Source organism: Streptococcus cristatus (assembly GCF_003943465.1).
Classification (GTDB): Bacteria; Bacillota; Bacilli; order Lactobacillales; family Streptococcaceae; genus Streptococcus; species Streptococcus cristatus_C.
Window position 1 is genome coordinate 114,737 of sequence record NZ_RJPR01000001.1, and the last position, 57,671, is coordinate 172,407.

At 41.4% G+C, this 57,671-nt stretch carries 58 protein-coding genes, 1 tRNA gene and 1 pseudogene (2 of these 60 running past the window's edge); 8 read left to right on the top strand and 52 right to left on the bottom strand.

The genetic code is table 11. From position 1 onward, the window contains the following. From mvk to gla, 4 genes are all read right to left on the bottom strand, one after another. Nucleotides 1-616 carry the 5' portion of a mevalonate kinase gene (gene mvk / locus D8793_RS00595; protein WP_125371166.1) on the bottom strand. Its footprint begins 263 nt before the window's first position, so only the first 616 of its 879 coding nucleotides appear in the window; the start codon lies at nt 614-616; the stop codon falls past the left edge of the window. 179 nt (nt 617-795) lie between these two features. Next, nucleotides 796-1,728 (bottom strand): serine hydrolase domain-containing protein, encoded by a 933-nt coding sequence (locus D8793_RS00600; protein ID WP_125371167.1) that lies wholly within the window; start codon nt 1,726-1,728, stop codon nt 796-798. Beyond that, entirely contained in the window at nt 1,725-2,462 is a 738-nt protein-coding gene (locus D8793_RS00605; RefSeq protein ID WP_125371168.1) for a CppA N-terminal domain-containing protein, read from the bottom strand. Before D8793_RS00605 ends, D8793_RS00600 begins: the two co-directional genes overlap by 4 nt. Before the next feature lie 192 nt (nt 2,463-2,654). Continuing rightward, nucleotides 2,655-3,551, bottom strand: coding sequence for an aquaglyceroporin Gla (gla, locus tag D8793_RS00610; protein ID WP_005591677.1), 897 nt, complete (start codon nt 3,549-3,551; stop codon nt 2,655-2,657). 102 nt (nt 3,552-3,653) lie between these two features. Here gla and D8793_RS00615 point away from each other — a divergent pair, with 102 nt between their 5' ends. Continuing rightward, a complete protein-coding gene (locus D8793_RS00615; RefSeq protein WP_125371169.1) occupies nt 3,654-5,945 on the top strand; it encodes a Xaa-Pro dipeptidyl-peptidase in 2,292 nt (763 codons plus the stop codon). A gap of 36 nt (nt 5,946-5,981) precedes the next feature. Here the strand turns inward: D8793_RS00615 and D8793_RS00620 are convergent, their stop codons facing one another. Further along, entirely contained in the window at nt 5,982-6,395 is a 414-nt protein-coding gene (locus D8793_RS00620) for a glycosyltransferase (RefSeq protein WP_185761024.1), read from the bottom strand. Nucleotides 6,396-6,564: 169 nt separating this feature from the next. On the opposite strand from D8793_RS00620, the gene D8793_RS00625 reads away from it, so the two are divergent. Continuing rightward, entirely contained in the window at nt 6,565-6,864 is a 300-nt protein-coding gene (locus tag D8793_RS00625) for a YbaB/EbfC family nucleoid-associated protein (protein ID WP_125371170.1), read from the top strand. Nucleotides 6,865-6,982: 118 nt separating this feature from the next. Here the strand turns inward: D8793_RS00625 and purH are convergent, their stop codons facing one another. The 22 genes from purH to rsgA all read right to left on the bottom strand — a co-directional run bounded on the left by purH (nt 6,983) and on the right by rsgA (nt 32,308). Continuing rightward, on the bottom strand, nt 6,983-8,530 hold the full coding sequence (purH, locus tag D8793_RS00630) for a bifunctional phosphoribosylaminoimidazolecarboxamide formyltransferase/IMP cyclohydrolase (protein ID WP_125371171.1): 1,548 nt from the start codon (nt 8,528-8,530) through the stop codon (nt 6,983-6,985). A 41-nt stretch (nt 8,531-8,571) separates the two neighbouring features. Then, nucleotides 8,572-9,279 carry a suppressor of fused domain protein gene (locus D8793_RS00635; protein WP_125371172.1) on the bottom strand — a complete coding sequence of 236 codons (708 nt, stop codon included), beginning with the start codon at nt 9,277-9,279 and terminating at the stop codon, nt 8,572-8,574. Between the two features lie 60 nt (nt 9,280-9,339). Then, nucleotides 9,340-9,891, bottom strand: a complete 552-nt coding sequence (purN, locus tag D8793_RS00640; RefSeq protein WP_125371173.1) for a phosphoribosylglycinamide formyltransferase — start codon at nt 9,889-9,891, stop codon at nt 9,340-9,342. Beyond that, nucleotides 9,888-10,910 (bottom strand): phosphoribosylformylglycinamidine cyclo-ligase, encoded by a 1,023-nt coding sequence (gene purM, locus D8793_RS00645; protein WP_125371174.1) that lies wholly within the window; start codon nt 10,908-10,910, stop codon nt 9,888-9,890. The genes purN and purM overlap by 4 nt, the downstream gene beginning before the upstream one ends. Before the next feature lie 221 nt (nt 10,911-11,131). Continuing rightward, nucleotides 11,132-12,574: an amidophosphoribosyltransferase gene (gene purF / locus D8793_RS00650; protein WP_125371175.1), complete on the bottom strand. Its 1,443-nt coding sequence runs from the start codon at nt 12,572-12,574 to the stop codon at nt 11,132-11,134. Nucleotides 12,575-12,586: 12 nt separating this feature from the next. Then, a complete protein-coding gene (locus tag D8793_RS00655) occupies nt 12,587-16,312 on the bottom strand; it encodes a phosphoribosylformylglycinamidine synthase (RefSeq protein ID WP_125371176.1) in 3,726 nt (1,241 codons plus the stop codon). Nucleotides 16,313-16,368: 56 nt separating this feature from the next. Further along, a complete protein-coding gene (gene purC, locus D8793_RS00660) occupies nt 16,369-17,076 on the bottom strand; it encodes a phosphoribosylaminoimidazolesuccinocarboxamide synthase (protein ID WP_125371177.1) in 708 nt (235 codons plus the stop codon). A 183-nt stretch (nt 17,077-17,259) separates the two neighbouring features. Continuing rightward, on the bottom strand, nt 17,260-18,606 hold the full coding sequence (gene glnA / locus D8793_RS00665) for a type I glutamate--ammonia ligase (protein WP_125371178.1): 1,347 nt from the start codon (nt 18,604-18,606) through the stop codon (nt 17,260-17,262). Nucleotides 18,607-18,636: 30 nt separating this feature from the next. Next, a complete protein-coding gene (locus D8793_RS00670; RefSeq protein WP_005591665.1) occupies nt 18,637-19,002 on the bottom strand; it encodes a MerR family transcriptional regulator in 366 nt (121 codons plus the stop codon). A 76-nt stretch (nt 19,003-19,078) separates the two neighbouring features. Further along, nucleotides 19,079-19,603, bottom strand: a complete 525-nt coding sequence (locus tag D8793_RS00675; RefSeq protein WP_125371179.1) for an FUSC family protein — start codon at nt 19,601-19,603, stop codon at nt 19,079-19,081. Between the two features lie 431 nt (nt 19,604-20,034). Further along, the gene (locus D8793_RS00680; protein WP_125371180.1) at nt 20,035-21,234 is read right to left on the bottom strand and encodes a phosphoglycerate kinase; all 1,200 of its coding nucleotides are present in this window, start codon (nt 21,232-21,234) and stop codon (nt 20,035-20,037) included. 245 nt (nt 21,235-21,479) lie between these two features. Beyond that, complete coding sequence (gap, locus tag D8793_RS00685; RefSeq protein ID WP_005591661.1) at nt 21,480-22,487, bottom strand: type I glyceraldehyde-3-phosphate dehydrogenase; 1,008 nt, start codon at nt 22,485-22,487, stop codon at nt 21,480-21,482. Between the two features lie 238 nt (nt 22,488-22,725). Continuing rightward, the gene (gene fusA, locus D8793_RS00690) at nt 22,726-24,804 is read right to left on the bottom strand and encodes an elongation factor G (RefSeq protein WP_125371181.1); all 2,079 of its coding nucleotides are present in this window, start codon (nt 24,802-24,804) and stop codon (nt 22,726-22,728) included. 278 nt (nt 24,805-25,082) lie between these two features. Beyond that, nucleotides 25,083-25,553 (bottom strand): 30S ribosomal protein S7, encoded by a 471-nt coding sequence (gene rpsG / locus D8793_RS00695; RefSeq protein WP_005591659.1) that lies wholly within the window; start codon nt 25,551-25,553, stop codon nt 25,083-25,085. 19 nt (nt 25,554-25,572) lie between these two features. Continuing rightward, nucleotides 25,573-25,986, bottom strand: a complete 414-nt coding sequence (gene rpsL / locus D8793_RS00700; RefSeq protein WP_005591658.1) for a 30S ribosomal protein S12 — start codon at nt 25,984-25,986, stop codon at nt 25,573-25,575. A gap of 303 nt (nt 25,987-26,289) precedes the next feature. Continuing rightward, nucleotides 26,290-26,907, bottom strand: a complete 618-nt coding sequence (locus D8793_RS00710) for a hypothetical protein (RefSeq protein WP_125371182.1) — start codon at nt 26,905-26,907, stop codon at nt 26,290-26,292. Nucleotides 26,908-26,922: 15 nt separating this feature from the next. After that, complete coding sequence (purR, locus tag D8793_RS00715; protein ID WP_005591656.1) at nt 26,923-27,738, bottom strand: pur operon repressor; 816 nt, start codon at nt 27,736-27,738, stop codon at nt 26,923-26,925. A 200-nt stretch (nt 27,739-27,938) separates the two neighbouring features. Continuing rightward, nucleotides 27,939-28,883, bottom strand: coding sequence for a 3'-5' exoribonuclease YhaM family protein (locus D8793_RS00720; RefSeq protein ID WP_125371183.1), 945 nt, complete (start codon nt 28,881-28,883; stop codon nt 27,939-27,941). Then, nucleotides 28,873-30,129, bottom strand: coding sequence for a DNA recombination protein RmuC (locus tag D8793_RS00725; protein ID WP_125371184.1), 1,257 nt, complete (start codon nt 30,127-30,129; stop codon nt 28,873-28,875). The genes D8793_RS00720 and D8793_RS00725 overlap by 11 nt, the downstream gene beginning before the upstream one ends. 1 nt (nt 30,130) lies before the next feature. Further along, nucleotides 30,131-30,763 carry a thiamine diphosphokinase gene (locus D8793_RS00730; protein ID WP_125371185.1) on the bottom strand — a complete coding sequence of 211 codons (633 nt, stop codon included), beginning with the start codon at nt 30,761-30,763 and terminating at the stop codon, nt 30,131-30,133. After that, nucleotides 30,756-31,415 carry a ribulose-phosphate 3-epimerase gene (rpe, locus tag D8793_RS00735; protein ID WP_045500502.1) on the bottom strand — a complete coding sequence of 220 codons (660 nt, stop codon included), beginning with the start codon at nt 31,413-31,415 and terminating at the stop codon, nt 30,756-30,758. The genes D8793_RS00730 and rpe overlap by 8 nt, the downstream gene beginning before the upstream one ends. 14 nt (nt 31,416-31,429) lie before the next feature. Further along, nucleotides 31,430-32,308 carry a ribosome small subunit-dependent GTPase A gene (rsgA, locus tag D8793_RS00740; protein WP_125371186.1) on the bottom strand — a complete coding sequence of 293 codons (879 nt, stop codon included), beginning with the start codon at nt 32,306-32,308 and terminating at the stop codon, nt 31,430-31,432. 99 nt (nt 32,309-32,407) lie between these two features. On the opposite strand from rsgA, the gene D8793_RS00745 reads away from it, so the two are divergent. Further along, nucleotides 32,408-32,490 (top strand) — tRNA-Leu (locus tag D8793_RS00745). A gap of 117 nt (nt 32,491-32,607) precedes the next feature. On the opposite strand, the gene rsmA is transcribed toward D8793_RS00745, so the two are convergent. The 11 genes from rsmA to D8793_RS00800 form a co-directional block, all read right to left on the bottom strand. After that, entirely contained in the window at nt 32,608-33,480 is an 873-nt protein-coding gene (gene rsmA, locus D8793_RS00750) for a 16S rRNA (adenine(1518)-N(6)/adenine(1519)-N(6))-dimethyltransferase RsmA (protein WP_125371187.1), read from the bottom strand. After that, entirely contained in the window at nt 33,477-33,812 is a 336-nt protein-coding gene (locus tag D8793_RS00755) for a hypothetical protein (RefSeq protein WP_125371188.1), read from the bottom strand. Before D8793_RS00755 ends, rsmA begins: the two co-directional genes overlap by 4 nt. 217 nt (nt 33,813-34,029) lie before the next feature. Continuing rightward, on the bottom strand, nt 34,030-34,884 hold the full coding sequence (locus tag D8793_RS00760; protein WP_125371189.1) for an SDR family NAD(P)-dependent oxidoreductase: 855 nt from the start codon (nt 34,882-34,884) through the stop codon (nt 34,030-34,032). A gap of 11 nt (nt 34,885-34,895) precedes the next feature. After that, nucleotides 34,896-35,465, bottom strand: coding sequence for a ribonuclease M5 (gene rnmV / locus D8793_RS00765; protein WP_125371190.1), 570 nt, complete (start codon nt 35,463-35,465; stop codon nt 34,896-34,898). A 146-nt stretch (nt 35,466-35,611) separates the two neighbouring features. After that, complete coding sequence (locus D8793_RS11835) at nt 35,612-35,953, bottom strand: hypothetical protein (RefSeq protein ID WP_260471081.1); 342 nt, start codon at nt 35,951-35,953, stop codon at nt 35,612-35,614. Between the two features lie 10 nt (nt 35,954-35,963). After that, a complete protein-coding gene (locus tag D8793_RS00775) occupies nt 35,964-36,764 on the bottom strand; it encodes a TatD family hydrolase (RefSeq protein ID WP_185761025.1) in 801 nt (266 codons plus the stop codon). A 116-nt stretch (nt 36,765-36,880) separates the two neighbouring features. Continuing rightward, nucleotides 36,881-38,020 (bottom strand): tyrosine-type recombinase/integrase, encoded by a 1,140-nt coding sequence (locus tag D8793_RS00780; protein WP_125371192.1) that lies wholly within the window; start codon nt 38,018-38,020, stop codon nt 36,881-36,883. A 66-nt stretch (nt 38,021-38,086) separates the two neighbouring features. After that, complete coding sequence (locus D8793_RS00785) at nt 38,087-38,296, bottom strand: hypothetical protein (RefSeq protein WP_003032236.1); 210 nt, start codon at nt 38,294-38,296, stop codon at nt 38,087-38,089. A 50-nt stretch (nt 38,297-38,346) separates the two neighbouring features. Further along, entirely contained in the window at nt 38,347-39,720 is a 1,374-nt protein-coding gene (locus D8793_RS00790; RefSeq protein ID WP_125371193.1) for a Rep family protein, read from the bottom strand. 564 nt (nt 39,721-40,284) lie between these two features. Further along, nucleotides 40,285-40,827: a hypothetical protein gene (locus D8793_RS00795; protein ID WP_125371194.1), complete on the bottom strand. Its 543-nt coding sequence runs from the start codon at nt 40,825-40,827 to the stop codon at nt 40,285-40,287. Then, nucleotides 40,827-41,165, bottom strand: coding sequence for a hypothetical protein (locus D8793_RS00800; protein ID WP_125371195.1), 339 nt, complete (start codon nt 41,163-41,165; stop codon nt 40,827-40,829). Before D8793_RS00800 ends, D8793_RS00795 begins: the two co-directional genes overlap by 1 nt. 151 nt (nt 41,166-41,316) lie before the next feature. On the opposite strand from D8793_RS00800, the gene D8793_RS00805 reads away from it, so the two are divergent. After that, nucleotides 41,317-42,546, top strand: coding sequence for a hypothetical protein (locus tag D8793_RS00805; protein ID WP_125371196.1), 1,230 nt, complete (start codon nt 41,317-41,319; stop codon nt 42,544-42,546). Nucleotides 42,547-42,664: 118 nt separating this feature from the next. Here the strand turns inward: D8793_RS00805 and D8793_RS00810 are convergent, their stop codons facing one another. After that, complete coding sequence (locus D8793_RS00810; RefSeq protein WP_125371197.1) at nt 42,665-43,090, bottom strand: hypothetical protein; 426 nt, start codon at nt 43,088-43,090, stop codon at nt 42,665-42,667. Between the two features lie 21 nt (nt 43,091-43,111). Next, nucleotides 43,112-44,050, bottom strand: a complete 939-nt coding sequence (locus tag D8793_RS00815) for a hypothetical protein (protein WP_125371198.1) — start codon at nt 44,048-44,050, stop codon at nt 43,112-43,114. 145 nt (nt 44,051-44,195) lie between these two features. Between D8793_RS00815 and relB the strand changes: the two genes are divergently transcribed. Next, nucleotides 44,196-44,528: a type II toxin-antitoxin system RelB family anti-toxin gene (gene relB / locus D8793_RS00820; RefSeq protein WP_125371199.1), complete on the top strand. Its 333-nt coding sequence runs from the start codon at nt 44,196-44,198 to the stop codon at nt 44,526-44,528. Between the two features lie 37 nt (nt 44,529-44,565). Here the strand turns inward: relB and D8793_RS00825 are convergent, their stop codons facing one another. Continuing rightward, nucleotides 44,566-45,753, bottom strand: a complete 1,188-nt coding sequence (locus tag D8793_RS00825) for a hypothetical protein (RefSeq protein ID WP_125383756.1) — start codon at nt 45,751-45,753, stop codon at nt 44,566-44,568. Continuing rightward, the gene (locus tag D8793_RS00830; RefSeq protein ID WP_083312520.1) at nt 45,746-46,123 is read right to left on the bottom strand and encodes a hypothetical protein; all 378 of its coding nucleotides are present in this window, start codon (nt 46,121-46,123) and stop codon (nt 45,746-45,748) included. The genes D8793_RS00825 and D8793_RS00830 overlap by 8 nt, the downstream gene beginning before the upstream one ends. A 470-nt stretch (nt 46,124-46,593) precedes the next feature. Here D8793_RS00830 and D8793_RS00835 point away from each other — a divergent pair, with 470 nt between their 5' ends. From D8793_RS00835 to D8793_RS00845, 3 genes are read left to right on the top strand one after another with little or no spacing between them, the layout of a single operon-like run. Beyond that, entirely contained in the window at nt 46,594-47,070 is a 477-nt protein-coding gene (locus D8793_RS00835) for a DUF2975 domain-containing protein (protein WP_041826919.1), read from the top strand. An 8-nt stretch (nt 47,071-47,078) separates the two neighbouring features. Further along, nucleotides 47,079-47,297 (top strand): helix-turn-helix domain-containing protein, encoded by a 219-nt coding sequence (locus tag D8793_RS00840; RefSeq protein ID WP_005591644.1) that lies wholly within the window; start codon nt 47,079-47,081, stop codon nt 47,295-47,297. Nucleotides 47,298-47,299: 2 nt separating this feature from the next. Continuing rightward, entirely contained in the window at nt 47,300-48,718 is a 1,419-nt protein-coding gene (locus tag D8793_RS00845; protein ID WP_125370923.1) for a DUF4153 domain-containing protein, read from the top strand. A gap of 410 nt (nt 48,719-49,128) precedes the next feature. On the opposite strand, the gene rpmH is transcribed toward D8793_RS00845, so the two are convergent. The 10 genes and pseudogenes from rpmH to D8793_RS00910 all read right to left on the bottom strand — a co-directional run. After that, nucleotides 49,129-49,263: a 50S ribosomal protein L34 gene (gene rpmH / locus D8793_RS00855; protein ID WP_000831905.1), complete on the bottom strand. Its 135-nt coding sequence runs from the start codon at nt 49,261-49,263 to the stop codon at nt 49,129-49,131. A 139-nt stretch (nt 49,264-49,402) separates the two neighbouring features. After that, on the bottom strand, nt 49,403-50,035 hold the full coding sequence (locus tag D8793_RS00860; protein ID WP_125370922.1) for a ribonuclease P: 633 nt from the start codon (nt 50,033-50,035) through the stop codon (nt 49,403-49,405). Between the two features lie 21 nt (nt 50,036-50,056). Beyond that, a complete protein-coding gene (locus D8793_RS00865) occupies nt 50,057-50,575 on the bottom strand; it encodes a hypothetical protein (protein WP_125370921.1) in 519 nt (172 codons plus the stop codon). A 249-nt stretch (nt 50,576-50,824) separates the two neighbouring features. Then, nucleotides 50,825-51,835, bottom strand: a complete 1,011-nt coding sequence (gene jag, locus D8793_RS00870) for an RNA-binding cell elongation regulator Jag/EloR (protein ID WP_125370920.1) — start codon at nt 51,833-51,835, stop codon at nt 50,825-50,827. 18 nt (nt 51,836-51,853) lie between these two features. After that, nucleotides 51,854-52,669, bottom strand: coding sequence for a YidC/Oxa1 family membrane protein insertase (locus tag D8793_RS00875; RefSeq protein ID WP_125370919.1), 816 nt, complete (start codon nt 52,667-52,669; stop codon nt 51,854-51,856). After that, entirely contained in the window at nt 52,653-53,012 is a 360-nt protein-coding gene (gene rnpA / locus D8793_RS00880) for a ribonuclease P protein component (protein ID WP_125370918.1), read from the bottom strand. Before rnpA ends, D8793_RS00875 begins: the two co-directional genes overlap by 17 nt. Before the next feature lie 328 nt (nt 53,013-53,340). Continuing rightward, on the bottom strand, nt 53,341-53,976 hold the full coding sequence (locus tag D8793_RS00890) for a DUF6287 domain-containing protein (RefSeq protein ID WP_125370917.1): 636 nt from the start codon (nt 53,974-53,976) through the stop codon (nt 53,341-53,343). A 249-nt stretch (nt 53,977-54,225) separates the two neighbouring features. Further along, nucleotides 54,226-55,683, bottom strand: coding sequence for a glutamate--tRNA ligase (gene gltX, locus D8793_RS00900; protein ID WP_125370916.1), 1,458 nt, complete (start codon nt 55,681-55,683; stop codon nt 54,226-54,228). A 110-nt stretch (nt 55,684-55,793) separates the two neighbouring features. Next, nucleotides 55,794-56,591 (bottom strand): annotated as a pseudogene (locus tag D8793_RS00905) (alpha/beta hydrolase); the annotation flags it as partial. A gap of 143 nt (nt 56,592-56,734) precedes the next feature. Further along, on the bottom strand, nt 56,735-57,671 hold the 3' portion of the coding sequence (locus tag D8793_RS00910) for a ribonuclease J (RefSeq protein WP_061908859.1). Its footprint extends 731 nt past the window's final position; the window shows 937 of its 1,668 coding nt (coding positions 732-1,668); its start codon lies beyond the right edge, outside the window — the gene reads right to left on this strand; it ends in the stop codon at nt 56,735-56,737.

Here is a 57,671-nt window from a genome sequence, read left to right on the forward strand (position 1 = left end):
CCTTTTCAACAATTTTCGTCAGATTTCCCAGCTCCTGTAAGAGGGGCAGAGCCTCCTGACCCAAACTTTCTACCTTTTTGATGGCTTCCCTCGTGTGTCCGTGAATGCCCGTATCCGCAATCAACAGATAAGCGCTCAAATCTAACTCAATCTCTGAAAATCCGACATTGCGGATAAACTTGATGGCTACATCACTAAGACAGGTCTTGGCATCCAGACCGCTTGGATTCATATGGGCAATCATCTCTGCTCGATTAGCCAAAATTTCCAGAGTTTCATGATCCAAGGCTTCCTCGAAGTAGTCAAAAACCGCACGAATAGCTGCAATGCTGACAGCAGCAGACGAACCCATGCCCCGCTTTTCTGGCACCATAGAATTCACCTGGCAACGAATCTGAGCACCTTGCTTCCCCAAGTGCTCCAGACAGGCAAAAACAGCCATGGACAAGGTATCTTCCACATAGAGAGTCCAAGGCTTCTCAGAAGGAAATACCTGACAAGTCACTTCGATATTATTGAGAGGCAAAGCCAAGGCTGGATAGCCATAGACCACCGAATGCTCCCCCATCAGAATAATCTTGCTGTGTGCCTTGCCGACACCCTTCTCTTTTGTCATACTTTCTCTCTATTTCTTCCTTCTATCTTCTATATTTTAATATACTTTTGAAAAAAAAGCGATCTTTTCCTATCTTGACTGACAAAGTCACGTTAAGCAGTCAAAAACTCCAAGCAAAAGCCGGAGTTCTATCCTATTTCAACATCAGCGACTGGCCTTTAGCCTCGGTAGGGAGGAGGCTACCACTCTTTTCTGATTAGATCCATCAGTTCATTGCGGTCTAAAATCCACTGGGCACGCTCATCCTTTTCATAGGTGCGATTGGAAAGAAAGATTGCGGCTTTCTGTTCCGCCCGATTGTACATGATAAAAGTACCCGTATAGCCAGTATGATCCAGCCATTCCCCTTCCAAATTCCAAGCTAGACTGCGTGTCTTGCCAGGCTCTAGAGCATAGTTTTGGCTCAATCTCTCTGCAAATTCGTCCTGCAAATAATGCTCTAAAAAGATCTGCAAATCCTCAAGTCTTGAAAAAAGCCCGGCACTTCCAGCATGCTGGCCTAAGACACGCGCTTTGGGATCATGAACCACTCCCGCTTTCACGCCACGAACAGTCGGCACCGCAGAAGCTACTGGCCCAAAGCTAGTGTTCTTCATCGCCCACGGCTTAAAAATCTTGTCTTCAAATAACTTATCCAAAACTTCCCCGTACAGCTCCTCCAGCATAAAGCCCAGCAGGAGAAAATTAACATCTGTATAATGGAAGGTTTTATCATCCAGCACTGTCAAGCTATTGAGGGCTACCTTTAGTTCTTGAGCATTGAGCCTATCCCGATTAGGAATAAAGGGATCTAGCCCAGAGGTATGGGTCAACAGCTGGCGCAGGGTCACCCGATCATCATGAAAGGCTGGATAGTATTGCCGCAAAGGCGCATCGATATCCAATTCGCCAATCTGAAACAAAAATGCCACCAAGGTTCCTACGCCCACCACCTTACTGACGCTTGCCAGATCATAAAGCAGACCAGCTCGCGTTGCTGATTGACTGGCTGGGTCTGCTAAGCCAAGATAAAAACTCTGCCAGTGACCATCACGATAAAGAGACAAACTAGCCCCAGGATAAAGCCCCGCAGCAAGTTGTTGATCTATCTTTTCTAAAATCCGCTGGGTCATAGTTGCTCAAACCATAGTTCAATATTACTTGGGTCTTGGCTGACTAAGAATTTTTTAGATTTAGGGACAAAAAACTCCTGTGCTGCAAAAATCGATGACAATTTTTCCGCATCAAAATCCGTCACCAAACATTTGAGCATAGCCAAATCCCAAGTTTTTGTATTATCAGCTTGCAAATCTTGTCCTTGGGCTTCCTGCACATCTAGGAAATCCAAGACATTGCTCACTGGCTGATAGAAAGCCTTGACAACCTGTAAATCTGGGACACGAAGCTCAATCTTTTCCACATCAAATTGACTCAAGCCGATAAAATCGCTCTGCTCTTCAAATGTAGGAGTTTCTTGGACTGGTTGTAAGCTGTTCAGGTTCTCTTCCGCATGGAGCAAGATACGATCACCTTCCGGGGAAGTCGCTTCAAAAGCATAACCTTTCTCCCCACGATATAAACTATCAACTTCAATCCCTCTAGCCAACAAAGCTTCAATTTCTGACGCTTTTGCTACCTTAATCACTAAGCGAGCCAATTTTTTTGCCCCTTTAACTCGACGAGAGCGCATGCTTGGAGATTCTTCTAAGATCAATCTTTCTGTTTTGGTTTGATCGCCCAAAGACAACTGGGCTCCTTCTTCTAATAGGGATTTCATCCCTAGCGTTTTGCTATAGAAATCTTGATTTAGGTTCCGATTATTTACTTTTATTACTGGAACAATTCTTGCAACATGATTCACACTCATAACTTCCTCCAAACTATTTTATTGTAATAAATTTTCATTTTTTTGACAAGAAATTATGCGCAAACCAACAATTTTCAGAACATTTCTACTATCCTAATCTAACAGACCAAAAATATAAAACAAATCGAATTTTTCTATTAGTAAAAAACCAACAAAAAAAGACCGAGATTTCTCTCAGTCTTTTGATAAATATTATCCGTAAATCGCTTTAAACAAAGCTACTGCTGCAATACCAGCTGCAATTGGTGCTACAACCGGTACCCAAGAATACCACCATTTTGAATCGCCCTTGTGTTCACCAAGGATTGATTTTGGCAAGATAAAGTGCAAGATACGAGGTCCGAGGTCACGGGCTGGGTTAAGACCTGGTCCAGTAGGACCTCCAAGTGAAGTTACCAAAGCCATGACAAGGAAACCAAGTGCCAAGTGAGCGACAGCAGATGATCCATTTGTTGCTTGTGCAAATGTATTGTGAATAAGACTTTGAACATCTGATTCTGCTACTTTTTGACCTGCTTGAGCTGCTTGAAGAGCTTGTTGTTGTACATTCTTCTCGATAAGAACCTTCAATTCCGCACCGAAGTGAAGTTTAGTCATGCCCATCGCTGCAAAGAAAAGAACAAATGAACCAACAAACTCATTGATAAAGCCATTAATTGTTGCTGCTTTACGAGATTCAGGTGTTCCGTGATCTAGACTTGAAATGGTTGAGAAAGTACCCAAGATATTGTTTGGATTTTCTGTTTTCAAGTAGTAAGGGCGGTGTGTCGCTACAACCAAAGCCTGTCCAAAGATCGCACCCAAAACTTGAGCAAGAATATAAGGAGCTACCTGAGCCCATGGGAAGTAACCGCTAATTGCAAGCCCTAAAGTGAAGGCAGGGTTGATGTGGTTACCTGAGGTATTTCCAAACATCAGAGCTGGAATCATAACCCCCATACCGTAACCAACGGCAATGACCAACCAGCCACTTTGATGACCTTTAGTTCCTTTTAATTCAACATTGGCAACAGCACCATTCCCCAAAATGATCAGGATAGCTGTTCCTAAAAATTCCGTGGCATATTTAATAGCCCAACTGAAATCCATCTAATTTCTCCTTTAAAATTTTTTAGACAATCTATATTTTATCAAGTATAATGGATAATGTAAAGGTCATTTTAAATAAAAACCAGAAAAAGAGGGAAAAATATGCGCTTCAATCAGTATAGTTATCGCAAGACAAATCCAGACACTATGCGCCAAGAATTAGCCGAGTTGGGCTTCATCTATGAGCCGCAACTTTCTGACAAAGACAATCTCCAAAGCTTCCTACAACGTTGTTTCTTTCTCTATCAGGATAGGGACTACTTGCTTCGAGCTTGGGCAGCTGATAGCGAAACTGACCTATTGACCTTCTTCGAGTCAGACCGCGAACTGACAGCTGAGGTCTTCTATATGACTGCCTTTCAGCTCTTGGATTTTGTGCCTTTTGTTGATTTCACCGATCTTGAGAAATTCCGAACAGAAAGCAACTTCCCTATCGTTTACGGCGATCTGCTAGAAAACCTCTATCAGTTACTCAACACTCGGACAAAAAATGGCAATCTGTTGGTTGATAAGCTGGTCAGCGAGGGTTTGATTCCTGAGGACAATACCTACCACTACTTCAATGGCAAGAGCTTGGCAACTTTTACCAGCTACGATGCCATCCGCGAGGTAGTTTATGTGGAAAGCCGAGTTGATACTGATGGAGATGGCCTGCCAGATCTGGTCAAAGTCAGCATTATCCGTCCTCGTTACCAAGGGCAAATCCCCGCGGTCATGACCGCTTCTCCTTATCATCAGGGAACCAACGATCCGGCCAGCGATAAGGCTCTCCATAATATGAATGTGGACTTAGTAAAAAAAGAGCCACATCAAATCACAGTCCAAGACCCTGAGCTTAAATTGCTCCAGTTGGATTCGCCAGCTCCAGCTCAAGAAGTCTCTGAAGCTGAGGAAAAATTGGGTCATATCGGCACCTACACCCTCAATGACTACTTGCTGCCCCGCGGTTTTGCCAATCTCTATGTGTCTGGCGTGGGAACCAAAGATTCTCAAGGCCTGATGACAAGTGGTGACTACCAGCAGATCGAGGCCTACAAGAATGTCATCGACTGGCTCAACGGCCGTTGCCGAGCCTTCACTGACCACACGCGCCAGCGGGAAATCAAGGCTAGTTGGTCCAACGGAAAAGTAGCTACGACAGGCATTTCCTATCTGGGCACCATGTCCAACGGGCTGGCTACGACTGGTGTAGATGGTTTGGAAGTCATTATCGCCGAAGCTGGGATTTCTTCTTGGTACAACTACTACCGCGAAAACGGCCTCGTCACAAGCCCTGGCGGCTACCCAGGAGAAGACTTTGAATCCCTGACCGAACTGACCTACTCCCGCAACCTGAGGGCTGGTGACTATCTACGTCATAATGATGCTTATCAGCGGAGCCTAGAGCAACAGCGTAAGGACCTAGACCGGCAAACCGGAGATTACAATCAATTTTGGCATGACCGCAACTATCTGCTCCATACAGATAAGGTCAAGGCCGAAGTCGTCTTCACCCACGGCTCTCAGGACTGGAATGTCAAACCCCTCCATGTTTATAATATGTTCCGAGCTCTGCCAGCTCACATCAAAAAGCACCTCTTCTTCCACAATGGTGCCCATGTTTACATGAACAACTGGCAGTCCATCGACTTCCGCGAAGCCATGAATGCCCTTTTATCTAAAAAATTACTTGGGCATGCCTCAGACTTCGAACTGCCATCAGTCATCTGGCAGGACAACAGCCAAGCTCAAAATTGGCTAACTCTGGAAGACTTTGGTGGACAAAAGAACTACGCTCATTTCCAACTAGGTGAAGGCTCTCAAAAGATTCAAAACCAGTATTCAGAAGAAGATTACAATCGTTTTGCCAAAAGCTATCAAAGCTTTAAAAATGAACTCTTTGACGGCAAGGTCAACCAGATTACTCTGGATTGGACTTTGGAAGACGACCTCTTCCTCAACGGGGCCACCCAGCTCAAACTGCGCCTTAAATCCAGCACGGACAAGGGGCTGATTTCTGCCCAACTACTGGACTTTGGACCAGCTAAACGCCTCACTCCAATTCCGATACCGCTTGAGCCTAGAGTCATGGACAACGGCCGCTACTATATGCTGGACAATCTAGTTGAGTTGCCTTTTGCCGAAACGCCACACCGTGTCATCACCAAAGGCTTCCTCAACCTGCAAAATCGGACAGATTTGCTGACGGTAGAAGAAGTTACTCCTGACCAATGGATGGAATGTACATTTAATCTGCAACCAACCATCTACAAGATGAAAAAAGGTGACCAGCTCCGCCTCGTCCTCTACACTACAGACTTCGAACACACCGTCCGTGATAAGACAGACTATCAGCTGACGGTAGATCTAGGGCAATCTAGTCTAGACTTGCCGACCATGACATCACTTTCATAAAACCTAAAAGACGCTGAAATTCAGCGCCTTTTTCTTTTATCGTAGATTAAAATATTTCTCTGCATATTTTTTATAATCTGGCTTTTCCTTGCGGTTCATAGCAAAGAGCATACTGCCTGTGAGATAATCATCGTCTGAATCAGGAATTAGCATAATAGCAACATTTTTATCTTTCTCAGGAAAGACGATAGAAAATAATTTGCCATTATCTTTCCGAGTCAGGCCATAATAACTCACCCCATTTTTAAAACCAACAGCATTTTGAGTATACTTATACTCTTCTTCGTTGATAATGATGGTCTTGTCTTTTATTTCAATGGTCATTTGTTCTCCTCTAACATCCTGAACATTCCATTTCCCCTGAATTTTAGGGCTACCACTACAGCCGATTAGGATGAAGAGGGATGAGAGCACTACCAACAGCAAAGCTTTTATCTTCTTATTTTTCAAGTTGTCTTCTCCTTGGGATATAGATTCATGACCATTCTACTATAAAGACTAAATCTTTGTCAAACCTTCTAGAAATGTTCTTCTTGCCACTTTTCTAAAAAATGATATAATTGAAGAGTGAAGATTACTAAGGGGCTCAGCCCTTGCGAGAGAAAGGAAAGAAAATCTTATGATGAATATGCAAAACATGATGAAGCAAGCCCAAAAACTTAAAAAAGACATGGACATTGCTCAAGCAGAATTAGCCGCAACTGAATTTGTTGGAAAATCTAGCCAAGATTTAGTTGTAGCAACTCTTACTGGTGATAAAAAGGTTGTCAAAATTGACTTTCAGCCTGCTATCGTAGACCCAGAAGATATGGAAACTCTGTCTGATTTGACTAGCCAAGCTATCAATGCTGCTATCGATCAAATCAACGAAGCAGCTAAACAAAAACTCAGCGCTTTCCAAAGTGGACTTTCTTTCTAATTCTGTTAAGTCATTTTAAAAATCAACTCCCAAAAGATGAACTGCTCATCCTTTTGGGAGTTTTTTTGCGCAAAAAATTGGAGAAAAGATCTAAGCATTTTCTCCAATATAAATCTTCTTAATGTCTAAAATGTCTCACGCCTGTGAAGACCATGGTCAAACCATATTTGTCCGCAGCTTCGATAGATTCTTGGTCACGGACTGATCCACCTGGCTGGATGATAGCCTTGATTCCTGCTTTAGCGATTTCTTCCACGTTATCCGCAAATGGGAAGAAGGCATCGGAAGCAAGGACGGCGCCGTCAAGACGGTCTTTAGCTTGGTCAATGGCAATGCGGACAGAAGCTACACGGTTGGTTTGTCCTGGGCCAACGCCGAGTGTCATGTGGTCGTTGGTCACGATGATCCCGTTTGATTTGACGTACTTGATAGCCTTCCAAGCGAACTCAAGAGCAGTTGCTTCTGTCTCGGTTGGTTGACGTTTGGTCACCACTTGCCAGTCAGCTGGGCTCTCTTTGACAACGTCTTGGTTTTGCACGAGAAGTCCACCGACAACACCTGTGTATTCTGCTTCCACTTCACTAGCCTCTTGAGCGTCAAATGGCAAGGCAAGGATACGCAAGTTTTTCTTTTTGTTGGTCAAAATGGCTAGCGCTTCATCCGTATAGCTCGGTGCGATGATGATTTCAAGGAAAACGCCGTGCATCTTCTCAGCTGTCGCAGCATCCACCTCACGGTTAAGGACGACAATTCCACCAAAGATAGACACTGGGTCAGACTCATAAGCATAGTCCCAAGCAGTTTCGATATCATCAGCTTGACCGATACCGCACGGGTTCATGTGTTTCAAAGCCACAACGGTTGGACGATCTTTGAAGTCACGGATGATACGGATAGCTGCATCCGCATCGCGGATATTGTTGAAGGACAATTCCTTACCGTTGAGCTGTTTCGCTGATGCAATTGAGTAGTCAGTCGGCAAAGCTTTTTGATAGAAATCCGCATCCTGTTGAGGATTTTCCCCATAGCGCATGGCTTGCTTGAGGTCATAGGTCAAAGTGAGTTTTTCTGGTTTTGCTTCGCCCACTTGAGCTGTGAAGTATTCTGCAATCAAGGCATCATAAGCTGCTGTGTGACGGAAAACCTTAGCCGCCAAACGTTGACGCGTTTCGTAAGTCGTTTCACCATTGGATGACAATTCGTCCAAAACCACAGCATAGTCAGCAGGGTCTACCACAACTGTCACGCTGGCATGGTTTTTAGCTGCTGAACGAAGCATAGATGGCCCACCGATATCGATATTTTCCACCGCATCAGCGTATGTCACATCTGGCTTGAGAATCGTTTCCTTGAAAGGATAGAGATTGACAACTACAAGGTCGATGAGCTCAATCTTATTGTTCTTGGCTGCTTCTAGGTGACTATCCAAGTCACGACGAGCAAGGAGCCCACCGTGGATATTTGGATGGAGGGTCTTGACGCGACCGTCCATCATTTCTGGAAAACCAGTCACATCATCGATTGCAATGGTCTCCACTCCAGCATTATCAAGGGCAACCTTTGTCCCACCTGTTGAGATAATATCCCAACCAAGTTTTTTAAGTTCTTGGGCAAATTCAACGATGCCCGCTTTGTCTGAGACGCTGATTAAGGCGCGTTTAGTCATGTTTTTTCCTTTCATTGTATCAAGAGGTGCTTTCACATCATTTAAATTAAAGACTGGCGATTATAATCTGTAAGCTGATCTCCAAGTTCTTTCAACAATTTCCTAACCTCCAGCTTACTTGTTTCACTTTCATAAATACTTCGCAGTTCGGCGTCTGTTGCACCAATTAAGGTTACAAATTCCACTTTTCCATGCGGAGTATCTAGAGGCTTAGCTAAATCATCAGCAGCAGTCAAGAAGCCTGTCAAATTAGATTTCTGTTGGGCATCAATTCCTACCGTTTGCTTGGTATAGATGTATTCTTCTGGCAAAACCACTTTACCCGTTTTAAAAATATATCTTGCCACATACTGTAGCAAACCACAGCCATTTTTAATTTCTTCTTCGTCATTATTTGATTTCTTTAACTTAAAGGTTAATTCAATCCCATAACCACTGTATTCAAGATCTTCGCTTTCTTTAGTATATAATTCTGACAAACCATAACTCACAAAATGCCAAAAATCTCCTGCATCGTAAACACTGATGCCATCAAGTGGATCTGGACCGCCTAGCATATACTTGATAACTGTTACATAATGAAGAGGACTGGGCTGATCAGGGTATAAACGATTAAATTCTGCATCAATCGCTTCCCATCCTGGAGCGCTATCATCTGTATTTTCAACTTTAATAACAATCTTGTCTTCATCTTTAGTTGACTTCTCTTCATCAGAAGATTTCTTCTTAAAAAAATCAAACAACCCCATAAATTTCTCCTTAGCAGATGACTTTTAATCCTTGCCACAAAATCAGCTATGATTTCCTTCTTATTTTCGTGCAACTCCCAAGCTATCCAGAACCTCTGGATACAACTTGTACTCCGCCTCATGAATGCGGGCTTCAAAGCTTTCGATGGTATCATCAGCCAAACGCGGCACGCGCACCTGTTTGATAACCTTTCCTGTATCCACACCAGAGTCCACCCAGTGAATGGTCACGCCACTCTCAGCGACACCAGCATTCCAAGCGTCCTCAATCCCATGAGCTCCTGGAAATTCGGGCAGGTAGGCTGGATGGATATTGATAATACGCCCCTCGTAGGCTCCAAGTAAGGTTGGCCCAACGATTTTCATGTAGCCGGCGAGACAAACCAAGTCAATCTGGTGCTCTTCCAAGAGTTCGACTAGGGCTGCTTCGTAGTCTGCCTTGTTCTCAAACTCCTTGAGTTCAAAAGCATAGGGCAGAATGCCAAGCTTGTCGGCACGCTCCAGCACATAGGCATCACGATGGTCTGAAAAGATAAACTCCACTGGAAATTCTTCGGCAATCACCTGAAAATTTGAGCCATTACCAGATGCAAAAACCGCTATTTTTTTCATTTGATGATGACACTTTCGTTTTCTTTCTTAACGATGCGACCAATTTCATAGACTGGTTCATCAAGCAATTCTTTGACATGACCTACATTTTCAGGGCTAACTGCCAACATGAGTCCCACACCCATATTGAAGATTTCAAACATTTCCTCATGCCTGATTTGACCGTATTTTTCAAGAGCTTTGAAAATCGGAAGCACTGGAACTTTGCTTTCCTCAATCTCTGCAGCCAAGTCAGCAGCAAACATACGAGGGACATTTTCGATAAAGCCACCACCTGTGATATGGGCAATACCGTTGACCAACTCTTCCTTGATGAGTGGCAAGACAGCCTTGACATAGATACGAGTCGGCTCAAGAAGGACTTCCTTAAGTTTCTTGCCTTCCAATTCTGGCAAGACTTCCTCACCTGTATAGTCGGCAAAGACTCGACGAACGAGTGAGTAACCATTTGAGTGAATCCCACTTGAAGCCAGTCCGATAAGAACATCTCCTTCTGCCACTTTTGAGCCATCAATGATTTGAGATTTTTCAGCCACACCGACTGCAAAACCAGCCAAGTCGTAGTCATCTTCGCCATACATACCAGGCATTTCAGCCGTTTCCCCACCGATGAGGGCAGCGCCTGCCTGCACACAACCTTCCGCTACACCAGCAACCACTTGTTCTAGCTTAGCTGGTTCATTCTTCCCTGTCGCCACGTAGTCGAGGAAATAGAGAGGCTCCGCACCCGCAGCGATTATGTCATTGACACACATAGCCACACAATCCTGACCGATGGTATCGTGCTTGTCATACTTGATAGCCAACATGAGCTTAGTTCCGACACCGTCAGTCCCTGAGATCAAGACGGGCTCTTTGACACCTGTTTTTGAAAGGTCAAACATGCCACCGAAACCACCTAGAGCTCCCATAACACCTGCACGCTCCGTACGATCCACGTGCTTTTTGATCCGTTCAACAACTTCATAACCCGCTTCAACATCCACACCAGACTGCGCATAAGCATTTTTATTCGTCATTTTATTCATTCCTTTTCTTTTTTTGAGAAAGACTGCGACGTATTTTTAGATAAACAATCATTTTATCTAAAAATACTAGTCAGGCCTCTAGCTTTGGTCCCATAGGAGAAAGCGTCGACTGAAAAATGCTTTAGCTTTTAGTCAGTAGTGAGACGTGGAGCGTATGCATTTTTATTTGTCATTTGTTTATTCCTTTCCTTTCACGGAAAGTCTTTATCCGTCTATTTGTAAAAACTGGTCTTATCCCCCAAGCTTCTACGATATTCTTCCTCATAGTCGTAGAGAGGAGTTGGGTAGTCGCCGTCAAAGTAAGCGACACAGAGACCTCCATTTGGCGCATCTGTTTCGATGCCTATAGAGTTAATCAAGCCATCAATCGAAAGATAGGTCAGGCTATCTGCACCAATGATTTGGCGTGTTTCTTCGACCGTATGATTGGCAGCAATCAGCTCCTGACGCGTCTGGATATCAATCCCGTAGAAACATGGATAAGCTAGCGCTGGACTGCCAATGGCAACATGAACCTCAGACGCACCTGCTTCTTTCAAGAGCTGAACGATGCGGCGAGAGGTTGTCCCACGAACAATGGAATCATCAATCATGACCACACGTTTACCTTTGACAACACCCGAAACAGCAGACAGTTTCATCCGCACCCCTTGCTCCCGCAATTCTTGAGTCGGTTGGATAAAGGTACGTTGGGTGTATTGATTTTTAATCAGCCCCATTTCATTTGGCAGACCAGATTCTTCCGCAAATCCCATGGCTGCGCTGAGTGAGGAGTTGGGCACACCAACCACGATGTCTGCCTCATGCTTAAATTCACGCGCCAATTGAGCTCCCATACGTTTGCGAGCTGTATGGACATTAACACCGTGAATGTTAGAATCAGGACGAGCAAAGTAGATATACTCCATAGAGCAAATCGCCAACTGGGTATCATTCGTATAACTATCGTACTGGATGCCCTTATCATCAATGATCACAATCTCTCCAGGCTTCAAATCTCGAATCCACTCAGCACCGATGACTTCAAAGGCACAAGTTTCAGAAGAAACGACCACCGCTCCATTGGCCATTTTCCCGATAGAAAGCGGACGGAAGCCATTTGGGTCAAGCGCTGCAATCAACTTGTCCTCAAACAGCAAGATATAAGCAAAGCCACCTTTGACAAGACTGAGCGCCTCCTTTATTTTGCCCATCAAACTAGGATTGTGACTACGACGAATCAAATGAGCCAAGATTTCAGAATCAGAGGTTGAGCTGAAAATAGCACCTCTTTGTTCCAATTCTTTCTTGAGCGATTCGGCATTGGTCAGATTTCCATTATGGGCCAAGCCAAACTGCATATCATGAAAGCGAAAAATGAAAGGCTGGATGTTATCTACAGAAGCTTCTCCTGCGGTCGCATAACGCACATGACCGATGGCAGCAGTTCCTGTCAGTTTGTCCAATTTGGTAGGATTTTTGAAAACTTCTGATAGAAGCCCCATGTCACGATGGCGCTTCAATTGCCCCTGATCATTGGAGAGGATTCCAGCTCCCTCCTGACCACGGTGCTGAAGACTGTGGAGCCCAAAATAGGTCATTTTAGCAGCATCTGGATGCCCCCAGATACCGAAAACACCGCATTCTTCATTAAGAGATTTTACTTCGTATGTCATTTTTTATACCTTTTATTTCCCTGTGAAATAACGCACAGCTGACGCGAACAGGTGCTGGTCTTTATTTCCTGGAATGTTTTGGAAGAGACCGTCTTCATAACGTTCTGAGTGCCCCATTTTACCGATAATTTGACCGTTCTTGCTAGTAATTCCTTCGATGGCATTTACAGAACCATTCGGATTGTACTTAGAATCCATGCTTGGTTTGCCATCAAAGTCAACGTATTGGCTGAAGATTTGACCATTGTCACGGAGGTCCGCAAATTCCTCAGCCGTCACAACAAACTTCCCTTCACCGTGCGAAACAGGAATAGCATGGATATCACCCACTTGCACTCCGGCAAGCCACGGTGAATTTGTATTAGCAATTCGAGTTTCCACCATCTTGGCCACGTGTTGGTTGGCATCGTTGTAGAAGAGGGTTGGACTAGTACTGCTGGCATCCTCGAAGTTTCCGTAGGGAAGAAGACCTGATTTGACCAAGGCCTGGAATCCATTACAGATACCGATAATCAAGCCACCACGAGCAATAAAGCTATCAATCGCTGCACGCACTTTTTCATTAAGCAGGATGTTGACGATAAACTTAGCTGATCCATCTGGTTCATCCGCAGCTGAGAAGCCACCTGCAAAGAAGAGGATGTTAGCCTTGTCGATGTTGTCAACCATGGTTTCAACTGACTTGACAATAGCTTCTTCGTTGAGTGTCACGAATGGCACCAAGTTGACCTCTGCACCTTCTTTTTCGAATGCCTTGGCTGAGTCGTATTCTGAGTTGGTTCCTGGGAAGACTGGGATGTAAACCACAGGTTTTTCAACTCTTTCTTTAGCTTTGATGACTGTCTTAGAAGCGATAGCTGGCACTTCTGCCAGTTCTTTCGCTTGGGCAAATTCCGTTGGGTAAACTTCTTCCAGTTTTCCTTGGAAGGCATTGTCAAGCTTGTGTCCATCTAACTTCACACCATTGACAAGGAGAGCAAAGTCTGCGCTTGTTTGTCCAATTTTCTCTACTCCAGCAATTTCTTCAGGAGATGTGAAGACAAATCCACCCAATTGAGCTGTCAAAGAACTTTCAAGTTCAGGCAAGGTCACCTCTGCACCGATATGATTTCCAAAGGTAGCAAGAGCCAAGCTTTCAAGCACACCGCCGTATTTAACAGCTGAAGCTGCCGTCACCTTGTGAACCTTTTGAATGGCTTCAAACTGAGCAAAATTTTTCTTAATCAAGTCAAAATTAATCTCTGCAGAAAGGGCTTGGCCTGGGATGTAGTAGATGTTTTCACCAACAGTCTTGAACTCAGGAGAAAGCACCTTCCGGCTATCTGCCGTCGTCACCCCAAAGGCAACCAAGGTTGGTGGTACGGTTAATTCTTCAAAGGTACCAGACATAGAGTCCTTACCACCGATAGATGGCAAGCCAAGTTGGATTTGTGCTTCGATAGATCCTAGGAGAGCTGCTACTGGCTGACCAAAACGCTCAGCCTGCTTGTCCATGCGCTCGAAGTACTCTTGGTAAGAGAAGCGAGCCTTGGACCAGTTTGCACCAGCAGCCACTAAACGAGCAGTTGCTTCGATAACCGCATAAGCAGCACCATGGTATGGAGACCATTCTGCCACATAAGGGTTAAATCCTTGGGCCATAACAGACGCAGTGTGAGTCACCCCGTGTTGAACTGGCAATTTCTGCACAGAAGCCTCAGTTGGTGTGAGTTGGTAGCGACCGCCAAGTGGGTGATTGACCGTTGAACGACCGACCGAACAGTCAAAGATAGTTTGTAAACCTTTTTGACTCGCATGGTTGAGATCAGATAGAACCGCAAGGATATCAGCTTCAAGTGTTTCAGCAGATGTTTGACGTTCTTCTGGGAGTTTGACATCCTTGTCCACCACCTTGGCATCAACTACTACGCGCACACCGTTTGTATCAAGGAAACGACGTTCCAAGTCGACAATCGTTTCACCATTCCAGTGCATGACAAGATTTGGTTTTTCAGTCACTGTTGCCACAACAACAGCGTCAATATTTTCTTTATTACATTCCGCAACGAAGGTATCTACATCCTTAGGACGAACCACAACCGCCATTCGTTCTTGTGATTCAGAGATGGCAATTTCTGTACCATTCAAACCTTGGTATTTAAGAGGAACCTTGTTGAGGTCGATTTCAAGACCGTCTGCCAATTCACCGATGGCTACACAGACACCACCAGCTCCAAAGTCGTTGGATTTCTTGATAAGACGAGTGACATCGCCATTACGGAAAAGGCGTTGGATCTTGCGTTCTTCGATGGCATTCCCTTTTTGAACCTCAGCACCAGCAGTCTCTACAGACTCAACCGTTTGAACTTTAGAAGACCCTGTCGCACCACCGACACCATCACGGCCAGTCTTACCACCAAGAAGAATAATCACATCGCCCGCTTCCGGTTTTTCACGGACAACGTTGCCCTTAGGAGCTGCACCAACAACGGCACCAAGCTCCATGCGTTTGGCTACAAAGCCTGGGTGGAAGTATTCACGAACGTATGTCGTCGCAAGACCAATCTGGTTCCCATAAGAAGAGTAACCGTGAGCCGCTGTTTTCGAAATGACTTGTTGTGGCAATTTCCCAGCGCGAGTTTCCGCAATCGGTGCTGTAATATCACCCGCACCTGAGATACGCATAGCTTGGTAAACATAGGAACGACCTGACAACGGGTCACGAATAGCCCCACCGATACAAGTAGCCGCTCCACCAAATGGTTCAATTTCTGTTGGATGGTTGTGAGTTTCGTTTTTAAACATGAGAAGCCATGGCTCTTTCACACCATCAACATCCACTTCGATTTCAACCGAACAAGCATTAATCTCGTCAGATACTTCCATGTCGTCCAAACGCCCATTAGCACGCTCATAACGACCGAAAATAGTCGCCATATCCATTAAGGTTTGTGGTTTCTCCGAACGTCCCAACTCATCACGCATGGCAATATACTTGTCATAAGTCGCCTGCAATTGCTTTTGGAATTTAGAAGCTGAGAAGTCGATATTTTTCAACTCGGTCTCAAAAGTCGTGTGACGGCAATGGTCAGACCAGTAAGTATCCAAAACCTTGAGCTCTGTTTCCGTCGGTACGCGCCCGATTGACTTGAAGTAGTCTTGGATAAAGAGCAAATCGTCCACTTCCATGGCCATTCCTTGCTCGACCTTGTAGCGAGCAAAGTCTTCTGCCGTATAACTTTCAAAGAAAGTCAATTTAGGAATGGTCTTGTCCGACTCAGAAAATTCCTGCTTGGCAATCCCTGTCGTAATGTCCTTGAAACGAGAATCAACTGGATTGAGCAGGTAGTTCTTGACCGCTTCCAACTCATTCGCATCAATATCTTTATTGACCAGGTAAAGTTGAGCCGTGTTGACTGTCACGTCACTCGAACTTCCGAGCAAAAGCAAGGCTTCTTGCGAAGATGCTGCACGTTGGTCAAACTGCCCCGGAAGGCTTTCAATGGCAAAGAAAGCATAGTTGGCAAAATCCGCCTGCACAGCCGCTTCATCCAAGACATGGTCTGTCACCTGCTCAGAGAAAATGTGCTTCTCTGCAGGCGCAAACAAGTCCTCTGCCAAATCAAAGACATCATAAATTTGCACAATGCGAATACTTTTCAAAGTTGACAGGCCCAAGTTGTGCTGGAGTTCTCTTACCAAACTCTCTGACTTGACCTGAAAATCAGCCTTTTTCTCAACAAAAATACGTTTATCCATCAATTCTTATTCCTTTATTTCAGCTCTTACAATGTTCCCAAACAGCCTTTAGGTTGTTATTTCAATTCTTGCAACTTTTCCCAGACAATCTCGTAAACATCTGTTAATTCGCCTAAGCCACGACGGAAAACATCCTTGTCCATGTGGTTACCGTCAGCATCCCACAAACGACAGTTATCTGGTGAAAATTCGTCTGCCAAGATGATCTTGCCATCCTTGTCAAAACCGAACTCTAGCTTAAAGTCAATCAATTTAAGACCAATCTCAGCAAACCAGGCTTTCAAAAGTTCATTGATACGACGCGTTTCTTCCTTCAAGTAGGCAATCTGTTGGTCATCCGCAATTTTAAGGAATTTCACATGCTCATCATTGATAAAGGGATCGTCCAAATCATCGTTTTTATAGTAAAATTCGACAATTGGAGTCTCAAATCCGATGCCTTCTTCTACGCCAAAACGTTTTGAAAATGAACCAGCTGTGTAGTTGCGAAGTACGACTTCCAAGGGAATAATGTCAACTTTTTTATTAAGCTGATCTGTATCTGAGATTTTCTCGATAAAATGCGTTGCTACACCGGCAGCGTTCAACTTTTCAAAAATAAAAGATGAAATCTGATTATTCAAAATTCCCTTGCCCGCAATTTGCTCCTTTTTGACACCGTTAAAAGCAGTCGCCTGATCCTTGTAGCGGGACAAAATCACCTGCTCATCTTCTGTCGCAAAAATATCCTTTGCTTTTCCCGAATATAACAACTTGTTTGACATTTTATTATTCGCCTTTCGTGCTTTTATGCTTTAAGTTTATCACTTTTAAATATATTTTACAAGTATTCCCCGTACATTACGGACGAAAAACATGAAAAAGATTGGAAATACAACAGTTAAAAACTGAAAATATCTTGTTTCCATACAAAAACAGGACTTTTTCAAGCCCTGTTCTAGAATTCATTAATATAAGTCCAAATAATTATCAATTTCCCATTGGGAAACGAAGGTCGCATAGCTAGCCCATTCAATCCGCTTGGCTTCAACAAAGCTAGTGTAGATATGGTTTCCTAAAGCTGCCTTGACGACCTCATCTTCAGTTAAAGCCTTAAGGGCATTGTGGAGGGTAGATGGCAGGTCAGTAATACCGGCTTCCTTGCGCTCCTCAGCTGTCATCACATAGATATTTTCCTCGATTGGAGCTGGCGCTTCGATTTTATTTTCCACTCCATGAAGTCCCACTTCTAAGAGCACTGCCATAGCAATATAAGGATTGGCCATAGGGTCTACTGAACGCAACTCCAAGCGAGTTCCCATGCCGCGCGATGCCGGTACTCGAACCAAAGGTGAGCGATTTTGGCCAGCCCAAGCGATGTAAACTGGTGCTTCAAAGCCAGGCACCAAACGTTTGTAAGAGTTAACAGTTGGATTCATGATAGCTGTATAGTTATAGGCATGCTTAATCAAACCACCCAAGAAATAATAGGCTGCCTCAGACAACTGCATTCCTTTTGGATCCTCTGGATCATAAAATGCATTATTTCCATCTTGGTCAAAGAGGGACATATTGCAGTGCATACCAGAACCAGCAATACCAAATTTTGGCTTAGCCATGAAAGTCGCATAAAGACCGTGCTTACGAGCAATGGTTTTCACTACCAACTTGAAAATCTGAATCTTATCACAAGCGCGAAGCACTTCATCATACTTAAAGTCAATCTCGTGCTGACCAACTGCTACCTCGTGGTGACTCGCTTCCACTTCAAATCCCATTTTTGTTAAGACATTAACGATTTCTCGACGGGTATTGTCTGCCAAGTCTGTCGGCGCCAAGTCAAAGTAGCCACCCTTGTCATTCACTTCCAGTGTCGGATCGCCATTTTCATCCAATTTGAAAAGGAAAAATTCTGGCTCAGGACCAAGATTAAAAGACTTGAAGCCCAATGCTTCCATATGTTTGAGAGCTCGCTTTAGATTACTACGAGGATCTCCTGCAAAGGGAACATGTTCTGTCGTATAAACATCACAGATCAAGCCTGCTACACTGCCATTTTCATCTCCCCAAGGAAAAACTGTCCAAGTATCCAAATCAGGATAAAGATACATGTCAGATTCATTAATCCGAACAAATCCCTCGATAGACGAACCGTCAAACATAGCCTTATTTGATAAGACTTTTTCAAGCTGCTCATCCGTTGCTGGAATTTCAACGTTTTTCATGGTTCCCAAAATATCAGAGAACATTAGACGGATGAAAGTGACGTTTTTTTCTTTTACTTCGCGACGAATATCAGCTGCTGTAATGGGCATGGGTAACTCCTTATAGTTTTAAAAAATAGTTTATGGCCGACGCATGTGACCAAAGGTTGGCAGAGAAGAGCCAAAACGACCTTGCTGTAAAATATCATTGTGGAGAGCCCGACGGACTTCCTTTTCACTAATCGTTTTGTGGGATTTAGCTTCACGTTCAGCATATTTCTTTTTAATAGCAGCGATATTATAGCCTTCAGAAATATAATCCTTAATTTCCAAAAGTCGGTCCATATCATTCAGAGAATACATTCGACGATTGCCCTCATTCCGAAGGGGAGTGATGAGGTTTTGCTCTTCATAATATCGAATCTGACGGGCAGATAAGTCCGTCAACTTCATAACGCTACCTATGGGAAAGACTGCCATATTTCGGCGAAACTCTTTTTCCTTCATTTTTTTCCTCTCTATGCACTATTATAACTAATTTTTTTTGTATGTCAATAATCAATGTGAGATTTTCTCACACATTTTAATTTATAGACTTAAAGAAATTCTTAATTCTATCCACATCCGAATTTACCACTATTGCAACAAAGACACCCATAAAGGTTTCAAAAACTCTAGCAAAAACGTATAAAATAGTATCTTCCGGACTAATGGAGAGAGTGATAATCAGCATAGCTGAAACACCACCAATCACCCCAGCCTTATTGTTCATAGCAACATTGGTCATGATCGTCAGCATCGTACAGATTGGCACAAATACCAAAGTCACCCAAAATTGGCCGTTCAATAAATTTCCCAGTAGGTAGAATATCAAAGCATAAAAGCCCCCGACACTATTTCCTAAAATACGAGAAGTTCCGAAATGAACACTTTTATCAAAATCTTCTCGCAGGCTAAACACCGCTGTCAAAGCCCCAATTTGGAGCCCCTTCCAGCCAAACATTCCAAAAATGAGTAGGACAATAAAGACTGCTATCCCTGTTTTCATCGTCCTCATACCCAAGCGAAATTTTGATTTATCAAATTTGTACTTACTAAAATAGCTCATGCTTTTTCCTTTTTAAAAGTAAACTACCTCTATTCTAACATATTTTCTAACAAAAAGGCTCTGTCCATCCAGTTTATTGTTTGTATCCTACAAGAATGCATAGCCAGCTTCTACTGTATTTCTAACTACATTTCCCATTATTGATTACTCGCTAGGAAAATAGAAGTCAAAAGCCCATTTCCTCAGACACCTACGTGGACAAAAGAAAAAGAGTTGGTTACCCAACTCTTTTCGTTACAAAGATTATTTTTCAGTCAATGCTGCAAGCCCTGGAAGAACTTTACCTTCAAGGAGTTCCATTGATGCTCCACCACCGCGCCACAAATACCTCCACTAACACAAAAAGGTGACATAGCCACCTTTTTGTTAACGTTTCAGTTTTGTTCCTTTTTCTACAAAATCAGGATTTTGTAGAGACTAACGGGCTGAAATTATTTTTCTGTAAGTGCAGCCAAACCTGGCAATACTTTACCTTCAAGAAGCTCCATAGAAGCGCCTCCGCCCGTACTAATCCATGAGAACTTGTCTGCACGACCAAGATTGATGGCTGCGGCAGCTGAGTCACCACCACCGATAATTGATTTCACACCTGGTTGTTTCACGATAGCGTCCATGACACCGATTGTACCAGCTTGGAAATCTGGGTTTTCAAACACACCCATTGGTCCGTTCCATACAACTGTTTTCGCACCAGTCAAGGCTTCGTCGAATTTAGCGATAGATTTAGGACCGATATCCAAACCAAGGAAGCCTGGATCTACTGCTTCACCTTCAGTATCTTTCACTTCAGTGTAGTCAGCAAATGCGTTTGCTTCTTTTGAGTCAACTGGCAAGATCAATTTGCCGTTTGCTTTTTCAAGAAGAGCTTTTGCAACATCCAATTTATCTTCTTCTACAAGTGAGTTACCGATTTCGATACCTTGCGCTTTGTAGAATGTGTAAGTCATCCCACCACCGATAAGAACTTTATCAGCTTTTTCAAGCAAGTTTTCGATTACACCGATCTTGTCTGAAACTTTTGAACCACCAAGAATGGCCACAAATGGACGTTCTGGAGCTTCAACCGCTTCTTGGATGTAAGCAATTTCGTTTTCAAGAAGGAAACCAGCTACTGCTTTTTCAACGTTTGCTGAGATACCAACGTTAGATGCGTGTGCACGGTGAGCTGTACCGAATGCATCGTTTACGAAGATACCATCTCCAAGTGATGCCCAGTATTTACCAAGTTCAGGATCGTTTTTAGATTCTTTCTTGCCGTCAACATCTTCGAAACGAGTGTTTTCAACCAAGAGAACTTGTCCATCTTCAAGAGCGTTAACAGCTGCTTCCAATTCAGCACCACGTGTAACACCTGGGATAAATTTAACTTCTTGTCCCAATTTAGCAGCCAAGTCAGCAGCTACAGGAGCAAGTGATTTACCTTCTTTGTCTGCTTCTTCTTTTACACGTCCAAGGTGAGAGAAGAGGATAGCACGTCCACCTTGTTCAAGGATGTACTTGATAGTTGGAAGTGCTGCAGTGATACGGTTGTCGTTAGTAATCACGCCATCTTTTACAGGAACGTTGAAGTCAACACGAACGAGAACTTTTTTCCCTTTCAATTCAACGTCTTTAACAGTCAATTTTGCCATTAGATATGACTCCTTCTTTTTTTATACGTGTTAATTATATCACAAAATCTACAAAAGTGATAGCAAAAATTCATGGCTTTTCCTTTTCTCCAATCAAAGATAGATGAAAGACTACACGATTCTCATTTTTCTGATAAATGCTAATGCTGCTAGATGATCGAGTTGATTTCCAATAGCCATTCCTTCAAACTGTTCTGCAAAACAAAAAAAGAGATCCATTCGGATCCCTTCTTCATACAATTGAATTATTTAGCGATTTTCGCGAAGTATTCAAGAGTACGTACAAGTTGTGCAGTGTATGACATTTCGTTGTCGTACCATGATACAACTTTAACCAATTGTTTACCGTCAACGTCAAGAACTTTAGTTTGAGTTGCGTCGAACAATGAACCGTAAGACATACCTACGATATCTGAAGATACGATTGGATCTTCTGTGTAACCGTATGATTCGTTAGCTGCTGCTTTCATAGCTGCATTTACTTCATCAACAGTAACGTTCTTTTCAAGAACTGCTACCAACTCAGTAACTGATCCAGTTGGAGTTGGAACGCGTTGTGCAGAACCATCAAGTTTACCGTTCAATTCTGGGATTACAAGACCGATAGCCTTAGCAGCACCAGTTGAGTTAGGAACGATGTTAGCAGCACCAGCGCGAGCACGACGAAGGTCACCACCACGGTGTGGTCCGTCAAGGATCATTTGGTCACCAGTGTAAGCGTGGATAGTAGTCATCAATCCTTCTACAACACCAAAGTTGTCTTGAAGTGCTTTAGCCATTGGAGCCAAACAGTTTGTAGTACATGAAGCACCTGAGATAACTGTTTCAGTACCATCAAGAACGTCGTGGTTAGTGTTAAATACGATTGTTTTAACATCGTTTCCACCAGGAGCAGTGATAACAACTTTCTTAGCTCCACCTTTAAGGTGTTTTTCAGCAGCGTCTTTCTTAGCAAAGAAACCAGTTGCTTCAAGAACGATTTCTACACCGTCAGTAGCCCAATCAATTTGTTCTGGGTCACGTTCAGCAGAAACTTTAACGAATTTACCGTTAACTTCGAATCCACCTTCTTTAACTTCAACAGTACCATCGAAACGACCTTGAGTTGTGTCGTATTTCAACAAGTGTGCAAGCATAACTGGATCTGTAAGGTCGTTGATGCGAGTAACTTCAACACCTTCTACGTTTTGGATACGACGGAAAGCAAGACGACCGATACGACCGAAACCGTTAATACCAACTTTAACTACCATTAGTGATTTCCTCCTTATGAAAATCAAAAAAAATTTTATGTGAAAAGAGTAACTTGAATCACTACAAATCACCTTTCAACATATCTATTATATACCTTATTGAGCAAAATTGCAACTGATTTCATTATTATTAACAAGTAACAAATTTTCTTTCATGTATTTTCGATATTTTTCATAAATTTCATATTTTGATCCATAAAGAAAAAACGCCCGCTAGAAGCGAGCGTCATGTAGTGAATTATTCACCACGGTGTTTCTTAACGATTTCTTCTTGTACTGACTTAGGTACATCTTCGTAGTGATCAAATACCATCATGAAGGTACCACGTCCTTGTGTTGCAGAACGAAGGACAGTCGCATAACCAAACATTTCAGCAAGTGGAACATAAGCACGAACGATTTGGCTGCTACCATGTGCTTCCATACCGTCAACACGTCCACGACGAGCTGTTACGTGACCCATAACATCACCAAGGTTTTCTTCAGGAACAGTGATGGTTACAAGCATCATTGGCTCAAGGATAGCTGGTTGTGCAGTCTTAGCAGCTTCTTTCAAAGCAAGTGAAGCCGCAACCTTGAAGGCTGTTTCAGATGAGTCGACATCGTGGTATGAACCATCGTAAAGTTTAGCTTTCACATCAACGATTGGGTAGCCAGCAAGGACACCATTCGCCATTGACTCAATCAAACCTTTTTCAACCGCTGGGATGAATTCACGAGGAACCACACCACCGACGATAGCATTTTCAAACTCGAAGCCTTTTCCTTCTTCGTTTGGAGTAAATTCAATCCATACATCACCGAATTGACCTTTACCACCAGACTGACGTTTGAAGAATCCACGTGCTTGAGTAGAAGCGCGGAATGTTTCACGGTAAGATACTTGAGGAGCACCTACGTTTGCTTCAACTTTGAACTCACGACGCATACGGTCAACAAGGACATCAAGGTGAAGCTCACCCATACCAGAGATAACTGTTTCACCAGTTTCAACATTTGTTTCAACGCGGAATGTTGGATCTTCTTCAGCCAATTTTTGAAGGGCAATACCCATCTTATCTTGGTCTGCTTTAGATTTTGGCTCAACCATCAATTGGATAACTGGTTCTGGAACGTTGATTGACTCAAGGATGATTTTAGCTTTTTCATCTGTCAATGAATCACCAGTTGTCGTATCTTTCAAACCAATAGCAGCTGCAATATCCCCAGCATAAACGGTTTCGATTTCTTGACGACTATTGGCATGCAATTGCACAAGACGTCCGATACGTTCACGTTTACCTTTAGAAGTGTTCATTACGTAAGAACCAGATTGAAGTACACCTGAGTAAACACGGAAGAATGTCAAACGACCTACGAATGGGTCAGTCATGATCTTGAAGGCAAGAGCTGCAAATGGCTCTTCGTCAGATGCTGGACGAGTTTCTTCTTCGTCTGTATCTGGGTTGATACCTTTGATCGCTGGGATGTCAAGTGGGCTTGGAAGGTAGTCGATAACCGCATCAAGCATCAATTGAACACCTTTGTTCTTGAAGGCAGAACCACACAATACTGGGAAGAATTCAACGTTGATAGTTGCTTTACGGATACCAGCTTTCAATTCTTCGTTAGTGATTTCTTCACCTTCAAGGTATTTCATCATCAATTCTTCATCAGTTTCAGCAACTGCTTCCACCAATTTTTCACGGTATTTTTGTGCTTGTTCAAGGTATTCAGCTGGAATATCTTCTTCAAGGATATCTGTACCAAGGTCGTTGGTATAGATTTCAGCTTTCATCTTGATCAAGTCGATGATACCACGGAAGTCATCTTCAGCACCGATTGGCAATTGAATTGGATGAGCATTTGCTTGAAGACGGTCGTGAAGAGTGCTTACTGAGTAAAGGAAGTCAGCACCGATTTTGTCCATTTTGTTAGCAAATACGATACGTGGAACTCCGTACTCAGTTGCTTGGCGCCAAACTGTTTCAGTTTGAGGCTCAACACCTGATTGTGAGTCAAGAACGGTAACCGCACCATCCAATACACGAAGAGAGCGTTGTACTTCGATTGTGAAGTCCACGTGTCCTGGTGTGTCGATAATGTTTACGCGGTGGTTGTTCCATTGAGCTGTTGTCGCAGCAGATGTGATAGTGATACCACGTTCTTGCTCTTGCTCCATCCAGTCCATTTGTGACGCACCTTCGTGAGTTTCACCGATTTTGTGGATTTTACCAGTATAGTAAAGGATACGCTCAGTTGTAGTTGTCTTACCAGCATCGACGTGAGCCATGATACCGATATTACGAGTTTTTTCAAGTGAAAATTCGCGTGCCATGAGGTTAGTTTCTCCTATTTTTTTATTTTACAATCTATTATAACATTATTTAGAAAAAACGGATAGGCAGGACCTACCCGTTCTAAATGTTTATCTTGTTTTTTGTTGGTTTCAACTTGTAAGACGATCAGTTGAATTATAGCTAAGAATAATATTTTTAGCTAATTTGAACCCGAGCGAGGCCCTGCGCAAAAAAGACAAACTGCTTTGTGTTCTTCAAACACTGCATCAGTTTCCTATTTTTGCCTTGTGCCTTTAGCGCCCTTGGTATCATGATCTTACCAACGGAAGTGTGCGAAGGCACGGTTAGCTTCAGCCATACGGTGAGTATCTTCGCGTTTCTTAACTGCTGCACCAGTGTTGTTAGCAGCATCCATGATTTCTTTTGCAAGACGATCTTGCATAGTGTGTTCACCACGACCACGTGAAATTGTTACCAACCAACGAAGTCCAAGTGTAGTACGACGTTCTGGACGAACTTCAACCGGTACTTGGTAGTTTGAACCACCGACACGGCGTGCACGTACTTCAAGAACAGGCATGATGTTTTCCATCGCTGTTTCAAATACTTCAAGTGCATCATTTCCAGTAGCTTCTTTGATTTGCTCAAAAGCTCCGTAAACGATAGAAGCTGCTGTACCACGCTTACCATCAAGCATAACGCGGTTGATAAGACGAGTAACTAATTGTGAATTGTAAAGCGGATCTGGCAATACTTCGCGCTTAGGCGCACGGTTTTTACGACTCATTTATCTTTATCCCCTTTCTTTATGCTTTTGGACGCTTAGTACCGTATTTAGAACGGCCTTGCTTACGGTCAGTAACACCTGCTGTATCAAGTGCACCACGAACGATATGGTAACGTACCCCTGGAAGGTCTTTTACACGTCCACCACGAAGAAGCACCACGCTGTGCTCTTGCAAGTTGTGTCCGATACCTGGGATGTAAGCTGTAACTTCGATCAAGTTGCTCAAACGTACACGGGCAAATTTACGAAGGGCTGAGTTAGGCTTCTTAGGTGTCATAGTTCCGACACGAGTTGCAACACCACGTTTTTGTGGTGAAGATACGTTTGTTTGAACTTTTTTGTGGCTGTTGTAACCAACGTTCAAAGCTGGTGATTTAGATTTTTCTACTTTTGATTTACGCGGTTTGCGAACCAATTGGTTAATTGTAGGCATCTACATTCTCCTGTATTTTTTTAATTTTGGTGATGATACACTTGGTGACAGCTACCATCTGTGTGTACTTTTGCAACATTTGTCAGCACGTCTCTGTACACTTTTGAGAGACCAAAAGTAAAAAGTACCGCTTATCATTGTAACACGTAAGCATATCCTCGTCAATAGGTTTTCTTAATTTTTTACTTATCTTCACTTTTTAATCAACCTTTTGCTTGATTATTATCATCTTAAAGATCTGAAAATATGCTACAACTAATTGGTGATAATTACTTAAATACTAACAAAAATAGCTATTCAATCTTATTTTTCACTTGAAGTCTGGGAAGGAACCACCGTATTTGAAGAGGCGCCCGAAGTATCTGAAGACGGGCTTGGTATCTCCGAAGATGGACTTGGGGTAACTTCTGGACTAGAGGATGGTGCAGGAGTCGAACTTTCTTGTGGCTGTATTCGTGGTTCGATGGAGATGGCAGGTGTTCGATAAACTGGCGCAACAGGCGTAGGAGAGAACGACTGCTGCTGGTCTGAATCAGGTTCAGTGGATTCCTCAGGTGTCTTCATTGCATCTTTTACGGCTTGAATTCGACCTTGGAACTTAGCTTTGGCTTCCTCATCTTTTACCTTGTCAACCGCTGCTTGTGCTTGAGTCACACTTTCATCGGTACGCTCTTCTTCTAACTTTTTAACAGCTACTTCAGCATCCTGAATCGTATTATCTTCTGACGATGTTTTCTTAGTAGAACTAGCTTTACTGGAGCTTGAACGTCTACTGTAACTAACTGTTTTGGCGGAGCCCGTATTCTTCTGAGCTGGTTTTAAAAATATAAGTCCAGAAACCAAGATAAGCAGCATTATTGCCAGGATCCCTAAACGAACAAGGTTAGAAGCTCTCTCTAATTTATCAAAAATATTTCTCATAATTCTTTCCTAAAGTTAATCAAATATATTCCCAATCTCAACATCAATCGTATTTGATTTAACATCGATATTGGTCACCTTTAACAGTGATTTGTATTCCAGATGATCGCGATTGGCTTGCGCATTGTCCGCAAAGACAGCTACTCCTGCTAATTCCGAATCAAACTCGGACAGAAGGCTAATCATCCCATTAACTGTTCCGCCTCCCTTGAGAAAGTCATCGACAATCAGCACTCGACTTCCAGCCTTTAGGCTACGTTTTGAGAGAAACATTTTCTCAATTCGATCTCCGCTAGAGCCAGAGACATAGTTGACACTGACCGTAGAGCCCTCAGTGATTTTCAAATCGCGACGGACAATGACAAAGGGAACATTCAAGACATTAGCGACAGCATTGGCAAGCGGAACTCCTTTGGTCGCCACTGTCATAACAGCATCAATCTTTTGATCTTTAAAAGCTTTGGCAATGATGCGGCCAATATTATTGAGGATAGATGGCGTACTGAGCAAATCTGATAAGTAGATATAGCCGCCAGGCAGGATTCGATTGCTTTCAGACAGTTGATCGCGGAGATCTTGAACGATAGCCTTGGCCTCCTTTTCTGAAATGGAAGGAGTGAAGACGACACCTCCCCCAGCACCGGTAATTGTCTCAATTGTACCAATTTCGATTTCTTCAAAGGCACGTTTGATAATTACGATGTCTTCTGAAATGGAAGACTTGGCAGACTCATATTTCTCTGCAAATGTATTTAAACTTGTTAATTGGTAAGGATGGTTAATCAAGTAATTGGAAATAACCACCATGCGCTCACTTCTTCTTAATTTCATTTTTTCACCAATTCGACTCCATCAAAATCAGCCACAAACTAATCTGAGAACGTAGTTCTTCTCGCATAGAGCAGTAATCAATTCTTCCTATTTCAAAGTTTGGAGTGATTTCTATGAATATTTATTTTATTTTTTTCATTATATCATACTATATCAAAAAAACGAACATTATACTAAATATAATGCCCATTTTTCGTATTTCACTTATCAATTTTTGGTTTATAGAAGGAACGATTTTCCAATGCGAATATTTTATTAGTCATTTCTCCTGGAGCAACGAGAGACAGAGCCGTAGTCATCATCATCATTTCCGCATCCAGATTGTCAATCATGTGTAGGATTTCTGCTTCCATAATCTTTGGACGAACGGGACTGCCGTATTCAAGGAGACCGTGGTGGCTAAGGAGGACATGGCGCAAAACGATGACATCTTCCTTGGTATCATCAATTTTCAGCTCCGCCAAGGTTTTGGTCAATTCTTCATCAATCAACGCAATATGGCCAATCAGATTGCCTCGGACAGTATATTCCGTATTTTCTGGACCGCTCAACTCAATGACTTTGGCCAAGTCGTGCAACATAATCCCCGCAAAAAGAAGGCTTTTATTGAGCTGAGGATAGATGTTACCAATTGCATCCGCTAGCTTGACCATAGTAGCTGTATGAAAAGCGAGTCCTGATTCAAAAGCATGGTGATTGGTTTTCGCTGCGGGGTAAGAATAGAATTCCTTATCGTATTTACTGTAAAGGGAGCGCACAACCCTTTGCCAGACTTGATTTTCAATCTTGAAGATCATTTGTGCCAGGTATTCTCGCAGTTCTTTTTGATCAACAGGTGGTTTTTCTTTGAAATCAGCAGGATTATTAGGCTCACCCGCTTTTGGCAGGCGCAGGGTCAACTGATTAACCTGCGGGGTGTTATTGTAGACTTCGCGACGGCCTTGCATGTGGACGACTTTCCCCGCTGTAAATTCTGCCACATTATGGGGCTGGGCATCCCACAATTTCCCCTCAATCACTCCAGTATCATCTTGGAAAGTGAAGGCGAGGTAATTCTTCCCAGCTCTGGTCTGTCGGACTTCGGCTGACTTAATCAGATAAAAGCCTTCAAACAGTTCATCCTTTTTCATTTGATTAATTTTCATAGTCTTCCCTTTCATCTGGAATATCGAGCAAGTGTAAGTGAAGGTCTTGGTCAGACAACTCAATGTGCCGTAGCGTTCTTTCAATGGCATTGGTTCGTCGAGTCAGTAGCTCATCAATGCTGCCAGAAGCGTTCTTCAGATGTTTCTGAGCCTTGGCTAAAATACCGCCAAATTTATTAAATTCCAGCTTGACGCTACCCAGAACCTTGCTGATGTCATCTGCGCTACGCTGGATGTTTAGGGTTTTAAAGCCAACCGAGAGAGAGTTGAGTAGGGCTGACAGGGTAGATGGACCCGCTACAACAATCTGCTCATCTCGCCGCAAACCATCGAAAAACTCTGGATTGCGAACCACCTCGGAATAGAGACCTTCCGTCGGCAAAAACATAATCCCAAAATTAGTCGTAGCTGGCGGAGCTAGATATTTACTCTTGATGTCCTTGGCAAAACGCTTGACGCTAGCCAACAGCGACTTGCGATAAAGTTCAATCTCTTCCTTGTTGCCCGATTCATAAGCTTCTTCCAAGCGGTAATAATCCGCCAGAGGAAATTTGGAATCGATGGGCAGATAGACATAGTCCTGATCCGTCTGTCCCGGCAATTTGATGGCATACTCCACGCGCTCACTAGAACCTGCCACTGTGGCAAATTCCCGCTCATACTGACTAGGTGTCATGATGTCTTCGATAATTTGTCCCAACTGAAGCTCGCCCATAATGCCACGGGTCTTGGTATTGGAAAGAACCTTATTGAGACTGCCCACATCCCGAGCCACTGTCTGCATCTCTCCTAAACCACGATTAACAGATTCTAGCTGCTTGGACACCGTCTCAAAGGAGGTCTGCAGGCGACTCTGCAAAGTCTTCTCCAATTTTTCCTCAACAGTTTGGCGTATCTGCTCCAGCCGCAGGTCATTGGACTCCTGAATTTGGCGCATCCGCTCATCGGTTTTGTCTCGATTTTTACTGAAACTATCCGCCATTTCGGTTCGCAAATCCGTCAAATGGAGGTGCAAATCTGTTCGAACTTCTGCCAGCCGATCTCCCAGAACAAGTTCCAACTCTTTTTGCCGAAGAGCTTCCTGCTGTCTTTCCTGCTCAAAGCGGTAATCCAGCTGGTCGGACAAGTGATCCTCCTGCTCTTCTAGCAAGACTCTGATTGCCTGCTCCTGCTGCCCCTGTCTCTGCCAGAAGAAATAGAGAAAGACCAGATTGATGATAAGCAGGATGATGATGATATACTCCATATCAACTCCTATCTTTACTGTAAATAACAACCGTATAACCTCTGTCAAAGGATAAAAATACAGGTCTATCTATAAATTCGTTAGAAGCATAGACTTTTTTAAAGAAAAAATTCGTTTCATTTAAAGGATATTTGGCTCCTTCAATGGTCAAAGGAACATCTTCGGTCGGCAGAAAGGCCAGATAGTCCATGCCTTCCACTGGCTTGATTTCATGACGGCCAGAGGGCACATAGCGAATGCAATTCTGGTCATCAACTAAGATCAGCTGCTCCATATAGGGAGCGATTTTATCATTGCTGGGCAAGAAAATATTGGCCAGAGCATGGTCTAGACGACCGCCAAAGGCGCCGAAAATCGTCAGATAAGCGTCTGGATAGCGCTCAAAGCAAGCCAGAACAGCCAATTCTAAGTCCGTATCATCCTTTTCAGGCTGAGCCTGAATGACTTCCTTGGCTCTATCTTTGATATGCAGCAATTCTTCATCGGAAACAGAATCAAAATCGCCAACCGCTAAGTCCAGAGGCAAGCCCTGCTTTAGCAAATAAAAGGCACCACGATCAACTCCGACAAAAAGATCAAAATCCCGATTGACCTCCGCTAAATCACCGCCAGCAAACAGAGCAATCCTAGGCATCTAGTGCATCCCTCAAGGTCTGAACTTGATGGCTGACATCACCTTTGAAGACATAGCTACCGGCCACAAAAATATTGGCGCCAGCTTCTCTAGCCATCTGAATCGTCTTATCGTCAATCCCACCGTCCACTTCAATATCAAAGTTCAGCTGATTGGCCTCTCGCAGAGCGACCAGTTCACGAATCTTACCCATGGTTTCGGGCAGAAAAGCCTGACCGCCAAATCCTGGATTGACTGTCATCACTAAGACCTGGTCCACTAAATTCAAGACATTTTTAATCGCTTCGACTGGGGTTCCTGGATTGATAACCACACTAGGCTTGACGCCTGCCGCACGAATCTTCTGCAGAGCCCCGTGAATATGCGGTGTCGCTTCCACATGGATGCTGATAATATCCGCACCCGCCCGAGCAAATTCCTCAATATGATGCTCAGGATTGGATACCATGAGATGGCAGTCAAAAACCATCTTGCTGTGGGGACGCATACTGGCCACAACCCCAGCCCCAAAGCTGATATTGGGTACAAAATGACCATCCATGACATCCAAATGGGCATACTCCGCTCCGCTAGCTTCTAGCTTTTTCAACTCTGTCTCAAAATTAGCATAATCCGCACTCAGAACAGAGGGAGCAATTTTAAATGTTTTCATGATAGTTCCTTTCTCTATTTAGGAAGTTTTTTAGCCGTCTTTTTATAAATTTCACGACGATTTTCGATTTCACTGAGAAATTGCAGGTAATTTTCAAAACGAAAAGCGGCAATTCGCTCGGCTTCTACGGCTGGTTTGACGGCACAAGCCGGCTCGTGCGTATGGGTACAAGTTCGGAACTTGCAGTCCCGACTGATTTCGGCAATTTCTGGAAAGGCGGCGTTCAGGTCTTCTGCCTTGTCTACTTCATAGTCTAAGGAAGAAAAGCCTGGAGTGTCCGCAATTTTTCCGCCATTTAGGTTATAAAAGCTAACCGCCCGTGTCGTATGACGCCCCCGCCCCAGACTTTCAGAAATTTCTCCTGTTTCTAATTGTAAGTCTGGTGCTATTTTATTGAGCAGGGTGGATTTCCCAACACCAGTCTGACCCATAAAAACAGTGATTCTCCCCGTCAGAAGTGGCAGTAACTCCTCAGTGGTTTTAACAACCTCATAGCCGATGGCCTGATAGGCCTGTACATAAGTATCCAAACTGGCGTCATCCTCCAACAGATCCAGCTTAGTCAGATAGATGAGCGGGTGGATGTCCTTGTGCTCCAAAAGTACCAAAAAACGATCCAAGAGATTAGCATTGAAGTCCGGCTCCTTGGCACTCATGATGACAACTGCCTGATCAATGTTTACAATGGGTGGCCGCACCAAACTATTTTTACGCTCGGCGATTTTTAAAATGTAACCTTCAGAATCCTTGTCCGCTGAAAATTCGACATGGTCACCAACATAAGGCGTCTGACCTTTTTTGCGGAAATTTCCACGCGCTCTCGTCTGATATACCTGCCCATCTGACTCTACATAATAAAAGCCAGCCAAGGCTTTGATAATTATTCCTTGCAAGACTGCTCCTTTAAAGTTAATACAATTATTATATCAAAAAAACATATATTTGGCTTTTACTATTGGCATTTTCAAAAAATATGTTATAATAAAAAGCAAGCGGAGGTGGTGGAACGGCAGACACGCATGCTTCAGGCGCATGTGCCCGTACGGGTGTGAGGGTTCAAATCCCTTCCTCCGCATCGAACAGGAACTCTTGTCCAAGTTGACAAGAGTTTTTCTTTTGAAAAATTATGAAATCGTCTTGAAATTTCTTTCAGAAAAATCAGCCCTTTTCAAAAAGGGCTGGTTTTCAAATCTTATAATCCTTGTTCCTTCAAGGCATCCGCCAGACGGGCAAAATCTGCCAAAGTCAAGGCTTCCCCCCGAACACTTGGAGACAACTCAGCTTGCTCTAAAGCAGCTGTTAGCTTAGCCTTGGTCTCCTCAGACTTTCCAAAATGACTGGTCAGATTGTTCCAGAGCGTCTTGCGACGATGGACAAAGCTAACCTTGGAAACCTTGAAAAAGAATTTCTCGTCTTGGACTTCCACTGCTGGCTGGTCTCTACGCACCATCTTGAGAATGGCCGAATCCACATTTGGCGCTGGCACAAAGACTGTCCGCGGCACGATAAAGGCAACCTTGGCCGTCATGTAATACTGCACCGCAATCGACAAACTGCCATAGGCCTTGGTATTAGGCTGAGCCGAAATACGATCTGCCACTTCCCTCTGCATCATCACGACAAACTCACTAAAAGGAATCCCGCTCTCAATCAAATGCATAAGAATCGGCGTCGTGATGTAGTAGGGAAGATTCGCCACCACCTTGATAGGCAGGTCTGGATTTTTAAATTCTGCTATGTACTGAGCCAGATCAACCTTGAGAATATCCTGATTAACCACTGTCACATTGTCAAAATCGCGCAGAGTATCCGCTAAAATCGGTACCAGCCGATCATCAATCTCAAAGGCCATGACCTCTGCGGCACTTTCCGCCAAAAATTCTGTCAAAGCCCCAATACCAGGACCAATTTCAATGACATTGACCTTTTTGTCAATCTCTGCTGTATCCACAATCTTCTGGAGGATATTGGTATCCGTCAGGAAATTCTGACCGAAAGATTTTTTAAAAGTGAAACCGTGACGCTCCAGAATGGCACGGGTCACACTATAATCTGCAATTCTCATTTTCTCTCTTTTCTATTATAGTAAGCTTCTGGAGTATAATGATAGAGCAAAACAAATAAGGGTGTTCCATCAAATCCTTCCACCATATCTTTTAGGAGTGCATCTGGATGAATGATTTCTCGTGTTTTGGTGAAATAAACTCCGTGTTCCCCGTTTCTATTACGAAGTTCCCAGGCAACATTATTCCCTTGGACAGAAGGTAGGTAACGTTCCATTTCTAGAAAGTCAAAAAATTCTTTCACCGTCATATCTTCAGGAATCTCAAATTCCACCTCATGAGGCAGTACATCGTCCCCCATACACACAGAATCTCTATCAACTCGGATTTTCATTTTGCTCTCTCCTTATAAGTTTCTATTTGAACGCTATCAAAATAAATCTAAGTACCTCTATTGTAACACATTCTCCATGCATTTTGAGGTCTGCTCAACTATTATCATAAGATTTCATAGCTTCTTCCACTTCTGCCAAGATCACTCCAAACAGATTTAGATATCTGAATTTCCTTCCACTATTGAAGTAAGCATAAAAATTTATTTTTCTAAATCTTTATAGATTGTCTCTTGAAAAGGTCAGTTGTTCAAGTAAGTAATAGAGTCTTGCTTGCTCCTCTTCCTTGTAAGCAAATGCGTTAGCCTTTACTTCTCTGCATTTCTCGTCATACAAAAAACCGTCATGGCCATCTTCTGTAGATAAGGCTGTATAGACTTTCGCCATTTCTTCAGGACTCATCGAAAATCTTGACTTAATTTTATACAGATTTTTCATAAAAGCGCTGAGGTGATCATAGCGGCGCATATCTACTTTGACATTGGTTACACGGATTGCCTGAATTTTGATGCCTTTCCACTGTTTCCGCATATAAAGTGACAGCATCAACAAGGCTAGTTTATTCTGATAATAGGTCTTGGCAGGACTATAATGTTTTTGACCAGCTAAATTTTCAAAATCAAGCTTCATGAAAGGATAAAGCATCAGCCCTTGGGAAGAAATATTAATAATCCGACCACTTTTTGACTTTTCCAACAAGCCCCTCAACAAGGTAGAAAGTAAAAAGGGAGCAACCACGTTGGTCGCAAATTGCTTTTCTAATCCCTCCCTAGTCAGGATTGGCTTTTTGACTGACAAATCAAAGTCAGCTGCATTGTTAATCAGAACGTCTAGAGCGTCTTCTTTTTGGATATACTGTTCTACCGCTTTCCTGACACTCTTCACATCAGATAGATCAACCAAGATATAATCTACATGTGGATTTCCTGTCTGCTGACGAATTTCCTCACAGGCTTGCTCAGCCGCTTCTTTTCGCCGGCAAAATAGGGTCACTGACCACTCTTTTTCAGCTAACTGTTTAGCAGCCTGATAGCCTATACCACTATTGCCGCCCGTAATAATTACTTTTTTCATTTCTGACTCCGTTAAACTGAATACTTGAGCATGACTTCTTCTACTTCCGCCAAAGTCACGCCAAACAGTTCCAGTCGCTTTAGTAGCTGCTTGCCGTTAGAATAGCCGATACGGAGCCGCTCGCCCAGATACTCTCGGCGCTGACGGCTATCGCTTCCCATGAGCAACCCTAGGCGCATAAGGTCATTCTTTGTTACATCAAAATCACTGCTTGACTCAAAATGGCTGGTCACCCCAGCGAGGGCTGTCTTTAAGTCTTCAAAGCTAGCATGCTCAATGCCTAACGAGCGCCCTTTAGTCTTGGACTTAGGAGCTGCTTCATCACGCTTGAGGAAGGCATGTTGGACAGTGGGAATTTCCGTCATAATCAGACGGCGAATCCGCTCGCCGTTGAAATCAGGATCTGTAAAGACAATAACTCCATGCAAATCATGCAGACGCTGAATGCGTTCTATATCCTGGTCATTTATTGCGGAACCTCGTGTCTCATATGTTTCCACGTCAAAGTAACGCTTGAGATTGGCCGTATCATCGCGACCTTCAACCACGATGACTTGGGAAATTTTTATTCTATTTATCACTATCGTACTCCATTTTAATCATAACCTGACAAAGTTAAAAGAACGATTTCTTCTGGAAAAACCAACAAGCGAACACTGCCAGTCACGGCACCTGATTCCAAAAACAAGAGTTCCCCATTTTCCTCTTTTAAAGAATAAATAAGCGGCTACCTCTCTTTAATTTTTTGACATAATTTCTGAAATCGTACCTCTAATTCAGGAACATTGATGATTAAATATTTGAAAAAATTCAGCAAATTTTTTTCTGATATTAGATTATCTTCATAATTGATTTCTCCTAATTCATTTAAGAGGCAGATTGTATCTGGCAGATTTTTCAAACTGTACCCAAGTAATTCAAAAGTGAGAGGAGCAATCAAGAACTCACACAGATTCATTTCTTGAAGCAAGTCATTGAAGGCAATAGTTGATGTTTTATTAATCTTTGCCAACATGTCTTCGGAAATACCTCTAAAATAATATCTATCATTACTTTGTATGTCAGACAATTGTTCCCTCCTATTCATCTATGTCTCTCAGCCCAAACACCTTCTTTGCATTTTCATAGGTCGCTTGAGCCACTTCTTCGACCGTCAGCCCACGCAGTTCAGCAATTTTCTCTACCACATAGCGAGTATAGGCTGTTTTGTTTTCTCGGCCACGCTTGGGAACAGGTGCCAAGTAAGGTGCATCCGTCTCGACGAGGATTTTGTCCAAAGGCAGATACTGCGCTGCTTCCTGAATGTCCGTCGCTTTTTTAAAGGTGACGACTCCAGAAAAGGAAATCATCATCCCCAGCTCGATAAAACGCTCTGCCATTTCCAAAGAACCCGAATAAGAGTGCATGATACCGCCCCGAGGGCCTACACCCTCACTCTTGATAATCTCATAGGTATCTTCTAAGGCGTCGCGCGTGTGGACGACAAAGGGCAGATCTAACTCTTTGGAGAGCTGGATTTGTCGGCGAAATACTCGCTCTTGCACTTCCTTAGGCGCTGTCATCCAGTGATAATCCAGCCCAATCTCGCCCAGAGCCACCACTTTTGGATGAGCAAGCTTGTCCAGCAGATAGGCTTCCACCGCCTCATCATAAGTCCCAGCCTCAGTCGGATGCCAGCCAATCGTAGCATAAATCTGCTCATAATTGTCGGCCAACTCCAAGGCGCGCTCAATAGTAGGCCGGTCAAAACCGACAACATTCATATTGCTAACGCCCATTTCTGCAGCCAACCGAAGCTCTTCTGCCTCTTGACCAGCAAATTCTTCCACATTTAAATGCGTGTGTGTATCAAAAATTTTCAAACTATATTTCCTCCTCATTCCTGAAAGTTCCCTGAGCCTTGAAAATCAAGGATTTTATTTTTTGATATTTCCTCATATTTCCTTTATTTACTAGTAGCTTGGGTTAGTATTTGGTTAGTTCTATGGTTAGTGTTTTACAGGCGGATTTGATTGAGTTTTCCCCTCATTTCGTCCTGCACATTCTGAGTAATATGATTGTAGACCGTCAAAGTAATAGAGGGGTCCCTATGTCCTACACGCTCCATAATAGCTCTGATAGGCACACCCAATTCTGCCAGTAAGCTAATGTGAGAATGTCTAAGCATGTGAACATTATAAGCTCGTCCCTCGCCTAAAACTGTATCACAAATATCTTTGATAAACTTATACAATAAAGGCTGTCTCATAATATTCCCCTGGTCAGTCACAAAGATAAAATCTTCATCAAGACAATTTAGCCGGAAATAGTCAATAATTGCTAAACATCGTTCACTAAGAGCTATCGTCCTGACCGAACCTACTGTCTTTGTTGTCTGCAAGACTCTTTCATCATACCTATGTGCAACGTAGTCGATGGTATGGTCAATCTTCAGAAGATGGTTTTCAAAGTCCACATCCTGATAGCGAACCCCAATAAATTCAGCAAAACGAAGGCCTGTTAGAAAGATAAACTCCATTGCTAAAGCGTATCGTTTGTCTTTATTGTGACTCTCACAGTAAGACAGAACCAAACCCAGTTCTTCTTTACTGATAAAGTGTTCCTTAGCCTTCTTAAGCTTCTCATAATCCACTTTTTGCTTGGGAATCACTACACTTTTTACAGGCGACTCTGAGATATAGCCAATCTTTTCAGCATAACCGAAAATACCATTCAAATAAATCTTACGATTTTTCCGTGTTGAGTTTTGAATATCTAAACTCATGAGATAGGTTTGAATTAATTGCGTAGTGTAATCGGATAACCTCAAATCTCCCACTGCATCCATGAAAAACTTCAAGCATTTCATCTCACTTCTAAAACTAGAGGGTTTAATCTCACTAGCTCGAATGACCTCCCACTCTGCCAACAGCTGACTAAAAGGCATATCCTTGATTTTTTGCTTTCTCAATTCCTCTTTTGTAGGAGCGGTGAGAATCTTATCAATCTTCCTTGCTAAACGGCGTTTAGCCTCTGCTTGTGAAACTCGAGATTTTGATTTCAGAGTCACAGTGACCTGTTTCCACTTCTGTTCTCGCTCATCATAAAACTTCTCATAATAGCGATATTTGCCATTATCTAACTCTTTATAAAACATTTTTTCTCCTTTTACTTATCTTATAAGCAAAGGAAAGCTATGTAGCATAGCTTAATTATAACACAACTACATAGCTTCCTCATACTTCTTTTGTTTATATTGCAAAAACTGCTCGTATCCCTCAATACTTATATATACTCTCTTATGAGATGGTTTTAAAATATAGCATTGAAATTGTTCTATCCGTCTCATTTCAGTTAAATCATTATTCAATGTCTTTAAGGGAACATCAAACAGCTCTGAAATATTCTTTTTAGTTTTATATAAATTTTCCATAATACTCTCTTGTTTGATATAATGGAGATGATAAAAGACAATTTTTTTTATCACTTACTTGGCTTGTCAGTTGCTCCGCTAAAAGTGTCTGACAGGTTTTTTTCTTGCTCTAATTCCCACTTATTATTTAGACTAACTTGGGCTAACAAAAATTCTACTAATTCACCTTTATTCATGAAATTATTTTTTTCAAAATCATGATTTATAGTAACTATAGTTTCACGATTGGGAATCTTTCTTTTAACATTGCTAGCCTTTTTAGGACTCGCTTGGAAAAATTGGATATTATCCCCTACCTGATAATTTTGTAGGGTAATAAGTGAGTCAAATCGCCGTATAAACTGAGATAAATCTTCTCGCTCATTATCCTTACATTTATAGAAAAATTCTAATGGATGTTTGGTACTTGTAACAATGATAATCCTCGCTGAAGGTAAGATATTTTTGTACCGAGCAGAGCCAAAACTGATGTTATAATTGTCAAGCAACTTTAGCCAATCACTAGCTGTTAAACTTTCTCCTCTAACATCATCAAGTAAAAGGATTTCTTCACCGTTTAGGTCATCCATGATATTTGTTCCAGCAGTAGTAGCTAAATCCCATTTTTGACCATTTCTCAATGCCAAGCCCTGAATTTTTGACGCCAACTCTTTAGCAAATCTGGTCTTACCTAACCCTGACCTTCCATGAATAAATAGAACTGTTTTTTTGAACTCACCATTCTCTATTGCTTTCTTCGTTCTATTCCCTTTTATCTCACCGAGCACAGCAAAGGCCTCGTTTATCCTAGTTTTAAATGTCGTGTAAATCATGTGATACTTTTCATCTAATAGGATTTCTGATTTCCCAATTTTTTCTTGGATAATATCTAGAATAAGATTATCAATTTCATCTTCTGAAAATTTAATATCTTTCTTTATTCTTCCTCTTTTCCAGCAACCGAACCTCTCCTTAAATACCTCCATGTAGTTTTTTCCAACAACACTAACTACATCTTGAGGAGCATATTGATATTTGTTGTTTTCTTTACTATGGATTAAATAAGAGAGTAAATTGTCATAACCATATCTCCCACGCTTAGCTTTTTCAATATATTGTGGTTCAATTCCAATTACATCTGCCAACTTAGAGATAGGTATTCCTTCTGAAAGTTTAAATAATAAGTGCCCGTGATTCTCTATTGGTTTTGTATAAAACTGTTGTGTTTCAACATCATACAGTTCCTCTTCATCTTTATCATGAATAATTCCATATGCTTCAGACACCGTGGTTATCTCACTAATACGTTTGACCATCTCATTAAGGAGGGGTGCAATATCTCCCCCTTTAGCTTCTGTAATAAAGCTAACATCCCAATCCTTCCAATATTGCTCAGAAAAATATTGAACAACCATAAAGCACTGGATTTTGGATTCTTTTGTCATTAATTTAACTCCTTTTTCTAATTATTCCTTTAATTGTTCAGGTTAGACTAGTTGACAAGCCCAGTCTAAACCACGCGCGTTGAATAATTAAAATTAAAACTACAAGTATTGTTTTCGTTTTGAAAGATTAAAACTCCAAAAACTGAAAATTAATACAGTCTCTTACAAAAATATATTTCAAATTATTATCAGCTATATACAAAATTGGTCGTGCTCTAATCTCTATTAAAAACTTCATCAGCTTACCTTTTCTCACTAACTTTTTGAATTATCATTACATATTTTGATGATAGCTATTTCTCATATCTGTACCTCATCATAGCAGTCATAGATATTCTTACTCAGTCTGCATTGCCTCACTGCATTCTGACGTGACATCTGCTCGCTTGTCTTATCTGACTGCGTCTCACGAATGTCACTACTGTTCAAAGAACAGTTCATTTGCTCAACAATTTGACTTCGTAAAAATATCGGTTCTGCTGTAGAAAGATAAAATATATCAACATCAAATAGATATCTTACAAATATGAATAATGCTTTCTCAAAATGCCTAGCTTCAAAACGCTAAATCTGATTATATTTTTTATAAAAATGATAGAGCTTACTAACAAACCAATTTTTATTGAGCCATTGTTCAAATTTTTCAATCTGATTTTTAGTATGCTCGAACTGTTCAAGTGTTTTTTCAGATTCTCTTTGAAGTTCGTCATAAGCTCTTTCAAATTCAATAACAGCATCTTGTACATCAAATAATTGATTATTTGAACGCTCAAACTCCTTCTCTTTTTTATCAATCTCAGTTTTTAACTCTTCAATTTCATCTAAGAGTTTATTTTTTTCGTTTGATAATGATTTTAATAATTTAGACACTCGATTTTCAATGTTTGATACACGTACCGAACCCGTTTTCTCATCAGATTCAACCACTAATCCCAAATATATCGGTGCCTTATTGGCAGAGTAATCATATCCGATAACAGAATATTCAACATCTTTTGTAAGTTTTATTCCGAATTTAGCTTTCCTTTGCTCATCAAATGTAAAACCGACAATCTTACCTCGAACCTCTTCTTCTAAAACATCATCAGTAAAAAATATTTGAGCCATTATTTATCTCTTTCTAAGATATTAAAATCTTCACATTTAAAATAGACATCGTCTTTGATTCTTACAGCAGATAGATGCTCAAACTTTATTGCTACAATATCTTCGGGCAAGCTTTCATATCTCTTTGAAGTCTTCACTTCGAATGGTGGCAGTCCATTCCCCGGCTGATAAAACCAATATTTGTACCCATCAATTTCCCATCTTTCTGTTTCCTTATTTTGTTTAAAGGATTCTTGAGGAAGAGACGGAAGCCAAAATACTGGCTTGTTCTTTTTAATCAACGTATTAGCAAATTCTTCGCTATGTTTATTTTGTTTTAATAATTTCGGTAGCTTCATTGCTCTCTCCTTTTTTATTAAAGTTAAGTTTTTTAAAATCAGAAACGTGATAAAATATTTATTATTCATGAACTATTCATTAAAATATACCTCCTTTTTTTATGTTTTAATGATACAATGAAATAATTTTTGGGTTAAGGAGCAAAATAATATGAATGATATTTTTAGTTTTTATAAAAAAATTACAGAAGACAGAGACTATAGTTTTGTATACGAAATATGTTTTGATACAATTCTAGAACAGTTTGGTTATAAGTCCCAAACAGAATTTGAGAAAAAACATCTGACAAATGATGAATACCAACAAATATTAGACGCGTTTGAACACTATTTAAAAAGATATTTTACAGTTCAAGAACTACAGCAAGTAGTAACCAAAGAAACATACTACTATGTTTCTAAAGACAATCTATATCGTAAGATTCAATACCTTGAAAAAAACACAATATTCTTAGAAAAAATAAACAAACTCCAGACAACTTATAATAACAACAAACCAGCCATGCAAATAATCCATAACAATAAAGCCGGGCGTCCAAAAAAATCATATAATATATTTTTTGTTGCTTGTCTTATTGAGTATATAAAACAGGAACAGGAAAAGAAAAAGATTGTTAAGCACATTAAAATTCAAAATTTAGGTGAATTACGACAGCATCTAAACAATACTATGACTGATTCTGAAGCATACTGGGAAATAATCCTGGAAAAATTTGATGAGATAGAAGACAGATACTTTAAAGAGATTATCAAAGACTATGGTATGGCTTATAGGAACATTATGAAAATACTTGAATTTAATCGGATGGTTTTAGAAAATCAGAAAGATTTAATTGAAGCAACTAATATCAACACTGAGGAAATTAAATCTATAATTCAAGAGTATATCAACTATTTCATTAATAGGACGTCTCTAATAACCGAGCTATCTAGTAAAGAAAGTATTAATTATTTCCTTCAAGATAATAGTTCGTTTCTTAATAATACCGAAAACTTTTTTGAAGAGTTTGCAGTTGAAACTATAGAATGCGATATAGAATTTTATAGAAAGCATGCTAGCGATTATAAATTCAAAAAAAGTAGTATTTACTTTTGCATCCATGCCAGAAAGCGAATTGAGGAACAAACTAAAATCGATATTAAAAATAATAATTTCTATCTCATTGATAATCATATTCAACTGTTAAAAGACTTTAGCAAAAGATACATAGAAAAACCAATCTTAGAAGTAGAAGAAATTTATAAAGATTTAGATTGGCAATTCCACTTATCAGTCAAAAATCCTATTCGACAATTACTGATAGATGGAATCAAAGCTTCAGATAATACTACACAAACACAACAATTAAGAGAATTTCTTATTGATTACAAATGGCTATAAAATAGAGTAAAGATATATTAAAAGGACACATCGCCCCATGTGTCCTTTGGTTTCTATATAAGAGTGGAAAAGACTAAAAACTACGCTATTCCCACTCTTATAAAGAAAAATATGTTAGCTATTTAACTTTTTTCAACTTAATAGTTCCAAACGTATGTGTTATATCTTCCAACAAAATCGTATTAGTTGACACCTTAAACGTGGTCTCGTTCCCACTATTATCTTCAATAGTGCCTTTCTTTAAGTCAATTGTCACACGTTGACCATAGATACTTTTTCTACGACTACCATTTTCAGTTACAAAATGAATATCAATTGTCCCTTGATTTCTTTCTTTTATCTGTAAAACATATCGTAAAGTAAGTTCTTCTTCGTTATCCTCATATGAATCATCTGTATAGCCTTTTTTTTCATACACATAAACACCTATCAAATCCTCATAATTGACTTCTGATTTCGTTTTAGAAGTCGAAGCACATGCACCCAGACTAAACAGTATCACCCCTATAAATAATAATTTTATAAAATTCTTTCTCTTATCCAACTCTTACTCCTTTATAATTTATTACCAAAAATGGCGCTCCCATCTTTCGGCTCGTTCATTCTGCTTCCTGAGTTCTTCTGTATTTTTCTCCATTTCCTTCATAGTTTCTGCGTGCTGTCGTTCTCTACGTTCACTTGCACGTCGAGTTTCCTCAGCTGCTTTTCTCTGAGCTATTTCAATACGAATCGTTTGCTCTTCTCTCTCCAATAAATTTAATGCTTCTCCTAACGTCCGAGCTTGTCCATATTCAAACTTTTGTAAAATAAATCTGAGAAAAGCATCATCTTGAAAATATCTATCGGGGATATTAATAGAATTCCGTAAACTATGAAGTTGAGATTTATAGCGTTTTAATCTGTCTTCAGCATTTTGAAGCTTTAAATTAACTTGGTTCAGTTCCTCTTGCACCTTTTGCCTTTCAGCAGGTTTTTGTGCATTATCAAACATATTTTGGGGTATGACCACATCTTCATAATATTTTCGATTACGCTTAACCTGTGCGAAACTATAAACAATCCATAAAACAATTAGTATTAAAATAATGGGTATAGACCATATAGGTATTGGAATTAAAAGTTGAGATGGGTCTGCTATTATACTATCTAAAAATTCTATAGGCTTATAAATCATAGAATGTTCAAATTCAAAATTCTGCCTATCTAAGAGAGCTTCTACAATCAATATTACAAATGCAGAAACAAATAACACAATTGTCAAAATGATAGAAAAAATAAAAAAGACTATGTAGGATGTTAAAGAAAAAAGATTAAAAATTGTAAAGCCTCGTGTCCGTATTGCCCACTCAAAATCTTCAATATTAGTGCTAGCATTTTTTATTTTCTTTAAAGATTTTACTTTCTTTGGGATACCTCTTTTCAATGTATAAATTTCAGTTTCAGTTGAAGGTATCAGACGATTCTTTAAATTTAAATATTGCCTAATTGCGGATTCAATATCCATCTTTATACTCCTATTGTATTGTTTTTTATCCATTTTAACATAAAAATGTATATTTAGCTATACATTTATTGGTTTTTGGATAGCTGGTTGTACTTAATATTCACTTAAAAGGATAGTAAAATAGTACAAAAGAGGAATTAGATGGATGGAAGCCAATCAACTGCAAAAATATATCTCAAATAGAATAAGAGAATGTCGCAAAGAAAAAAATCTGAGTCAAGAGCAACTCTCTACCCAAGCAGGCCTAGGTATTAAAGCGATACAAAATATAGAGAATCTAAAATATGATTTCAAAATACAAACACTCGAAAAGGTACTCACAGCCTTAAATATGAGCGTTGAGGATTTTTTTGATTTTCCTTTTTCGGACAACTCTGTCCCCATAACTACATTAGTTGACAATATATCCGACTTATCAGATACCAAAAAGTCTAAAATCATTTCTTCCTTCAACGAGATTGTTAAAAATATAGATTAAAAGAGGAACTCACTACGAATTCCTCTTTTAATATTCACTAAGCACTTTGCTGAAATTCAACTATTTCATATTTTGTATCAATGATATTTTCATCTTCATCTAAATATGTACGCTTTATCCATTGTCCCTGAATAATACTTGAAATTGATACCGTTCTATTCAATTTTTTAATATCATTGAAAATTGCTTTAGAAAATTTTGCTTTGATACTTCCCGAAATCGTCCTAACTGTTATATGATTTCGTGCATTACTAGCACTTTCTACAGTGCCTTCAAAATTAAATGTTTCTACAATCTCTGTTGAATTGGTAAGTTTATTTGTTAAAGATTGTAAACTATTAATGAAATTATCTGTCTGTTCATTAACAGTAATCTCAGAAAGTTTATTATGATTATTTTCAATGCTTACTGAAATGTCATTAGCTTTTATAAGACTATAATACTCTCCAAGTTCTTTTACAATTTTGGTATCCTCAAATATTAAGTCTTCATAGACTTCATTAACATCTTTGCTATTTAAAGAGTCAATAAAAACAATAAAATCATCAAAGTAAATCTGAGCATCATTTTCAAAGAAACTAACTTCTGGAGACTTAACTAATTCAAAATTTATATTAAACGAACCAGGCGTAAATGGCTTTAAAACCATATTTTCATTTGTAAATATATTACTCTCATTCAAATGTAATTTTAAAGAATCCATAAATGTATTTAATAAATTTATCGTCTTGATAACTATATTGGCTGAAGCCGAGTGAGAGTTATATCTATCTACTAACTTTACAGTTAATTCTTTATTATCAAATAAATCCGAAAAAATAGAAGTATATTCTCGACATAAAGTTTCAAAATCTCTATTAGTGATGAAGTCTTGCTGGAATGTAGAATCATTCTCAGGAAAATAATCCGTCGCTCTAATATTATGCTCAATTTCAAACTTAGAAATATTATTAAAGACATATTGATTATTCTCATTCTTATATAGCACAAAGAAGTCTTCTTGATTATAAAAGTTTTCCAAAAGGCTCCGAGTCGAAATATCAGAAAAAATCAAATTTATATCTTTAATTGATAATGCTTTTACAAAATAAGTTTCAAAATCAAGATAATAAAAGAAATAGTACTTCCCATTAATTTTTTTAGTAATAAAAGAAAGCGGAAAATCATAGTAATCAAATATATAAAGATATTCTATTGATTCAATATCAAAATTAACGTTACTCATTTTCTACACCTCCTTCTTTCTGTAAAAAATTAACTCCTTGATATTCCCATAAATTTAAATGGTCACCAGACAACACTGAAACTCCATGCTCAGATGAAACTGACACTAAAACAGCAATCTTATTTTTTAATCTAGGAAACCGTTTTTGCATTCTGTCAATCGAATCTAAATTAGTAAAAAACGATAATGCTTTCGCTTCACATAATTTTGGAGATGGGAAGGGCAAGCCTAAATCTACATGTGTTTTAAAATCGTTTAATGTCGGAGGATTTGTAGCACATAGTCTGTAAAAATCTCCTTCAATAGGAGCCGCACTAGATGGTGGACAAGATTTCGGATAATCATTGCCGTATTTCAGCTCAGTAGACAATATTAAACCTCCTAAAATTAACTATCTATAGTTTACTTTATATAAATAAACTTTTCAAGTAACCAGTAAAAGTTTTATCAGTATTAGAAATTAATAAAAGAGAAGACTTGCTCCTCTTTTCACTGCTACTTTTGCTTTCCTTTGGTTAGTTTCTTGGTTAATTTGTACTTAGTGATTTCTATAATCTTTTGAAATGAACTTCTCTATCCTTTAGTGTGTGTATCAAAAATTTCCATACTTTACTTCCTTGTATTTCCTGTTCTTCATTATACCAAAAAAGTCAGATAAAGGGGCAAGAGCTTTACTTTCTCTCCATCTACTCCAGCAAGTATTTATCGATCCTCTATTGCCTATCAAGAGCAGTTTTGCTGTTTTTTGATAATTTTTTATTATTTTTCGATATTTTGTTATTGATTATCGATATATTTTGTGATATAGTAAATAAAAATAGAAATTATTTGGAGGAATCCATGTCAAAGACAAGACAAAAAACAGCTGAAGATATAAGCATTGTGCTTACAAAAATCAGCCTCAGCATTTTATTTATTGCTTCCATTGTCCTGATAGCCATTGGACCTTGGGTAGTCAGCCTAGTCATTGAATTTCCCTCTCCTTTCTTTCAGGGAGAAAGTCGCTATTGGATATTGTTGCTTCTAGGCTATGTCTTGGGCTGCCTGGCTCTAACCTGTATCGTACATCTCTATCGGCTCCTCAGCCGCATCGGGAAAAATCAGGTCTTTATCAGACAGAATGTACAGTATATGCGCTATCTGGGCTGGGAAGTCGGAATGGTCGCCCTCATTTCTTTCTTTATGGGCTTGACAGTCTATATGCCCATGCTCCTCGTAGCCGTTTCTTGCTGCATTTTAACCTTGATTATTCGAGTTATCCGCAATGCTTTTGGCAAGGCAATTGAGCTGCAAGAAGAAGTAGACTACACGATTTAGGAGGGACTATGATTCAGATAAATTTAGACCTTGTCATGGCTCAAAAACGGATTAGTGCTGGACGCTTAGCAGAATTGATTGACCTCACCCCTGCAAACTTGTCCATCTTGAAAAATAACCGAGCCAAGGCAATACGCTTTTCAACACTTAATGCCCTTTGTCGGGAATTGGACTGCCAGCCCGGCGATATTCTTGAATATATCACAGATGAAACTGAGGAGGAATAATCATGGAAACACCATTACAAGAACAAAGGACGGGGCAACCCTACCTTCCTTTTGAAAAAGGCGAAGAGCGAAAAAGCATCTTCTCAGCTTTAAACATAAAGGAACTGAAGAATTTTAGAATCAGCTCTCTCATTCTCTATTTTTTAGCCTATTTTTATACCGTTGCCATTGAAGGTAACAAAACCATTTACTTTTTTCCTATTGCGATTGGTTTGATTAGCTTGACCGAGTGGTTAGTAAGAAAAACGCCGAAAAGCTTGCCTCAAATTGAAAAAGATGCCTCTGCTGGACTCGAGTCCAATCTTTTCCTGATTCTCAGCCTGACTCAGGCACTGGCTCTCAGTATCTGGGGCTTTCACCCGCAATTAGAGATGTTTCAAGCTTTGACTCTCCACATCTCCTTTTCTTTTTATATCCTATCACGGACGGGTTGGCTCAATCAAGGTCACTTGGGGATCATGGTTTGGTACGATAGCATTCAGGCCTTTGTGATTCTACCTTTTAGAAACTTTTTCGCCGGTCTTCAGGTCTTTGCTCTGAGAGACAAGATTTCAGATACAAGTACTGAAGACAGCGATTCTTCTAAAAAAGCAGTCCAAAGTACGATGATCGCAAGTAGCCTTCTGATTGCTGGTATGCTGGTCTTCTTCGTTTGGTCACAACTCAGCCAAGTCTCTGATCGATTCGCTCTTTTCTTTAGTGATACAGCTGATGCCTTGCATCTTTTCTTTGACTTGATCTTTTCAAATCTTGATACAGACGCCATCGCTCTTCGCCTCTTCTTGGCCCTACCTATTGGCCTCTATCTCTACAGTCTGATTGTTGGCAGCTTACTGAATCAAAAAGATATCAAAGTTACCTATCAAAGCTTCCAAAATAAAATTCAGCCACTGCGAATGTTTCCTGCTTTTACAGCCTATATCATCATCGGCAGCCTCTGCCTGACCTACGCTCTCTTTTTCCTCGTTGGTTTAGGAGAGTTAAGTGAACTCCTTAGTGCTGGTACTAGCCTCCAAACTATTTCTCCACAAAACGCCTCAACCGTTGCTGTTGCTGGTTTCTGGCAGCTTGTTCGTGTATCACTTCTAAATTTCGCTGTGCTAGCCGCCTTTTATTTGCTGGCCCAAAAACCTCTCTGGGACCAGAAAGGTACTCGTCTAGCCAGCACTGTCCTCTTTATTTTCGCATTTTTACTGGCCTTGCTTGCTGGCTGGAAACTCTTTGGCATCTATATCTATCTTTATGGCCCAACACCATTGCGCCTGATCTCCGCTTGGTTTATCCTCGTTCTACTGGTCTGGTGTATTCTGACCCTGATTCGTTTCTACAAGCCCATCCAAGCGATCCGAATCGGTATCTTCTACGCCCTTATTAGTTTCACGCTACTTTGCTATCTCTATCCTCTGCTCTTAGCCGCTTGATAGAGAGCGTACTTACATGCCAATATAATCATCAAAAAGAGGCTGGGACAAAAGTCCTAGCCTCTCAATTGTCTTTGGATTGTCGAGCAAGACGCAGTGGTTGAGTGGGCTGTAAAAGCTGATTTCATCAGCTTTTACAGCCCTACTCAACTGTGCGGAGGTGGGACGACGAAATCGAATTCTAACCAATTACCGATTTCTGTCCCACTCTCTTTTCTTTTATTCAAACTAGATAAGATACATCTAGAAACCACCTAGACTAGCCCGTTTACCTTCCATTTCATGTAAAGTTCCTATTCTGCACGGACTCTACTAGTCACCCTTAAACCATAGAAATCTATTTTATCAAGAACAATAGAAAAACCAGCGGTCTCGAGTCTCCACTGGTTTCTTTATGGTAATCGTTTGGATTATGCAGCCAAAACTTTGCGTCCTTTACGACGACGAGCTGCCAATACGCGACGACCGTTTTTAGTTGACATACGGTTACGGAATCCGTGTTTGCGCGCACGACGAAGTTTACTTGGTTGATAAGTACGTTTCACGATGAATACCTCCTCATAGATTTTGTATTCGTTTAGCCGGCTATAAAGTGATCAGTTACTAAACATACTTTACTATTCTATCGGATTCTCTCCTGTTTGTCAATAGCATTGAAAGAATTGTTTCTTTTTGGAAGCGAAATCATTCAAATCGTGTCGCTTCATAGAAGGGAATCAAGGCTGTCATAGCCTGCTCAAGCTCCGACAGAACTTGTTGCTTGCTCGTAGCCTCGGAAAGATTGACATCATATTTGACCAAAACCTTGCGGACTAGCCCTGCAGCCACCTGCTGACTTAGATGTTGCCTATTTTCCTCCGTAGCGTCGAAGCGTTGACTCACACCACCTATCTGGGCGAAATAGTAAGCTGGCGGCTGGATGGGTAGTTTCAACACTCGATTTTGCTTGCTAAGGCTATGCTCATCTTTCTTGCGCTCCATGAAGCTCACCTCTAGCGAGACCCCAAAATCTTCTGCAGTTCCATACAAGCGCAGAGCGAACATGGGCTCTGTGATGTCCCCATAGCCTTTTAGGTAATTCCAAAAATGTGGGCGTAAAATCTGAGCTTGATTCAGCCAATTGCTGGTCCGCTCCAGACTCAGCTTAGGATAGAGAGCCTGAAAGTCTCGGACTAAATTCGCAAACTCCTGCCGAGCAGCCTGACCTCTAGCTTTCAAATCCAACATTGTCTCTCGCAGATCCCCTGCCTTGTCTGGTGAAATGTATTTACTTCCTTGAACAGTCAAAAATGACTCAATAGCTGGAAAAAGTGACATGGAATTTTCTCCTTTCTTCTATTAGTGGTCTAGCGAGTAGGAGGAAATATCCTTCCAAGTTAAAGTTGCTAGGTCTAAGGGAGTTTTTGAACTCAGACCAAAAACAGAATCTGCGCTGCGTTCATCATTCGACTCTACCCCAAGGATATGAAATTCTCCTTCTTTTTCTATATCAAAGCCTGTATTATCACTTCTTAATCTATAAATATAACCTTCAGCTTCTGGGCGCAATGCATGCCAACGGGCGTAAAATACTGTTCCATCTGTGTATATAGTAACACCTTCTCTACTTCCACCTACCAAAGCAACCTTCGATTGCGCTAAATAAGTCGAAACTCCCTGATTCAAGTAATAAATAGCCGCCAAATAATAATCTCCATTCGTAGACATATGCCCTGTCAACAATTCCAGTGTCCCATTATGATCAATATCATAAAATGCATATAATTTAGCATGTCCCTCAGACTGATCAGCCTGTAATTTCTCAAGGGTTGAAGAATATGAAAGCTCATCTTTCCTCAGCTTGTCTGCCGTCTCCATCGACGAGTTTGTCTCTTGATTAGAAGAGCTTGATGCGTTTTCTTTACTTTTCGAAGTCTTTCCCCCCTTGTCCGATGCCTCTATCCTCTCTGTAGTTGATGAAGAAACATCCGACTGATTGTTAATTATCCCTTTGGCTACAGCCTACCAGCATAAAGCAAGTAAGTAGCATAAGAATAGCTTGTTTTTTCATAAGTATCCCCTATCATTTATATAGTATAAAAAACCAGCTGAGCAGCTGGTTAAGATTTATTCCGAATCAATATCTACAACAACGTAGCGGTTAGGCTCATCGCCTTCTGAATAGCTTGTCACACCATCAATTCTTGAGATAATCCGGTGGATGATTTTACGCTCACTATTGGACATAGGATCCGTATGCTGGCTGCGACGGTCTTCTAGAGCACGCTGAGCCAATTTTTGCGCATAGCTTTGCAAAACCTCAGCACGATGCTCCACATAGTCATTTACATTGATAGAAATGTAAAAACTCTTGGAATATTGATTGTAAAGATAATTCTGAGCCAACAGCTGCAAGGCTTTCAAGACTTTACCGTGGTAACCAATCACGCGCCCTGGCTCATTCGTATCGATTTGCATATTGATTGTCCGGCGATTGTGGCTACTAGAAAGAGTCGCTTCAACATCCATTTCATCCACAATCTTTTGCACATATGTGGTCACACTTGCGACAACTTCTTCAATATCACAATCATCCTCAACCTGGATACCCAAGTCAAAGAAGGACGACTCAGCTGTCTCTTGCTGACTAGGTGCAACTTCTGCTAAAGAGCTATCTTCCTCTGAGTCTTTCAAAGTTTGTACTTCATCAACCGCTTGACTGGTCTTTAAGAAATCAATTGCACCTGTTTCTTCCAGAATGGTACTGGCGTCTTTATCGTTTTTAAGAATTTCAGCCTTGACTTTTTCTGAAACAGCTTCACCTTCGTCTTCGGCCTTCTTGATAGCTGTCACCACTCGCCCTAAGTCGACTGTTGCTTCACTGACACTTTGTACTGGCTCGTTTTGTGCATTGATTTCCTCAGGAACTCCTTTTACCGCCTGTTGGTTGGCCTTGGCCACAGTCGTTTCAGCAATCGGCTCCACATCTACCTGCGCAGGCTTTTTGCCAAATAAACCGAGAAAACCTTTCTTTTCACGCGAAACAACAGTAATATGTGCTCTCATTCGTGGGATATCCAGCGTTTTTAGTCCATTTTGAATCGCTTCTTCAACACTTGCTCCTGTAAAAATAACCATCTGCAAGGGTCCTCCTTTTTACTTTTTCTTTTTCTGTGCTTTTTGAAGGGCACGTTTTTTCTTCATTTCCAATTGGCGCTCCGCCTTTGCCTTCGCTTCACGTTCAGCAATAATCTTAAAAGGATTGCTCAAAAGCAGGGTCTGACCGACTTGATAGGCGTTAGAAACTGTCCAGTAAAGAGCGACCCCGCTGGCTGCATACACCGCAAAGAAGAAAATCAATACCGGCATCAGGTAGGTCATCACTGCCGTCCCACCATTTTTCTCTGGCAAGGCTTTATTGGATAGCCAAGTGCTAAAGAAAGTAAAGAGAGCAGCGAGAATAGGTAAGATAAAGGTCGGATCTGTTGTTCCTAGATTAAGCCAGAGAAAGTGACCTGTCTTTAGAAATTCAACTCGTGTCAGGGCTTGGAAAAGTGCCACAAGCACTGGCATTTGGATAAAGAGCGGAAGGAATGCAGCATAGGGATTGACTCCCATTTCTTTATAAAGCTTGCTGGTTTCCTCTGCTAAAGCAGTCTTACTATCCATATCCTTGCCCGGATATTTTTCCTGAAGCTTTTTGATATGAGGTTGAACTTCCTGCATCTTTCTGGATGAGGTCGTCTGAAATTGAAAGACTGGCAACAAGACTGTCCGAATAATCAACGTGAAGAGAATGATCCCGATCCCTGTACTTCCATTAAAGGACAAGAATTGAATCATCTCCGCAAAGAAATAAACTAATTTCTCCCAAAAATCACTTGAATTAGCGGTCACTTCGCTAGTGCCACAAGCTGTCAGAATGAGCAGCGAAGCCACTAAAAGAAATCCTATCTTACTCTTCTTTTTCACAAACAAATCCTTCCTGATAAATTTTTGCAACTTTTAAGACATGCAATAAATTTTGTTCCACTTGATGGTAGTCTAGAGTTTCAACTCCCTTGCGAGCAATAACAACAAAGTCATCCTTGGTCAAATCTGCCCGATGCTGAATCAAGACATGACGAATCTTTCTTTTGATACTATTACGGACAACTGCATTGCCCAGCTTTTTACTGACTGAAATCCCCACTCGAAAATGGCGCTGTTCTTTTTCTAATTTATAAACGACAAACTTTCGATTGGCAAAATTCTGCCCATCTTTAAAAATCGCCTTGAAATCTTTTTCGCTCTTGACGCGATAGTTTTTTCTCAAAACTCAACTCCATCCACCAAAATTAACTCTATTATACCATATTTTCCCAAAAAGCCAATAAGGGCTAGGTGCGAGACGAGCCCTCTTTTTGAATAGTTTTAGCGAATGAAAGAAGCTGTTCGGAAAGAAGAGATCGGCAGTACAGCTCCAAAAAAGAGTCTGGGACAAAAGTCCTAGCCTCTCAATTGTATTTGGATTGTCGAGCAAGACGCAGTGGTTGAGTGGACTCTATTACGCTGACTGCATCAGCTTTTATATCCCTACTCAACTGTGCGGAGGTGGGACGACAAAACCGAATTCTAACGAATTACCGATTTCTGTCCCACTCTCATTTTACACGGTAAAAAACGTCTGGGTGCTCTGAGATGCCTTGGGCAATGATGAAGCGATCTCGACTGCTATCAGTCGGATCCTGTCCGCTAACAGTCTCTCCTGCTGGCAGCTTTTTCCCTGCTGGAATAATAGACAAGGCAGCACCTGTAAGATTATTCCAACGAATATTTGTACGATAAATTCCATTTTCATCCAGACCAGCGTAAACCAGCTCCAACTTGGCAACATCTGATACAAGTCCCTTGGCATCAAATGTATAAGTGACGCTATTGGCATCCTGCCAAGTACCAGCCATGCTAGAAAAGTCCCCAGAAGCAATGGCCTGCATATCTAAACTAGAGGTAGCGGCAGGCTCTTTTTCCCCCTTGCTTTCTGACTTAGCAGAAGACTCCTTAGTTGCTGGCTCCGAAGACTCCTGACTGCTAGAGATAGAAGTGTCCGAACTACTTGTTTCGGTAGAAAGCTCTGTCGAACTTTTGCGTGTCTCAGACTTTTTGGAAGGAGCCGAGCTGGTTGAGCTGACCTGAGAACTGCTAGAAGGCGAAGTCGGCTGGTCTTTCTTTTGACCGCAGGCCACTAACACAGACGATACCACCAGAGTTCCAGCCAAGAGAATCATCCATTTTTTCATCTTTAGCACCTCGCAATATTTCCTGTTCTTGTAACATTATTGTAACATAAATACAGCTTTTTAGAAAGCAAAAGGCTGGGACAAAAGTCCTAGCCTCTCAATTGTCTTTGGATTGTCGAGCAAGACGCAGTGGTTGAGTGGGCTCTACTACGCTGATTTCATCAGCTTTTTCAGCCCTACTCAACTGTGCGGAGGTGGGACGACGAAATCGAATTCTAACGAATTACCGATTTCTGTCCCACTCTCATCTTATTGAATTTTTTTCAACATATTGTCGATATGCTGGATAGATTTTTCGCGGCCTAATAGATAAATGGTATCTGGCAACTCTGGACCGTGCATTTCACCTGAAACAGCGATACGGATTGGCATGAAGAGGTTCTTGCCCTTGATACCTGTTTCTTTTTGGACTGCTTTGATTTGTGGGAAGATGTTTTCTGTCACAAATTCTTCATCTGTCATTGCTTCCAGTTTTGCTTTGAAAGCTTCCAAAACGACTGGAACTGTTTCGCCGGCCATCACTTCTTTCTCTGCTTCCGTCAATTCTGGGAAGTCTGAGAAGAAAAGGTCTGTCAATGGCACAATCTCATCTACTGACTTCATTTGTGGCTTGTAGAGTTCTACCATTTTTTCAGCCTTGTCGGTCAAGCGTCCTGCTTCTTCCAAGAATGGTTTTGCCATTTCAAAGATTGTCTCAAAATCCGCATTCTTGATGTACTCATTGCTCATCCAGTCCATCTTTTTCTGGTCAAAGGCAGCTGGAGACTTGCTGAGGCGGTTCTCATCGAAGAGTCTGATGAGTTCTTCACGAGAGAAGATTTCGTCTTCCCCACCAGGATTCCAACCAAGAAGTGCGATAAAGTTAAAGACTGCTTCTGGTAGGTAGCCCTTTTTGCGGTAGTCTTCGATAAACTGGAGAGTGTTGGTATCGCGTTTAGACAACTTTTTACCAGTTTCAGAATTGATAATCAGGGTCATGTGGCCAAACTCTGGTGCTTCCCAACCAAGCGCCTCATAAACCATGAGCTGTTTTGGAGTATTGGCAATATGGTCGTCACCACGGATAACGTGAGAGATTTGCATATCGTGGTCATCGATGACAACGGCAAAGTTGTAAGTTGGGTAACCGTCTTTCTTTTGGATCACCCAGTCACCACCAATATTGCCACCTTCAAACTCAATGTCGCCCTTGACCATGTCTGTCCACTTGTAGATACCAGCTTCATTGACAGCCAGACGAACCGTTGGAATGATACCTGCTGCTTCACGTTCTGCGATGTAAGCAGCTTTTTCCTCTTCACTCATGCCAAGATATTCATTGATGTAGCGAGGTGTTTCGCCAGCTGCTTCTTGGCGCTCGCGCTCAGCAGCCAATTCTTCTTCTGTAACGTAAGATTTGTAGGCCTTGCCTTCAGCTAGCAATTGGTCGATGTATTTCTGATACAATTCCAAACGCTCTGACTGGCGATAGTTCTCATGAGTTTCTGGACTTTCATCCCAGTCCATGCCCAACCAACGAAGGTTTTCAAGCTGTGAACGCTCACCATCTTCGACATGGCGCTTGCGGTCAGTATCTTCGATACGGATGATAAAAGTTCCACCATGATGACGAGCATAGAGATAGTTAAAGAGCGCCGTCCGCGCATTTCCGATGTGTAAAAGCCCAGTTGGACTTGGTGCATAACGCACTCGAATATCTTTTGTCAATTTTCGATCTCCTATTTGGGAATAGCAGGGATATCTCACCCTGCTTTCGTATTCAAACGTTATTATTATATCACATTCTCGATCCAGAATCTGCTGAATCGTATGATTTTTTAAGACAGTCTTTCTTCGAGAACAAAATCAATCGGCAGCCAAGCTAAGACCCGCTCCAATTGCTTTTCCCAGTAGTACCATTCGTGCTTACCAGGACTGTGACTATAGCTAATATCCAGACCTAGCTTTTTCAAATTCTCCACGGCATGGTTATTGGCCGCATAGAGGAAATCCTCCTCGCCACACCATGCCCAAAGCTTAGTCTTTTTATCAGATTGCTTGGCTATGTTCTCCAGCGAATGAGGGCTGCTGGTCCAGTCTTTATAGTCTCCAAAAATCCCTCGCCAGTAGGCTGGTGTTGCTATTTCAACATCATCTGGATGACTATCAAGAAAGCTCAAAGCCCCTGAAAGACTAGCCGCGTATGAAAAGCGGTTAGACTTAAGAGCCAGCTTAAAGGCTCCGTATCCGCCCATGGAAAGACCAGCGATAAAATTCTTCTCCCGCTTGTCAGACATATTGGGGAAAAAGCGCTTGAGTACCCGTGGCAGCTCTTCAGCGATAGCCTCGTAATAGTTAAATCCGTATTGAGTATCGGTGTACCAGCCATTGCTGGTATTCGGCATGACAACAATCAAGTTAGTCGAGCGAACGAGGCGCTCAATATTTGAGCGTTTGAGCCAACTATTGTGATTACCGTTCATACCATGAAGCAGATACAACACAGGAATATCCGTATCATCTGGTTCGTCCACGCGCGACGCATCTGGATAAAGGACATTGACTCCCCACTCCATCTCCAAGGCTTCTGAATAGTATTCTATCTGCATCACTGCCATCTTTTTTTCTCCTCTTGTAAAAACTACTGTTCTTGGCTAGGCGTCACCGCTAGCCACACTCTGAAAGCAAAGCCTGTTCTGCGACTGCCAAAAGATAAGAAAAAGCCGATATTCGACTTTCTCTCTACAAAACACTGGGAAAGTTACTCCCTCGAGTGACTCTAGCGAACTTCCATGACAACTGGAAGAATAGCCGGCCGTCGTTTGGTTTGCTCGAAGAGGAACTTGGCCAAACTATCACGGACGGTTCCCTTGAGCTCGCCCCAGTCAAAGTTATCCTGAGCCAGATAGTCTTCCACTGTCTTATTGATCAGGTCAGTGCTCTCCCTCAGGATGTCACGACTCTTCTTGACATAGACAAATCCTCGAGTATGAACCTTGGCTTTGGAAATGATTTTCTTCTCCTTACGATTGACCGTGAGAGCCACGATGAAGATACCGTCTTCAGAGAGAACCTTACGATCACGCAAGACGATATTGCCCACATCACCGATGGCATTTCCATCAATCATGACATCGCCTGCTGACACTGCTCCAGCTGGCACAAAGTCGCCATTTTCGTAGGACATGACGCTACCACGCTTCGGTATCAAGATATTCTCTGGTAAAATCCCGACTTCCATGGCTGCCTTAGCATGGGCATCCAGCCCACGGTATTCTCCCTGAATCGGGAAGAGGTACTTGGGTTGCAATAAATTAAGCATGAGCTGCAAGTCACGCGCATTGGCATGGCCAGATACACGCAAGTTTTGGGTAATCAGCTTGACCACGCCACCAGCTTGGTAAATCATGTTTTCCACACGCGCCACAACTGCTTCCTTGGCAATAGATGGCGTTGTAACGATGTAAACCAAGTCTCCGTCTTTGATTTCTACATAACGGTGACGACCGATGGACATCTTGCGCAGACCGTTAATGGGCTCACCCATCCGACCCGTCTCCAAGATAATCAGCTCATGGTCTTCAAACTTAGACATTTCCTTAGGCTTGATCAAAAGGCGCTCATCCGCCAAGGATAATTTCTTGAGGCGGATAGCCGTACGGACGATATTTTCAATATCAAAGCCTGTCAAAACAACACGACGACCTGTTTCTGCC

Coding starts and splice junctions, on each gene's coding strand:
- D8793_RS00600 (WP_125371167.1), bottom strand. CDS start 1,728: ATGACCCAGCGGATTTTAGAAAAGATAGATCAACAACTTGCTGCGGGG.
- D8793_RS00605 (WP_125371168.1), bottom strand. CDS start 2,462: ATGAGTGTGAATCATGTTGCAAGAATTGTTCCAGTAATAAAAGTAAAT.
- gla (WP_005591677.1), bottom strand. CDS start 3,551: ATGGATTTCAGTTGGGCTATTAAATATGCCACGGAATTTTTAGGAACA.
- D8793_RS00615 (WP_125371169.1), top strand. CDS start 3,654: ATGCGCTTCAATCAGTATAGTTATCGCAAGACAAATCCAGACACTATG.
- D8793_RS00625 (WP_125371170.1), top strand. CDS start 6,565: ATGATGAATATGCAAAACATGATGAAGCAAGCCCAAAAACTTAAAAAA.
- purH (WP_125371171.1), bottom strand. CDS start 8,530: ATGACTAAACGCGCCTTAATCAGCGTCTCAGACAAAGCGGGCATCGTT.
- D8793_RS00635 (WP_125371172.1), bottom strand. CDS start 9,279: ATGGGGTTGTTTGATTTTTTTAAGAAGAAATCTTCTGATGAAGAGAAG.
- purN (WP_125371173.1), bottom strand. CDS start 9,891: ATGAAAAAAATAGCGGTTTTTGCATCTGGTAATGGCTCAAATTTTCAG.
- purM (WP_125371174.1), bottom strand. CDS start 10,910: ATGACGAATAAAAATGCTTATGCGCAGTCTGGTGTGGATGTTGAAGCG.
- purF (WP_125371175.1), bottom strand. CDS start 12,574: ATGACATACGAAGTAAAATCTCTTAATGAAGAATGCGGTGTTTTCGGT.
- D8793_RS00655 (WP_125371176.1), bottom strand. CDS start 16,312: ATGGATAAACGTATTTTTGTTGAGAAAAAGGCTGATTTTCAGGTCAAG.
- purC (WP_125371177.1), bottom strand. CDS start 17,076: ATGTCAAACAAGTTGTTATATTCGGGAAAAGCAAAGGATATTTTTGCG.
- glnA (WP_125371178.1), bottom strand. CDS start 18,606: ATGCCCATTACAGCAGCTGATATTCGTCGCGAAGTAAAAGAAAAAAAC.
- D8793_RS00670 (WP_005591665.1), bottom strand. CDS start 19,002: ATGAAGGAAAAAGAGTTTCGCCGAAATATGGCAGTCTTTCCCATAGGT.
- D8793_RS00675 (WP_125371179.1), bottom strand. CDS start 19,603: ATGAGCTATTTTAGTAAGTACAAATTTGATAAATCAAAATTTCGCTTG.
- D8793_RS00680 (WP_125371180.1), bottom strand. CDS start 21,234: ATGGCAAAATTGACTGTTAAAGACGTTGAATTGAAAGGGAAAAAAGTT.
- gap (WP_005591661.1), bottom strand. CDS start 22,487: ATGGTAGTTAAAGTTGGTATTAACGGTTTCGGTCGTATCGGTCGTCTT.
- fusA (WP_125371181.1), bottom strand. CDS start 24,804: ATGGCACGCGAATTTTCACTTGAAAAAACTCGTAATATCGGTATCATG.
- rpsG (WP_005591659.1), bottom strand. CDS start 25,553: ATGAGTCGTAAAAACCGTGCGCCTAAGCGCGAAGTATTGCCAGATCCG.
- rpsL (WP_005591658.1), bottom strand. CDS start 25,986: ATGCCTACAATTAACCAATTGGTTCGCAAACCGCGTAAATCAAAAGTA.
- D8793_RS00710 (WP_125371182.1), bottom strand. CDS start 26,907: ATGAGAAATATTTTTGATAAATTAGAGAGAGCTTCTAACCTTGTTCGT.
- purR (WP_005591656.1), bottom strand. CDS start 27,738: ATGAAATTAAGAAGAAGTGAGCGCATGGTGGTTATTTCCAATTACTTG.
- D8793_RS00720 (WP_125371183.1), bottom strand. CDS start 28,883: ATGAAAATTAATCAAATGAAAAAGGATGAACTGTTTGAAGGCTTTTAT.
- D8793_RS00725 (WP_125371184.1), bottom strand. CDS start 30,129: ATGGAGTATATCATCATCATCCTGCTTATCATCAATCTGGTCTTTCTC.
- D8793_RS00730 (WP_125371185.1), bottom strand. CDS start 30,763: ATGCCTAGGATTGCTCTGTTTGCTGGCGGTGATTTAGCGGAGGTCAAT.
- rpe (WP_045500502.1), bottom strand. CDS start 31,415: ATGAAAACATTTAAAATTGCTCCCTCTGTTCTGAGTGCGGATTATGCT.
- rsmA (WP_125371187.1), bottom strand. CDS start 33,480: ATGAGAATTGCAGATTATAGTGTGACCCGTGCCATTCTGGAGCGTCAC.
- D8793_RS00755 (WP_125371188.1), bottom strand. CDS start 33,812: ATGAAAATCCGAGTTGATAGAGATTCTGTGTGTATGGGGGACGATGTA.
- D8793_RS00760 (WP_125371189.1), bottom strand. CDS start 34,884: ATGAAAAAAGTAATTATTACGGGCGGCAATAGTGGTATAGGCTATCAG.
- D8793_RS00775 (WP_185761025.1), bottom strand. CDS start 36,764: ATGAGGAGGAAATATAGTTTGAAAATTTTTGATACACACACGCATTTA.
- D8793_RS00780 (WP_125371192.1), bottom strand. CDS start 38,020: ATGTTTTATAAAGAGTTAGATAATGGCAAATATCGCTATTATGAGAAG.
- D8793_RS00785 (WP_003032236.1), bottom strand. CDS start 38,296: ATGGAAAATTTATATAAAACTAAAAAGAATATTTCAGAGCTGTTTGAT.
- D8793_RS00790 (WP_125371193.1), bottom strand. CDS start 39,720: ATGACAAAAGAATCCAAAATCCAGTGCTTTATGGTTGTTCAATATTTT.
- D8793_RS00795 (WP_125371194.1), bottom strand. CDS start 40,827: ATGGCTCAAATATTTTTTACTGATGATGTTTTAGAAGAAGAGGTTCGA.
- D8793_RS00800 (WP_125371195.1), bottom strand. CDS start 41,165: ATGAAGCTACCGAAATTATTAAAACAAAATAAACATAGCGAAGAATTT.
- D8793_RS00805 (WP_125371196.1), top strand. CDS start 41,317: ATGAATGATATTTTTAGTTTTTATAAAAAAATTACAGAAGACAGAGAC.
- D8793_RS00815 (WP_125371198.1), bottom strand. CDS start 44,050: ATGGATATTGAATCCGCAATTAGGCAATATTTAAATTTAAAGAATCGT.
- relB (WP_125371199.1), top strand. CDS start 44,196: ATGGAAGCCAATCAACTGCAAAAATATATCTCAAATAGAATAAGAGAA.
- D8793_RS00825 (WP_125383756.1), bottom strand. CDS start 45,753: ATGAGTAACGTTAATTTTGATATTGAATCAATAGAATATCTTTATATA.
- D8793_RS00835 (WP_041826919.1), top strand. CDS start 46,594: ATGTCAAAGACAAGACAAAAAACAGCTGAAGATATAAGCATTGTGCTT.
- D8793_RS00840 (WP_005591644.1), top strand. CDS start 47,079: ATGATTCAGATAAATTTAGACCTTGTCATGGCTCAAAAACGGATTAGT.
- D8793_RS00845 (WP_125370923.1), top strand. CDS start 47,300: ATGGAAACACCATTACAAGAACAAAGGACGGGGCAACCCTACCTTCCT.
- D8793_RS00860 (WP_125370922.1), bottom strand. CDS start 50,035: ATGTCACTTTTTCCAGCTATTGAGTCATTTTTGACTGTTCAAGGAAGT.
- D8793_RS00865 (WP_125370921.1), bottom strand. CDS start 50,575: ATGGAGACGGCAGACAAGCTGAGGAAAGATGAGCTTTCATATTCTTCA.
- jag (WP_125370920.1), bottom strand. CDS start 51,835: ATGGTTATTTTTACAGGAGCAAGTGTTGAAGAAGCGATTCAAAATGGA.
- D8793_RS00890 (WP_125370917.1), bottom strand. CDS start 53,976: ATGAAAAAATGGATGATTCTCTTGGCTGGAACTCTGGTGGTATCGTCT.